Source organism: Euryhalocaulis caribicus, from assembly GCF_000412185.1.
Lineage (GTDB): Bacteria > Pseudomonadota > Alphaproteobacteria > Caulobacterales > Maricaulaceae > Euryhalocaulis > Euryhalocaulis caribicus.
In genome coordinates, this window is sequence record NZ_ASJA01000007.1 from 57,672 (window position 1) to 115,342 (window position 57,671).

At 62.6% G+C, this 57,671-nt stretch carries 54 protein-coding genes, 1 tRNA gene and 1 pseudogene (2 of these 56 cut by a window edge); 48 read left to right on the top strand and 8 right to left on the bottom strand.

Translation table 11 applies throughout. The features are described 5' to 3' along the window. The 40 genes and pseudogenes from L338_RS07420 to lpxB all read left to right on the top strand — a co-directional run. On the top strand, positions 1–187 hold the end of the coding sequence (locus L338_RS07420) for a M28 family metallopeptidase (RefSeq protein ID WP_241762243.1). Its footprint begins 1,133 nt before the window's first position; the window shows 187 of its 1,320 coding nt (coding positions 1,134–1,320); its start codon lies beyond the left edge, outside the window; it ends in the stop codon at positions 185–187. 111 nt (positions 188–298) lie between these two features. Beyond that, a tRNA-Asp gene (locus tag L338_RS07425) sits at positions 299–375 on the top strand. Between the two features lie 270 nt (positions 376–645). Beyond that, on the top strand, positions 646–1,023 hold the full coding sequence (locus L338_RS07430) for an NADH-quinone oxidoreductase subunit A (RefSeq protein ID WP_022697738.1): 378 nt from the start codon (positions 646–648) through the stop codon (positions 1,021–1,023). Positions 1,024–1,027: 4 nt separating this feature from the next. After that, positions 1,028–1,591 carry a NuoB/complex I 20 kDa subunit family protein gene (locus tag L338_RS07435; protein WP_022697739.1) on the top strand — a complete coding sequence of 188 codons (564 nt, stop codon included), beginning with the start codon at positions 1,028–1,030 and terminating at the stop codon, positions 1,589–1,591. A gap of 10 nt (positions 1,592–1,601) precedes the next feature. Next, positions 1,602–2,225: an NADH-quinone oxidoreductase subunit C gene (locus L338_RS07440; protein WP_022697740.1), complete on the top strand. Its 624-nt coding sequence runs from the start codon at positions 1,602–1,604 to the stop codon at positions 2,223–2,225. Continuing rightward, positions 2,225–3,406: an NADH-quinone oxidoreductase subunit D gene (locus L338_RS07445; protein ID WP_022697741.1), complete on the top strand. Its 1,182-nt coding sequence runs from the start codon at positions 2,225–2,227 to the stop codon at positions 3,404–3,406. The genes L338_RS07440 and L338_RS07445 overlap by 1 nt, the downstream gene beginning before the upstream one ends. Next, positions 3,403–4,083 (top strand): annotated as a pseudogene (gene nuoE, locus L338_RS07450) (NADH-quinone oxidoreductase subunit NuoE); the annotation flags it as partial. The gene L338_RS07445 and the pseudogene nuoE, both read left to right, overlap by 4 nt. A 145-nt stretch (positions 4,084–4,228) precedes the next feature. Beyond that, a complete protein-coding gene (gene nuoF / locus L338_RS07455; protein ID WP_022697743.1) occupies positions 4,229–5,536 on the top strand; it encodes an NADH-quinone oxidoreductase subunit NuoF in 1,308 nt (435 codons plus the stop codon). A gap of 8 nt (positions 5,537–5,544) precedes the next feature. Next, positions 5,545–7,656, top strand: coding sequence for an NADH-quinone oxidoreductase subunit NuoG (nuoG, locus tag L338_RS07460; RefSeq protein WP_022697744.1), 2,112 nt, complete (start codon positions 5,545–5,547; stop codon positions 7,654–7,656). Continuing rightward, entirely contained in the window at positions 7,656–8,717 is a 1,062-nt protein-coding gene (nuoH, locus tag L338_RS07465) for an NADH-quinone oxidoreductase subunit NuoH (protein ID WP_022697745.1), read from the top strand. Before nuoG ends, nuoH begins: the two co-directional genes overlap by 1 nt. A 30-nt stretch (positions 8,718–8,747) precedes the next feature. Then, positions 8,748–9,236, top strand: coding sequence for an NADH-quinone oxidoreductase subunit NuoI (nuoI, locus tag L338_RS07470; protein ID WP_022697746.1), 489 nt, complete (start codon positions 8,748–8,750; stop codon positions 9,234–9,236). A gap of 66 nt (positions 9,237–9,302) precedes the next feature. Further along, a complete protein-coding gene (locus L338_RS07475; protein WP_022697747.1) occupies positions 9,303–9,914 on the top strand; it encodes an NADH-quinone oxidoreductase subunit J in 612 nt (203 codons plus the stop codon). Continuing rightward, complete coding sequence (gene nuoK / locus L338_RS07480) at positions 9,915–10,220, top strand: NADH-quinone oxidoreductase subunit NuoK (RefSeq protein WP_022697748.1); 306 nt, start codon at positions 9,915–9,917, stop codon at positions 10,218–10,220. A gap of 7 nt (positions 10,221–10,227) precedes the next feature. Next, the gene (gene nuoL, locus L338_RS07485; RefSeq protein ID WP_022697749.1) at positions 10,228–12,369 is read left to right on the top strand and encodes an NADH-quinone oxidoreductase subunit L; all 2,142 of its coding nucleotides are present in this window, start codon (positions 10,228–10,230) and stop codon (positions 12,367–12,369) included. 10 nt (positions 12,370–12,379) lie between these two features. Further along, positions 12,380–13,912, top strand: a complete 1,533-nt coding sequence (locus tag L338_RS07490) for an NADH-quinone oxidoreductase subunit M (protein ID WP_022697750.1) — start codon at positions 12,380–12,382, stop codon at positions 13,910–13,912. Beyond that, on the top strand, positions 13,909–15,354 hold the full coding sequence (nuoN, locus tag L338_RS07495) for an NADH-quinone oxidoreductase subunit NuoN (protein WP_022697751.1): 1,446 nt from the start codon (positions 13,909–13,911) through the stop codon (positions 15,352–15,354). The genes L338_RS07490 and nuoN overlap by 4 nt, the downstream gene beginning before the upstream one ends. Further along, positions 15,351–16,100 carry a biotin--[acetyl-CoA-carboxylase] ligase gene (locus tag L338_RS07500; protein ID WP_022697752.1) on the top strand — a complete coding sequence of 250 codons (750 nt, stop codon included), beginning with the start codon at positions 15,351–15,353 and terminating at the stop codon, positions 16,098–16,100. The genes nuoN and L338_RS07500 overlap by 4 nt, the downstream gene beginning before the upstream one ends. 11 nt (positions 16,101–16,111) lie before the next feature. Beyond that, on the top strand, positions 16,112–16,888 hold the full coding sequence (locus L338_RS07505; RefSeq protein WP_022697753.1) for a type III pantothenate kinase: 777 nt from the start codon (positions 16,112–16,114) through the stop codon (positions 16,886–16,888). Beyond that, complete coding sequence (locus L338_RS07510) at positions 16,888–18,561, top strand: ribonuclease J (RefSeq protein WP_022697754.1); 1,674 nt, start codon at positions 16,888–16,890, stop codon at positions 18,559–18,561. Before L338_RS07505 ends, L338_RS07510 begins: the two co-directional genes overlap by 1 nt. An 18-nt stretch (positions 18,562–18,579) precedes the next feature. Continuing rightward, complete coding sequence (gene mce / locus L338_RS07515; protein ID WP_022697755.1) at positions 18,580–18,999, top strand: methylmalonyl-CoA epimerase; 420 nt, start codon at positions 18,580–18,582, stop codon at positions 18,997–18,999. Further along, positions 18,999–19,271 carry a DUF1467 family protein gene (locus L338_RS07520; protein WP_022697756.1) on the top strand — a complete coding sequence of 91 codons (273 nt, stop codon included), beginning with the start codon at positions 18,999–19,001 and terminating at the stop codon, positions 19,269–19,271. The genes mce and L338_RS07520 overlap by 1 nt, the downstream gene beginning before the upstream one ends. Before the next feature lie 82 nt (positions 19,272–19,353). Continuing rightward, positions 19,354–20,685 (top strand): proline--tRNA ligase, encoded by a 1,332-nt coding sequence (proS, locus tag L338_RS07525; protein ID WP_022697757.1) that lies wholly within the window; start codon positions 19,354–19,356, stop codon positions 20,683–20,685. After that, positions 20,682–21,974: a lipoprotein-releasing ABC transporter permease subunit gene (locus L338_RS07530; protein WP_022697758.1), complete on the top strand. Its 1,293-nt coding sequence runs from the start codon at positions 20,682–20,684 to the stop codon at positions 21,972–21,974. The genes proS and L338_RS07530 overlap by 4 nt, the downstream gene beginning before the upstream one ends. Continuing rightward, on the top strand, positions 21,967–22,656 hold the full coding sequence (locus tag L338_RS07535; protein ID WP_022697759.1) for an ABC transporter ATP-binding protein: 690 nt from the start codon (positions 21,967–21,969) through the stop codon (positions 22,654–22,656). Before L338_RS07530 ends, L338_RS07535 begins: the two co-directional genes overlap by 8 nt. A 208-nt stretch (positions 22,657–22,864) precedes the next feature. Then, complete coding sequence (gene dnaE, locus L338_RS07540; protein WP_022697761.1) at positions 22,865–26,302, top strand: DNA polymerase III subunit alpha; 3,438 nt, start codon at positions 22,865–22,867, stop codon at positions 26,300–26,302. 177 nt (positions 26,303–26,479) lie between these two features. Next, a complete protein-coding gene (gene rpsB / locus L338_RS07545) occupies positions 26,480–27,388 on the top strand; it encodes a 30S ribosomal protein S2 (protein ID WP_022697762.1) in 909 nt (302 codons plus the stop codon). 43 nt (positions 27,389–27,431) lie between these two features. After that, a complete protein-coding gene (gene tsf / locus L338_RS07550; RefSeq protein ID WP_022697763.1) occupies positions 27,432–28,367 on the top strand; it encodes a translation elongation factor Ts in 936 nt (311 codons plus the stop codon). A gap of 45 nt (positions 28,368–28,412) precedes the next feature. Beyond that, entirely contained in the window at positions 28,413–29,204 is a 792-nt protein-coding gene (pyrH, locus tag L338_RS07555; protein WP_022697764.1) for a UMP kinase, read from the top strand. Continuing rightward, on the top strand, positions 29,201–29,761 hold the full coding sequence (frr, locus tag L338_RS07560) for a ribosome recycling factor (RefSeq protein ID WP_022697765.1): 561 nt from the start codon (positions 29,201–29,203) through the stop codon (positions 29,759–29,761). Before pyrH ends, frr begins: the two co-directional genes overlap by 4 nt. 24 nt (positions 29,762–29,785) lie before the next feature. Then, a complete protein-coding gene (locus L338_RS07565; RefSeq protein ID WP_022697766.1) occupies positions 29,786–30,523 on the top strand; it encodes an isoprenyl transferase in 738 nt (245 codons plus the stop codon). 37 nt (positions 30,524–30,560) lie between these two features. After that, positions 30,561–31,364 carry a phosphatidate cytidylyltransferase gene (locus tag L338_RS07570; RefSeq protein WP_051122728.1) on the top strand — a complete coding sequence of 268 codons (804 nt, stop codon included), beginning with the start codon at positions 30,561–30,563 and terminating at the stop codon, positions 31,362–31,364. Next, positions 31,361–32,530 carry a 1-deoxy-D-xylulose-5-phosphate reductoisomerase gene (locus tag L338_RS07575; RefSeq protein WP_022697768.1) on the top strand — a complete coding sequence of 390 codons (1,170 nt, stop codon included), beginning with the start codon at positions 31,361–31,363 and terminating at the stop codon, positions 32,528–32,530. Before L338_RS07570 ends, L338_RS07575 begins: the two co-directional genes overlap by 4 nt. Before the next feature lie 15 nt (positions 32,531–32,545). Then, the gene (locus tag L338_RS07580) at positions 32,546–33,736 is read left to right on the top strand and encodes a M50 family metallopeptidase (RefSeq protein WP_022697769.1); all 1,191 of its coding nucleotides are present in this window, start codon (positions 32,546–32,548) and stop codon (positions 33,734–33,736) included. Between the two features lie 53 nt (positions 33,737–33,789). Then, positions 33,790–36,195, top strand: coding sequence for an outer membrane protein assembly factor BamA (gene bamA / locus L338_RS07585; protein WP_022697770.1), 2,406 nt, complete (start codon positions 33,790–33,792; stop codon positions 36,193–36,195). 12 nt (positions 36,196–36,207) lie between these two features. Next, positions 36,208–36,792: an OmpH/Skp family outer membrane protein gene (locus L338_RS07590; RefSeq protein ID WP_022697771.1), complete on the top strand. Its 585-nt coding sequence runs from the start codon at positions 36,208–36,210 to the stop codon at positions 36,790–36,792. A 24-nt stretch (positions 36,793–36,816) separates the two neighbouring features. Further along, a complete protein-coding gene (gene lpxD, locus L338_RS07595) occupies positions 36,817–37,845 on the top strand; it encodes a UDP-3-O-(3-hydroxymyristoyl)glucosamine N-acyltransferase (RefSeq protein WP_022697772.1) in 1,029 nt (342 codons plus the stop codon). A 23-nt stretch (positions 37,846–37,868) separates the two neighbouring features. Further along, positions 37,869–38,288 (top strand): 3-hydroxyacyl-ACP dehydratase FabZ, encoded by a 420-nt coding sequence (gene fabZ, locus L338_RS07600; protein ID WP_051122736.1) that lies wholly within the window; start codon positions 37,869–37,871, stop codon positions 38,286–38,288. After that, positions 38,285–39,082 carry an acyl-ACP--UDP-N-acetylglucosamine O-acyltransferase gene (gene lpxA / locus L338_RS07605; protein ID WP_022697774.1) on the top strand — a complete coding sequence of 266 codons (798 nt, stop codon included), beginning with the start codon at positions 38,285–38,287 and terminating at the stop codon, positions 39,080–39,082. Before fabZ ends, lpxA begins: the two co-directional genes overlap by 4 nt. Before the next feature lie 4 nt (positions 39,083–39,086). After that, entirely contained in the window at positions 39,087–39,914 is an 828-nt protein-coding gene (locus L338_RS07610) for an LpxI family protein (RefSeq protein ID WP_022697775.1), read from the top strand. After that, entirely contained in the window at positions 39,904–41,064 is a 1,161-nt protein-coding gene (gene lpxB, locus L338_RS07615) for a lipid-A-disaccharide synthase (RefSeq protein WP_022697776.1), read from the top strand. The genes L338_RS07610 and lpxB overlap by 11 nt, the downstream gene beginning before the upstream one ends. Here lpxB and gltA read toward each other — a convergent pair. Together gltA and gltX are read right to left on the bottom strand one after the other, a co-directional pair. Beyond that, a complete protein-coding gene (gene gltA, locus L338_RS07620) occupies positions 41,061–42,365 on the bottom strand; it encodes a citrate synthase (protein WP_022697777.1) in 1,305 nt (434 codons plus the stop codon). The two genes, lpxB and gltA, sit on opposite strands and share 4 nt — an antisense overlap. Positions 42,366–42,415: 50 nt before the next feature. Further along, complete coding sequence (gltX, locus tag L338_RS07625; RefSeq protein WP_022697778.1) at positions 42,416–43,807, bottom strand: glutamate--tRNA ligase; 1,392 nt, start codon at positions 43,805–43,807, stop codon at positions 42,416–42,418. Positions 43,808–44,012: 205 nt separating this feature from the next. On the opposite strand from gltX, the gene L338_RS07630 reads away from it, so the two are divergent. After that, on the top strand, positions 44,013–45,944 hold the full coding sequence (locus tag L338_RS07630) for a ComEC/Rec2 family competence protein (RefSeq protein WP_277813417.1): 1,932 nt from the start codon (positions 44,013–44,015) through the stop codon (positions 45,942–45,944). On the opposite strand, the gene lexA is transcribed toward L338_RS07630, so the two are convergent. The 6 genes from lexA to L338_RS07660 all read right to left on the bottom strand — a co-directional run bounded on the left by lexA (position 45,941) and on the right by L338_RS07660 (position 52,450). Continuing rightward, positions 45,941–46,627 (bottom strand): transcriptional repressor LexA, encoded by a 687-nt coding sequence (lexA, locus tag L338_RS07635; RefSeq protein WP_022697780.1) that lies wholly within the window; start codon positions 46,625–46,627, stop codon positions 45,941–45,943. The genes L338_RS07630 and lexA overlap by 4 nt on opposite strands. A 77-nt stretch (positions 46,628–46,704) precedes the next feature. Next, on the bottom strand, positions 46,705–47,490 hold the full coding sequence (trpC, locus tag L338_RS07640) for an indole-3-glycerol phosphate synthase TrpC (RefSeq protein WP_022697781.1): 786 nt from the start codon (positions 47,488–47,490) through the stop codon (positions 46,705–46,707). Next, positions 47,487–48,500 (bottom strand): anthranilate phosphoribosyltransferase, encoded by a 1,014-nt coding sequence (gene trpD, locus L338_RS07645; RefSeq protein WP_022697782.1) that lies wholly within the window; start codon positions 48,498–48,500, stop codon positions 47,487–47,489. The genes trpC and trpD overlap by 4 nt, the downstream gene beginning before the upstream one ends. After that, on the bottom strand, positions 48,497–49,081 hold the full coding sequence (locus L338_RS07650) for an anthranilate synthase component II (RefSeq protein WP_022697783.1): 585 nt from the start codon (positions 49,079–49,081) through the stop codon (positions 48,497–48,499). The genes trpD and L338_RS07650 overlap by 4 nt, the downstream gene beginning before the upstream one ends. Before the next feature lie 4 nt (positions 49,082–49,085). Beyond that, a complete protein-coding gene (gene trpE / locus L338_RS07655; RefSeq protein WP_022697784.1) occupies positions 49,086–50,573 on the bottom strand; it encodes an anthranilate synthase component I in 1,488 nt (495 codons plus the stop codon). Beyond that, a complete protein-coding gene (locus tag L338_RS07660) occupies positions 50,570–52,450 on the bottom strand; it encodes a peptidylprolyl isomerase (protein WP_022697785.1) in 1,881 nt (626 codons plus the stop codon). The genes trpE and L338_RS07660 overlap by 4 nt, the downstream gene beginning before the upstream one ends. Positions 52,451–52,577: 127 nt before the next feature. Here L338_RS07660 and tpiA point away from each other — a divergent pair, with 127 nt between their 5' ends. The 7 genes from tpiA to eno all read left to right on the top strand — a co-directional run. Beyond that, positions 52,578–53,330, top strand: a complete 753-nt coding sequence (gene tpiA, locus L338_RS07665; RefSeq protein ID WP_022697786.1) for a triose-phosphate isomerase — start codon at positions 52,578–52,580, stop codon at positions 53,328–53,330. Positions 53,331–53,394: 64 nt separating this feature from the next. Then, positions 53,395–54,345 carry a response regulator gene (locus L338_RS07670; RefSeq protein ID WP_022697787.1) on the top strand — a complete coding sequence of 317 codons (951 nt, stop codon included), beginning with the start codon at positions 53,395–53,397 and terminating at the stop codon, positions 54,343–54,345. A 37-nt stretch (positions 54,346–54,382) separates the two neighbouring features. Next, the gene (gene secG / locus L338_RS07675) at positions 54,383–54,736 is read left to right on the top strand and encodes a preprotein translocase subunit SecG (protein ID WP_022697788.1); all 354 of its coding nucleotides are present in this window, start codon (positions 54,383–54,385) and stop codon (positions 54,734–54,736) included. Between the two features lie 66 nt (positions 54,737–54,802). Beyond that, entirely contained in the window at positions 54,803–56,434 is a 1,632-nt protein-coding gene (locus tag L338_RS07680) for a CTP synthase (protein ID WP_022697789.1), read from the top strand. Positions 56,435–56,531: 97 nt separating this feature from the next. After that, the gene (locus tag L338_RS07685) at positions 56,532–57,170 is read left to right on the top strand and encodes a head GIN domain-containing protein (protein ID WP_161624610.1); all 639 of its coding nucleotides are present in this window, start codon (positions 56,532–56,534) and stop codon (positions 57,168–57,170) included. A gap of 166 nt (positions 57,171–57,336) precedes the next feature. Continuing rightward, a complete protein-coding gene (gene rpmF / locus L338_RS07690; RefSeq protein WP_027068375.1) occupies positions 57,337–57,516 on the top strand; it encodes a 50S ribosomal protein L32 in 180 nt (59 codons plus the stop codon). 19 nt (positions 57,517–57,535) lie between these two features. Next, on the top strand, positions 57,536–57,671 hold the start of the coding sequence (gene eno, locus L338_RS07695; protein WP_022697792.1) for a phosphopyruvate hydratase. 1,139 nt of this gene lie beyond the right edge of the window; the window shows 136 of its 1,275 coding nt (coding positions 1–136); its start codon is at positions 57,536–57,538; its stop codon lies off the right edge, out of view.

Consider the following 57,671-nt stretch of genomic DNA (forward strand, 5'->3'; position numbering starts at 1 on the left):
CAAGGTGCACTGGCGGCTGACCGCGGAGCCGCAATGGCAATGGTCGCGCTATGTCGGCGATGTCGATTCCTTCACTCTGGAAAACGTGGTGATCGACAATTATTTCTTCGGCGTTTCCGCTGTGTCGGAAGACGGATATGAAACGCCAGTGGTGTTTCCCGGCGCGGCCGGCAGCTTCGGAGAGTAGGAGATCCGGCGCTTCTCATTCCGGCGCTGCGAAAGACCGCTTTGAACGCTTGACGCTTCGCGGCCCGGGTCTTACACAGCGCCACTCTCGCCCTTGCGGCGGGGCCCATACGCGGGTGTAGCTCAGTTGGTTAGAGTGCCGGCCTGTCACGCCGGAGGTCGCGGGTTCGAGTCCCGTCACTCGCGCCATTTTCCTTCTTCAACGGAAAATGGCTCACGCGTAAAACTCTCAAAATTGCATATGGCTTTGCCCGGCGGATATCCGCCCGATCGCGCATGTTTTCCTCGCGCGGCGCGCCGGCGCCTTCGATCCGTGATTCAATTTCTTGAGAATGGTTCTCAACTCATTGGAAATAACCGTGATTTCGGCGCCCGTCGCATTGAATTTATTTTCGCAGGCTTCTAGCTTCCGCCCCGCATGGCGAGGCGCCGTGCGCCGCCACTGGGCTGGGACCGCCAATGACTGAATTCCTTCTCGAATATCTGCCCATCCTGATCTTCTTCGGGATCGCGAGCGCAATGGGAATCGCTTTTCTGGTTCTGCCCGCTCTGATCGCCCCGTCCGACCCGGACCCCGACAAGACGGCCGCCTATGAGTGCGGCTTCAATGCGTTCGAGGATGCGCGCATCAAGTTCGATGTCCGATTCTATCTGGTGGCGATTCTCTTCATCATTTTCGACCTTGAGGTCGCCTTCCTGTTTCCCTGGGCCGCGACCCTGATCGAGATGCCCGACGCAACGCGCGCCTTTGCCTTTTTCTCCATGCTGGTTTTCCTCGGCATCCTGACTGTCGGTTTCATATACGAGTGGCGCAAAGGCGCGCTGGAGTGGGAGTAGAGCGATGAGCGACACGATTGTTCCGGCCCGGTCCGCGGCCCGCGCCCAGACCCCGCAATACGATCCGAAGAAACATGACCCGTTTTTCGACGGCGTCTCCGACCAGCTGGCCGACAAGGGCTATATCGTGGCCCGCGCCGACGACCTGATCACCTGGGCGCGCACCGGCTCGCTGATGTGGATGACGTTCGGACTGGCGTGCTGTGCGGTCGAGATGATGCAGGCCTCCATGCCGCGCTATGACGTGGAGCGTTTCGGCTTCGCGCCGCGCGCTTCCCCGCGTCAGTCGGACGTGATGATCGTCGCCGGCACATTGACCAACAAGATGGCCCCGGCGCTGCGCCGCGTTTACGACCAGATGCCGGAGCCGCGCTATGTCATTTCCATGGGCTCCTGCGCCAATGGCGGCGGCTACTATCATTACTCCTATGCGGTGACGCGCGGCTGCGACCGGATCGTTCCGGTGGACATTTATGTTCCGGGCTGCCCGCCGACCGCCGAAGCGCTGGTCTATGGCATCATGCAGCTTCAGAAGAAGATCCGCCGCGAAGGCAATATCGAGCGTTAGGGCGCTTTTTATGAGCGAAGCGTTGAAAGAACTGGGCGCGCACATCCGTGAGGCGCTCGACGACAAGGTGCTGGACGCCGCTGTCCGGTATGGCGAGCTGACTCTGCGCGTGGAGCGGCACGCCATCATCGAGGTGCTCAGCTATCTGCGCGATGACGCCGAGTGCCGGTTCGACCTGATGATCGATCTGTGCGCGGCTGATTATCCCGAGCGCGGCGAGCGGTTCGAGATCGTTTATCACTTCCTTTCGATGCACAATAATCACCGCATTCGCGTGAAACTGAGCACCGATGAGGAGACATTCGTCCCCTCCATCACCGGAATCTTCCCGGTGGCCGACTGGTACGAGCGCGAAGCCTTCGACATGTACGGCGTGGTCTTCGAGGGTCACCCGGACATGCGCCGCATCCTCACCGATTACGGCTTCAACGGGTATCCGCTCCGCAAGGACTTCCCGCTGACCGGCTATGTCGAAGTGCGCTACGACGAAGAGCAAAAGCGCGTCGTTTACGAGCCGGTGCAGCTGAAGCAGGAATATCGCGACTTTGACTTTGAATCCCCGTGGGAGGGCATGCGCGCCCTGCTGCCGGGCGATGAGAAGGCCAAGCCCGCCGACGAGCCGGAGCAAGCCTGATGGCCGCCGAAACCAAGATCCAGAATTATAATCTGAACTTCGGTCCGCAGCATCCGGCCGCGCACGGCGTGCTGCGCCTGGTGCTGGAGCTGGACGGCGAGGTCGTCGAGCGCGTCGATCCGCATATCGGCCTGCTGCACCGCGGCACCGAAAAGCTGCTGGAGCACAAGACCTATCTCCAGGGGCTCGGCTATTTCGACCGCCTGGACTATGTCGCGCCGATGAATCAGGAGCACGCCTTCTGTCTGACCATTGAAAAGCTGGCCGGCGTCGAGGTGCCCCCGCGCGCGCTCTATATCCGCGCGCTCTATGACGAAATCGGGCGTCAGCTTTCACATCTTCTGAACGTCACCACGCAGGCCATGGACGTTGGCGCGCTCACCCCGCCGCTGTGGGGCTTTGAAGAGCGCGAGAAGCTGATGGTGTTCTATGAGCGCGCGTCCGGCTCCCGCATGCACGCCCATTATTACCGTCCGGGCGGCGTGCATCAGGATCTGACGCAATCGCTGCTGGATGACATCTATGCGTGGTGCGAGCAGTTCCCGAAGGTTCTCGACGAGATCGAGACGCTTCTGACTGAAAACCGCATTTTCAAGCAGCGCAACGTCGATATCGGCGTCGTGACGCAGGAAGAGGCGATCAAGTGGGGCTTTTCCGGCGTCATGGTGCGGGGCTCCGGCCTGCGCTGGGATCTGCGCCGTTCGCAGCCTTACGGCGTCTATAACGATTTCGATTTCAAGATTCCCATCGGGAAGAACGGCGATTGCTACGACCGCTATCTCTGCCGCATGGAAGAGATGCGCGAATCCGTGAAGATCATGAAACAGGCCATCGAGAAGATGCCTGACGGACCGGTTCTGGAAACATCGGGCAAGGTGTCGCCGCCGCGCCGGGGTGAAATGAAGGCTTCGATGGAAGCCCTGATCCATCACTTCAAGCTTTACACCGAAGGCTTCCACGTGCCGGAAGGCGAGGCCTATTGCGCCGTCGAAGCGCCCAAGGGCGAGTTTGGCGTCTATCTGGTCGCGGACGGCGATAACAAGCCGCACCGCGTGAAGATCCGCGCGCCCGGCTTTCCGCACCTGCAGGCCATGGACTGGATGAACCGCGGACACATGCTGGCTGACGTCTCGGCCATCCTGGGTTCGCTGGATATCGTGTTCGGAGAGATTGACCGATGAGCACTCGCCGCCTTGCTCAAGAACAGCCGGAAAGCTTTGTTTTTTCTGATACTTCGACGAAGGATGTCGAGTTCTGGCTGAACAAGTTTCCGGAGGCGCGGAAGCAATCCGCCGTCATTCCGCTGCTTTGGCTGGCCCAGGAGCAGGAGGGCTGGGTGACGCTGGCCGCGATGGAGTCCATCGCCGAGCGTCTGGACATGCCGAAAATCCGGGTGATGGAGGTCGCGACCTTCTACACGATGTTCAACCTGGCCCCGGTTGGCGAGCATCATATCCAGATTTGCGGCACCACGCCCTGCATGCTGCGCGGCGCGAATGACCTGAAAGCAGTTTGCGAGTCACGGATCGGCAAGAAGGGCGCGACCTCGGAAGACGGCCGGTTTACCTGGTCGGAAGTCGAGTGCCTCGGCGCGTGTTGCAACGCCCCGATGGCGCAGATTTCCAACAAGGACGGGCATCATTATTTCGAGGACCTGACGGCGGAGACGCTGGAAGCCCTTCTGGACAAGCTTGGCGCGGGCGGGGCTGTAAAGGCCGGGCCGCAAAACGGTCGCCAGACCAGCGCGCCGGAAGGCGGGCCGGAAACGCTGAAAGATGAGTCCCTGTTCGACGGATCGCGCGGCAAGAAGCTGAAATCCATTCCAAACGCCCCGCAATCATCGCCGGAGCCTTCGCCCGAAAAGAAAGGGCATCCGAAGGAGACGACGCGCGATTCCCAGGAAAAGGCGCGCACGGACAGCCAGCAGACGCCTGATCCCGAGACCAAGGAAGACAAGAAAGCCGTGAAAGCGAAAGACGCCGACGGCAAGAAGGGAGGCGGCGATGCTTGAAGACAAGGATCGCATCTTCACCAATCTATACGGCATTCACGATCCGGGGCTTGAGGCCGCGAAGAAGCGGGGCGCGTGGAATTCCACGGCCGACCTGCTGAGCTTCGGTCAGGACTGGATCATCGACCAGATGAAGGCGTCGGGCCTGCGCGGCCGTGGCGGCGCCGGTTTCCCGACCGGCCTGAAATGGTCCTTCATGCCCAAGGAAGTCGGCGAACGGCCTCACTATCTGATCGTCAACGCTGACGAATCCGAGCCGGGCACGTGCAAGGACCGGGAAATCATGCGCCACGATCCGCACCTGCTGATCGAGGGCTGCCTGATCGCCTCCTACGCGATGCGCGCGCACGCCTGCTACATCTATATCCGCGGCGAATATGTCGATGAGCGGATCGCGCTCGAAAAGGCGATCCGCGAGGCTTATGACGCGGGGCTGGTCGGCAAGGACGCCGCCGGGTCCGGATGGGATTTCGACATCTATGTCAGCCATGGCGCAGGCGCGTATATCTGTGGCGAGGAAACCGCGCTGCTGGAAAGCCTGGAAGGCAAGAAGGGGCAACCGCGCCTGAAGCCGCCTTTCCCGGCCAATGCCGGCCTCTATGGCTGCCCCAGCACCGTGAACAATGTCGAATCCATTGCGGTTGCGCCGGACATTCTGCGCCGCGGCGCGGAATGGTTCGCCGGCATCGGGCGCGAAGGGAATACCGGGACCAAGCTGTTCTGCGTCTCCGGCCATGTGAACAAGCCGTGCAATGTCGAAGAGGCGATGTCGATCCCGCTGAAAGAGCTGATCGAGACCCATTGTGGCGGCGTGCGCGGCGGCTGGGACAATCTGAAAGCGGTCATCCCGGGCGGATCATCTGTCCCGCTGATCCCGAAGGATATCTGTGACGATGTCCTGATGGATTTCGACGCGCTGAAGGAAGTGAAGTCGGGCCTGGGCACCGCCGCGGTGATCGTGATGGACCAGTCCACCGATATCGTGAAGGCGATCGCCCGCATCGCGTATTTCTACAAGCATGAGAGCTGTGGCCAGTGCACGCCGTGCCGCGAGGGCACGGGCTGGATGTGGCGCGTGCTGGAGCGCATGGCGCGCGGCGAGGCGGAGCATTCGGAAATCGAGACGCTGCTGGACGTCACCTATCAGGTGGAAGGCCACACGATCTGCGCGCTGGGCGATGCCGCGGCATGGCCGATCCAGGGCCTGATCCGGCATTTCCGGGGCGAAATCGAAGAGAGAATCAACCAGTACCGCAGCGCCAAGCCGCACGTTCAGGGCGCGGCCGTGGCGGCGGAGTAGGGCGAGTCATGAGCGAAGACCTGCGAAAACTTGTCGTCGATGGCGAGGAAGTCGAGGTTCCGGCGGACCTTACGCTGCTTCAGGCGTGCGAGACGGCGGGCCGCGAGATTCCGCGTTTCTGCTATCACGAGCGGCTGTCCATCGCGGGCAATTGCCGGATGTGCCTGGTCGAGGTGGTCGGCGCGCCCAAGCCGGTGGCGTCCTGCGCCCAGCAGGTGCGCGACCTGCGTCCCGGCCCCAATGGCGAGCCGCCGAAGGTGAACACCGCCACGCCGCTGGTCGACAAGGCCCGTGAAGGCGTGATGGAGTTCCTGCTGATCAACCATCCGCTGGACTGCCCGATCTGCGACCAGGGCGGCGAATGCGATCTTCAGGACCAGGCGCTGGCCTATGGCCGCTCCTTCACGCGCTATGAGGAAAACAAGCGCGCGGTCGAAGAGAAATATATGGGTCCGTTGATCAAGACGATCATGACCCGGTGCATCCAGTGCACGCGCTGCGTCCGCTTTGCGGCGGAAGTCGCCGGCGTTGAAGAGTTCGGCATGCTGAACCGCGGCGAAGACGCGGAAATCACGACCTATCTGGAAAAGGCGGCGACGTCGGAGCTGTCCGGCAATGTGATCGACCTTTGCCCGGTCGGCGCGCTGACCTCCAAGCCTTACGCTTTCGAGGCGCGCCCGTGGGAGCTGCGCAAGACGGAATCGGTCGACGTGATGGACGCCATGGGGTGCGCCATCCGCGTGGACGCCCGCGGCACGGAAGTCATGCGGATCCTTCCCCGTATTTACGAGGAAGTGAACGAGGAATGGATCTCCGACAAGACGCGCTTTGTCTGGGACGGCCTGCGCCGCCAGCGTCTGGACAAGCCTTATGTCCGCAAGGATGGCCGTCTGACCCCTGTCGACTGGACAGAGGCGCTGGACGTCGCCGCGCAGAAGCTGGCGGGCAACCCGGAAGGCATTGGCGCGATCGTCGGCGATCTGGCCGACGCCGAGGGCATGAAGGCGCTGAAGGACCTGATGGACGGCCTTGGCGTGAAGAGCATCGATTGCCGTCAGGACGGCATGATCCTGGGCGAAGGGCCGCGTCAGTCCTGGCTGTTCAATTCCACCTTCATGGGCGTTGAAGACGCCGATCACCTGCTGCTGATCGGCGCCAATCCGCGCTATGAGGCGTCGGTTCTGAACGCGCGTATCCGCAAGGCCTGGCTGCACAACGACCTGAAGGTTTCGGTGATCGGCGAGCCCGTCGACCTGACCTATGACTACGATCATCTGGGCGAAACCGCCGCCGACCTCGACAAGGCGCTGTCCGGCGACCTCGCCAAAGCCTTCAAGGAAGGCGGGCGCGGTATGATCGTGCTGGGCGCCGGCGCGCTGAACCGTCCGGACTCTGCGGCAATCCTCAATCGCGTGGCGCAGTTCGCCAAGGACGCGGGACTCAACCAGTCCGGCGACGACGCCTGGAACGGCTTCAACGTGCTTCACACCGCCGCCTCGCGCGTGGGCGGTCTCGACCTTGGCCTGGTGCCGGGCGAGGGCGGACGCAATGTTGCCGGTATGCTGGAAGCGGCGCGGGCCGGAGAGATTGAAACGGTGCTGCTGCACGGCGCCGACGAGCTTCGCGACAATGATTTCGGCGATGCGTTCGTGATTTATGTCGGCAGCCACGGCGATGAGGGCGCGCACAAGGCGGATGTAATCCTGCCGTCCGCCGCCTATACCGAAAAGTCCGGCACTTGGGTCAATGCGGAAGGCCGCGTCCAGACCGGCGCGCGCGCCGTCTATCCGAAGGGCGATGCGAAGGAAGACTGGGCAATCTATCGCGCGCTCTCCGACCGCCTGTCGCGAACGCTGCCCTACGACACGCTGGGCCAGCTCCGCGCCAAGCTGATTGAGGACCATCCGAGCTTTGGCGGCATCGACTATGCCCCGGGCGCGGCTGACCTCGACAAGCTGGACTTCGATGCGCTGGGCGAGAAGGGCGACCTGTCTGCCGAGCCGTTCCGCAGCGCTGTGACCGATTTCTACATGACCAATCCGATCGCGCGCGCCAGCCGGGTCATGGCGGAGTGCTCCGCCGTGAAAGATGAAGCGCCGCGCATGGAGGCCGCCGAGTAATGTACGGTTTCTTCGAAAACATGATGGGGCCGCACTGGGGCCACTTCACAGCCTCCGTGCTGCACGTGCTGATCATCATGATCGCGTTGCTGCTGAGCCTGGCCTACCTGCTTCTGGCTGACCGGAAGATCTGGGCTGCGGTGCAGATGCGCAAAGGCCCGAACGTGGTGGGGCCGTTCGGCCTGCTTCAGTCCTTCGCGGACTTCTTCAAGTTCGTTTTCAAGGAAATCGTCATTCCTGCCGGCGCCGACCGTCCGCTCTTCATCCTGGCGCCGTTCCTGACCTTCGTTCTGGCGTTCATTTCCTGGGCCGTCATTCCGGCCGGGCCGGGTCTGGCGGTGTCGGACATCAATGTCGGCATCCTCTACCTGTTCGCGATTTCGTCGCTGGGCGTTTACGGCATCATCATCGGCGGCTGGGCGTCGAACTCGAAATACCCGTTTCTGGGCGCGTTGCGCTCGGCAGCACAGATGGTCTCTTACGAGGTCTCCATCGGCTTCATCATCATCACGGTCCTGCTGCTGGTCGGTTCGCTGAATCTCAGCGATATCGTTGAGGCGCAGGCGGGCGGCATCTGGCACTGGCACGCCTTCATGCTGACCTGGCCGAACATCGTGCTTCTGCCGGTGCTTTTCCCCATGCTGGTGATCTTCTTCGTGTCGGCGCTGGCCGAGACGAACCGTCCGCCCTTCGACCTGCCCGAGGCCGAGTCGGAACTGGTGGCGGGTTACCAGGTCGAATATTCGTCCACGCCGTACCTGCTGTTCATGATCGGCGAGTACCTGAACATCGTGCTGATGAGCGCGATGACGGTGATCCTGTTCCTTGGCGGCTGGCATTCGCCCTTGCCGTTCCCGCCGTTCGAATGGATCCCGCCGGTGTTCTGGTTCGCGCTGAAGATTGTCCTCGTCTTCTTCATGTTCGCCATGGTGAAGGCGATGGTCCCGCGTTACCGCTACGATCAGCTGATGCGGCTGGGCTGGAAAGTCTTCCTCCCCACCTCGCTGGTTGCGGTTGTGCTCGTCGGCGGATACGTCGCGCTCACCGGCGGCCCGGCCTAAAGCGCAAAACGAAGAGAAACGAACGAAACAATGGCTCGTATTACACAAGCTCTCCGCGGCGCGCTCCTGCTGGACTTTGTCGGCGCCTTCATCCTGGCCATGAAGTATTTCTTCCGGCCCAAGGCCACGCTGGCCTATCCGTTCGAGAAGGGCCCGCTGAGCCCGCGCTTCCGCGGCGAACACGCGCTGCGCCGTTACCCGAATGGCGAAGAGCGCTGTATCGCCTGCAAGCTGTGCGAGGCGATCTGCCCGGCGCAGGCCATCACGATCGAGGCCGAGCCGCGCGCGGACGGTTCGCGCCGCACGACGCGCTACGACATCGACATGGTGAAATGCATCTATTGCGGTTACTGCCAGGAGGCATGCCCGGTGGATGCGATTGTCGAGGGACCGAACTTCGAATTCGCGACCGAGACGCGCGAAGAGCTTTATTATGACAAGGACCGGCTGCTGGCGAACGGTGATCGCTGGGAGCGGGAAATCGCACGCAATCTGGAACTGGACGCGCCTTACCGCTAGGGCGGGCGCTTCGCGCCGGGCGGTTCCGCCGTGGCGTGATTTTATCGGGAAGAGACGGGGCAGGGCATGATCTTACAGGCGATCGCCTTCTGGATACTGGCCGGGGTCGCGGTTTCCGCGGCCTTCATGGTCGTGGCCGCGCGCAATCCCGTGCGCTCGGTCATGTGGCTGATCCTCACCTTTTTCACCACGGCGGGCCTGTTCGTGCTGATTGGCGCGGAATTCCTGGCGATGCTGCTGGTCGTTGTCTATGTGGGGGCGGTCGCCGTGCTGTTCCTGTTCGTCGTGATGATGCTGGACGTCGATTTCGTCGAGCTGAAACAGGGCTTTCTGCAATATATGCCGGTGGGCGCGCTGATCGCGCTGATCATGCTGGCCGAGATGGCGTTCGTCGGCGCCAGCTGGGCCGCTTCGCGCGGCGAGGCCGCCGCGCAGCCGCCCGCCATTCCGGTTTCGGCGTCGAATATCGAGGCGATCGGGGCGGTGCTCTACACCGAATATGTCTATTTCTTCCAGGCCGCCGGCATGGTTTTGCTGGTCGCCATGATCGGCGCCATCGTGCTGACGCTGCGTCATCGCGAAGGGGTCAAGCGTCAGGACATCGGCAAACAGGTCGGCCGCAAACGCGACGAAGCGGTGGAGCTGGTCGATATCGAACAGGGCGAGGGGATTGGTTAGATGATCGGGCTGGCTCACTACCTCACGCTCGCCGCCATTCTGTTCACGATTGGCGTGTTCGGCATTTTCACCAACCGCAAGAACGTCATCATCATCCTGATGTCGATCGAGCTTCTGCTGCTAGCGGTGAACATCAATCTGGTCGCCTTCTCGGTCTATCTGGGCGAAATCGCGGGGCAGATTTTCGCGATGTTCGTTCTGACGGTCGCGGCGGCTGAAGCGGCCGTCGGGCTGGCCGTTCTGGTGGTTTATTTCCGCAACCGCGGCGACATCGCGGTTGAAGACATCAATCTGATGAAGGGTTAGGCGGGGGATGTACGCGATAATCGTATTCGGCCCGCTGCTGGGCGCGGCCATCGCGGGGCTTTTGCAACGCTATATCGGCGACCGGGCGGCCATGTGGATCACCACGTTGCTGGTCTGCCTGTCGGCGGGGCTGTCGCTCTACGCTTTCTATGACGTGGCGTTCGTCGGCAATGAGCTGACCATAGAAATCGCGCGCTGGTTCGATATCGGCGCGTTCCAGACCTCCTGGTCCATGCGGATCGACACGCTGTCGGCGGTGATGCTGGTCGTGGTCACGTTCGTGTCCTCGCTCGTCCACATCTATTCGTTCGGCTATATGAGCCACGATCCGCACCGGGCGCGGTTCTTCTCCTATCTCTCGCTGTTCACCTTCGCGATGCTGATGCTGGTGACGGCGAACGACTTCATGCAGCTCTTCTTCGGCTGGGAAGGCGTGGGGCTGGCCTCCTATCTGCTGATCGGATTCTGGTACAAGAAGCCGACCGCGAATTCGGCGGCCATCAAGGCGTTTGTCACCAACCGCGTGGGCGATTTCGGCTTTGCGCTCGGCATCATGGCCATCTTCCTGATCTTCGGGACGATCCAGTTCGACGGGGTGTTCGCGCAGGTTGCGGCCATGCAGGGGCAGGCGACCGAGTTCCTCGGCATGCGCTTCTATGCGCTGGAAATCATCGCCTTCCTCCTGTTCATCGGCGCGATGGGCAAGTCCGCCCAGTTTTTCCTCCACGTCTGGCTGCCGGACGCCATGGAGGGCCCGACGCCGGTCTCCGCGCTGATCCACGCCGCCACCATGGTGACGGCGGGCGTGTTCCTTGTTGTGCGTTGTTCGCCGATTTTCGAGGCGGCGCCGGTCGCCTCCGCCATCGTGGCGGTCATCGGCGCGATCACCGCCTTCTTTGCCGCGACCATCGGTATGGCGCAGAACGACATCAAGCGCGTGGTGGCTTACTCCACCTGCTCGCAGCTGGGTTACATGTTCTTCGCCGCCGGGCTTGGCCTTTATGGCGCGGCGATGTTCCACCTGTTCACGCACGCCTTCTTCAAGGCGCTGCTGTTCCTGGGCTCCGGCTCGGTCATCCACGCCCTGCATGACGAGCAGGACATGCGGAAGATGGGCGGCATGTGGAAGGTCATTCCTTGGACTTACGCCGTCATGCTGATCGGCACGCTGGCCCTGACTGGCGTCGGCATCCCGGGCACGAAGCTGGGCTTTGCCGGTTTCTTCTCCAAGGACGCCATTATCGAGGGCGCTTTCGCGGTCGCCGCCGACACGGGATCGCAGGTTGCGACTCTGGCCTTCTGGGCGGGCGTGGTCGCCGCTTTGCTGACCTCATTCTATTCCTGGCGCCTGATCTTCATGACGTTCCACGGCAAGCATCGCGGGCCGCAGGAGCATTTCGAGAAGGCGCACGAGTCGCCGCCGGTCATGATGGGGCCGCTGTTGATCCTGGCGGTTGGCGCCGTGTTCGCCGGCGCATTGTTCTACTCGCCGTTCGTGGGCGATGCGAAAGACGGGTTCTGGCGTGAGAGCGTAACCTTTGCTTCCGCTGCGACACATGGCGAGGAAGCGGAGCACGGCGAAGAGCTTCACGCTGAAGCCGGCCACTCGGACGAAGCCTCTGAAACCGCGGAGAACGTCACGGGGCAACTGACAGGCGACGAGGCCGACACCGAAGCCGCCGAGGCGCATGCCGAGGGAGGCGAGGGCGCCGCCCACGCCGCTTCAGAGGAGCACGGAGAAGAACATGGTGGGCATCACGTGCCGACCTGGGTTCTCTGGACGCCGTTTGTCGTGACGTTGCTGGGCTTCCTGGGCGCGGTGTTCTTCTATCTGATGCGTCCGGGCATCCCGCGGCGCATCGGGGAGAGCGGCGGGCCGCTGCACAGCTTCCTCTATAACAAGTGGTTCTTCGACGAACTCTATAACGCGACCTTCGTGCGCGGCGCGCGCGGACTGGGCGACCTGTTCTGGAAAGTTGGCGATGTGCGCATCGTTGACGGGCTGGGACCCAACGGGGTGGCCCGTGCGGTCCGCTCCGGCGCGTCACGGCTGTCGCGGCTGCAAACCGGATATTTGTATCATTATGCGCTTGTCATGCTGATCGCTGTCGTGGCGATTGCCGGCGCCCTGATCGTGCTGAAGGGGTAGGGCGAAGGCGATGTCTGATTTTCCGATTCTTTCCCTGACGACCTTCCTGCCGACGATTGGCGCGCTGCTGATCCTCGTGCTGAAGGCGATGGCCCGTCCGGAAGACGGCGAGGTGGTCGATCGCAACAGCCGCTGGGTCGCCCTGTGGTTCACGCTGGGCGCGCTGGCCTCATCGCTGGTGGTGCTGTCCTGGTTCGATCCCAGCCTGGCCGGTTTCCAATTGACCGAAGAGGCCAACTGGCTGGGTCTGGATATTTCCTACCGCATGGGCGTGGACGGCATTTCCGTCCTGTTCGTGCTGCTGACCACGTTCCTGATGCCGATCTGCATCATCGCAGGCTGGCGGTCGATCAATACGCGCATCACGGAATACCTGGCCTCGTTCCTGGTGCTCGAGACGATGATGATCGGCGTGTTCACCGCCAAGGATCTCATCCTCTTCTACTTCTTCTTCGAGGCCGGCCTGATCCCGATGTTCCTGCTGATCGGCATCTGGGGCGGCGCGAACCGTGTCTATGCGTCGTACAAATTCTTCCTGTACACGCTGCTCGGCTCGCTGCTGATGCTGGTCGCGATCATCTATATGTATCTGCAGGCCGGAACCACGGACATCGCGATCCTGATGGATTACCGATTCGATCCGGGCGTGCAGAAATGGCTCTGGCTGGCCTTCTTCGCCTCATTCGCGGTGAAGATGCCGATGTGGCCGGTGCATACTTGGCTGCCGGACGCGCACGTCCAGGCCCCCACGGCCGGGTCGGTCATCCTGGCCGGCGTGCTGCTGAAGATGGGCGGCTATGGCTTCCTGCGCTTCTCGCTGCCGATGTTCCCGTTCGGGTCGGAATATTTCGCGCCGCTGGTTTTCGCGCTGTCGGTCATTGCCATCATCTACACCTCGCTGGTGGCGTTCCGGCAGACCGACATCAAGAAGCTGGTGGCCTATTCCTCTGTGGCCCACATGGGCTTTGTGACGCTCGGCATTTTTGCCGCCAACGCGCAGGGCCTGCAGGGCGCGATTTTCCAGATGATCAGCCATGGCGTCATTTCCGGCGCGCTCTTCCTGGCGGTGGGCGTGATCTATGACCGGATGCACACGCGGGAAATCGCTTTCTATGGCGGGCTGGTGCACCGCATGCCGGTCTATGCCGCGATCTTCCTGCTGTTCGCCTTGGGTAATGTGGGGCTTCCCGGGACCAGCGGGTTCGTGGGCGAGATCCTGACCATGGTGGGCGGCTATCTGGTCAATCCGTGGATCGCGTTCGGCGCGGCCTTCGGCGTGATCCTTTCGGCGGTCTACATGCTGAACGTGTACCGCAACGTCGTGTTTGGCGAGATCGTGAACTCGAAGCTCGAGAACATTACCGACGTGAACCGCCGGGAGCTGATCACCTTCATTCCGCTGATCATCGCCACGCTGGCGCTGGGCGTTTTCCCGTCGCTGGTTACCGACATCACCGAGACCTCGGTCATGGACCTGGTCGCACATTATGAAGAAGCGCTCGCGCCTGCGCCCGAGACTTTGGAGATCCCGCTGGAGCCATGACTGAATCCTTCGCTGTAAACTTCGCGATCGCGGCGCCGGAAGTCTTCCTGGCTGTCGCTACGATGGGCCTGCTGGTCGCCGGCGTGATCATGGGCGACAAGTCCGCGCGCCTGATCACATGGCTCGCCTTGGCGACGCTGGCCGGGTACGCGGCGCTGGCGCTGGCCGGGCTTGCCAATGGCGCCGGCGCGGCCTTTTCCGGCGCGCTGGTGGCGGACCGTTTTGCGGTCTTTGCCAAGGTTGTCATCGCGATCGGCGCGGGCCTGACCCTGCTGCTGTCCGACAGCTTCATGCAGAAAGAGAAACTGTCCCGGTTCGAATTCCCGGTTCTGGGCCTTCTGGCCGTTCTGGGCATGGGCATGATGGTGTCGGCGGGCGACATCATCGCCGTCTATATGGGGATCGAGCTGCAATCGCTGGCTCTTTATGTGATGGCGGCCTTCAACCGCGACTCCTTGCGGTCTTCGGAAGCGGGTCTGAAATATTTTGTCCTCGGGGCGCTCTCCTCGGGTCTCTTGCTATATGGCCTTTCGCTGATTTTCGGCGCCACCGGCGCGACCGATTTCGACAGCATCGCCGCCGCGCTGGCGCAGGAAGAGTCCCTGATGTTCACCATCGGGCTGGTCTTCGCGATTTCCGGCCTTGCTTTCAAAGTCAGCGCCGCGCCGTTCCACATGTGGACGCCAGACGTTTATGAAGGCGCGCCGACCCCGGTCACGGCTTTTCTGGCCGCCGCGCCGAAATTCGCCGCCATGGCGCTGTTCGCGCGCGTTCTGGTCGGCCCGTTCGGTGAGTTTATTGGCGATTGGCAGCAAGTGATTGTGGCGCTGGCCGGCATTTCCATCGGCGTTGGCGTGTTTGGCGCGCTGGCGCAATCGAACATCAAGCGCCTGATGGCCTATAGCTCCATCGCCAATATGGGGTATGCGCTGATGGGGCTGGCTGCGGGCACCCAGAACGGCGTCAACGGCCTGCTGATCTATATGACGATCTATCTGCTGTCGGTAATCGGCGTATTTGCCTGCATTCTGGCCATGCGCCGCAAGGATGGCATGGTTGAGCAGATCGACGATCTGGCGGGGCTTTCCCAAACCAATCCCGGCATCGCCGTGGCGCTGTCCATGTTGATGCTGTCCGTGGCCGGTCTGCCACCCTTCGCAGGCTTTATTGCCAAGCTCTATGTCTTCATGGCGGCGCTGGACGCCGGATTGGTCCTGCTGGCGGTCTTTGCCGCGCTCGGCACGGTCGTCGGCGCGTTCTACTATCTGCGCATCGTCAAGCTGATCTGGTTCGATGAACCCGCTCAGGGCTTTGTCCGCCCGGGCCGGACTGTCGCCTATACCGCGTTCGGGTCGGCGGCTCTTGCCTTCCCGATCCTGGTGGTCTTCATCTTTCCGCTGATCTCTCAGGCGGGCGCAGCGGCGAGCGCGCTGTTTTCGTGACGCAGTCTGCGCCGCGCATTGAGCGGCTGGCCGAGATCGACTCGACCAATGAGGAAGCCAAGCGCCGTCTTGGCGCAGGCGCGGAGACGCCCTTCTGGATTTCGGCGGCGGCCCAGACGGCGGGCCGGGGGCGCAGAGGGCGGCCATGGCAGAGCAGAGGCGGCAATCTCTTTCTCAGCGGCGCCTACCGCTTTTCCAGCGACCCGGGCGAGTTGGCGCAGCTTTCCTTTGTCACCGCCCTTGCGGCGTATGACGCTTTTGCGGCGCATGTGCTGCCGGGGGCGGTCTCTCTCAAATGGCCCAATGACCTACTTCTGGATGGCGCGAAGGCCGGCGGGATTTTGCTGGAGTCAGGCATGGACTCCGTGGGCCGCTGGCTGGTTGTGGGGATTGGCCTGAATATCGCCGACGCCCCGGACAACACGCCTTACCCGGCGCTGGCGCTGGCGGACCGCCTTGCGCCAGGCCTGAACCGGCCACACCCCGATGACGTCGCGCGCGATCTGGCGGCGGCGTTCGAGTCCTGGCTTGGCGTCTGGCGGCGCGAAGGTTTTACCGCCATCCGCAAGGCGTGGCTGTCCCGCGCCAGCGGGCTGGGAGAACCGATCGTGGTGAAGGGCGGCGCCGAAGACCTCTATGGGGTTTTCGAGGATCTGGACGCTGGCGGCGCGCTTTGCCTTCGCCAGCCTGATGGCGCATTGATGCGCGTCGCGGCCGGCGATGTCTTCTTTCCCGGCAGGAAATAGGGGCGGCAGCCATGCTTCTGGCGATCGATAGCGGCAATACGAATACGCTTTTCGCGGTCCATGACGGCGAGAACTGGCGGGCGCAGTGGCGCTCCGCCACGCATCAGTCCCGCACCGCGGACGAGCATGCTGTCTGGCTGGACCAGCTGATGAAGATGGAGGGGCTCAGTTTCGATGACCTGGATGGCTGCATCGTCAGCTCCGTCGTGCCGCAATCCATCTTCCACTTGCGCAACCTGGCCCGCCGCTATCTGGGCGTTGAGCCGATAATCATCGGCGAATCCGATATCGATCTGGGGGTTGGAGTCAGTATCTCGCGGCCCGAGGACGTGGGGGCGGACCGGCTGGTCAATGCGCTGGGCTGCCGGATTGTCTATGAGGGCGCCTTGCTGATCGTCGACTCCGGCACCGCCACGACGTTCGACGTGATTTCGGCGGACGGCAATTTCGAGGGCGGGGTGATCGCGCCAGGGATCAATCTCTCCCTGACCGCGTTGCATGAGGCCGCGGCGAAACTGCCCCGCATCGCAATACAGAAGCCGCCCAGAACGATCGGAAAAGATACCGTTGGCGCAATGCAATCGGGCATTTTCTGGGGCTATATCGAGTTGATTGACGGCCTGATTGAGCGCGTGAAGGCCGAATATGACCAGCCTATGACCGTGATCGGCACGGGCGGCGTCGCGTCCCTGTTCGAGGGCGCGGCGGAACAAATCGATCATTACGACCCGGACGTGACCATCCGCGGGCTTCTGGACATCTGGCAACGCAACAAGAGCAAGATTTAATGGCCGACACCGCCGTCCAACCTTTCGTGTTCCTGCCGCTTGGCGGCTGCGGCGAGATCGGGATGAACCTCAATCTCTACGGCTACGGGCCGGAAGAGAACCGCAAATGGGTCATTGTCGATCTGGGCGTGACCTTTGGCGACGCCTCGACGCCCGGCATCGACATCATCATGCCCGACGCCGGCTTCATTGAAGAGCGCGCCGACGATCTGCTGGGCATTGTCCTGACCCATGCGCACGAGGACCACATGGGCGCGGTGGCCCGCCTCTGGCCGCGCTTGCGCTGTCCGATCTACGCCACGCCTTTCACGGCCTGGCTGGTCCGGGACCGCCTGCAGGAATTCGGCCTGCTTAACGAGGTCCAAGTCATCGAGATCGGGCTGGATCACCGTTTCGAGCTTGGTCCCTTCGACCTGCAGTTGATCACGCTGACCCACTCGATCCCGGAGCCGAACGGTCTGGCGATCCGAACCCCGGCCGGCATGGTTCTGCATACCGGCGACTGGAAGATCGATCCCGATCCCCTGATTGGCGAGTCCACCGATGTAGAGGCGCTGAACGCGCTGGGGGAAGAGGGCGTGCTGGCGCTGGTCTGTGACTCCACGAACGTCTTTGTCGAGGGGCACACGGGCTCCGAGGGCGAGGTGCGGGAAGAATTGATCCGCGTGGTCGGCGAACAGAAAGGCAAGGTCGCCATCGCTTCTTTCGCGTCAAACGTGGCGCGCATGGAAACCGCCATGGTGGCGGCAGAGGAAAATGGCCGCCGCGTCTGCCTTGTCGGCCGGTCGATGCACCGTATGTCGGCGGCGGCGAAATCGGTCGGTCTGCTTAACCAGTTCAAGCCGTTCGTTGACGAGAACGAGGCCGGCTTCTTCCCGAACGACAAGATTCTGTTCCTGTGCACGGGCAGCCAGGGCGAGCGCCGCGCGGCGCTTTCGCGCATCGCTTCGGGCGATCACCGCAATGTCAGTCTGGGGGAGGGCGATACGGTCATCTTCTCTTCCCGCGTCATCCCCGGGAACGAGAAGGATATAATCGAACTGAAGAACAAATTCGTCGAACGCGGGGTCGAACTGATCACCGACCGTGACGGCGAAATCCATGTGTCCGGCCATCCGGCGCGCGATGAACTTCGGCAGATGTATCAGTGGGCGCGTCCCAAGCTGGCCATCCCGGTGCATGGCGAGCGCCGCCATCTGGTGGAGCACGCCAAGCTCGCCCGCGACGTGCAGGTGGGGCAGGCCATCGCGCCGCATAATGGCGATCTGATCCTGCTTGGCCCCGGCAAGCCGGGCGTGATCGACGAGGTTCCGGCCGGGCGGCTCTATGTCGACGGCGACGTGATCGTGGATGCGGAAGCGCCGTCGCTAAAGGATCGTCGGAAAATGTCCTTTGTCGGCCACGTCACGGTCGCCGTTTCCATCGATGCCCGCGGGCGTATTCTTGAAGGCCCGGCTTGCCTGACGCGCGGCATTCCCGATGCGCCGGACTTCAGTCTGGACGCATTCGAGGAAGAAATGGAAGACGTCGCGCATGAGACGCTGTCCCGCGCCAAACGCGTGGACGCGGAGACGGCGGAGACTCTTGTGATGCGCGCGGTTCGCCGCAGGGCGCAGGACATCTGGGGCAAGCGGCCGCTGGTTGATGTTATTGTTCTGGACGAAAACGCCTGAAGGCTGAGGAGGTCGAACGTGAAAATTGGCCGGCTGAACCATATCGGCATCGCCGTTCCGTCTATCGACGAGGCGGCGAAGACCTATCGCGACATGCTGGGCGCCAGCGAAGCCACGGACAAGATCGAACTGCCGGAGCAGGGGGTCTGCGCCGCCTTCATCAGGCTGGATAATAGCGAGATCGAACTGATCGAGCCTCTGGGCGATAATTCCCCGATCACGAAATTTCTCGAAAAGAACCCCAAAGGCGGCCAGCATCATGTCTGTTTCGAGGTGCCCGACATCGTGAAGGCGCGCGACGACATGGTGGAAAAAGGCGCGCAGGTGCTGGGCACGGGCGAACCGCGTATCGGCGCCCACGGCGTTCCGGTGATCTTCGTGCATCCACGTGATTTCAACGGCGTTCTGATTGAACTGATGGCGGAGCCCGGTCACTGATGGGCATTGTCACGGGCATCGTCACTTTCGTCATTATCTGGTGGGTCGTGATCTTCGCCGTCCTGCCGTTCGGCGTGAAAGGCCAGTGGGAAGGCGATGGCGGCCCTGAAGGCACGGAGCCGGGCGCACCTCAAAACCCGCAACTGGGCAAGAAGGCCCTGATCACCACGGGGATTGCCGCGGCTATCTGGGTTGTTGTCGCCCTGGTCATCACCTCTGGCGCGGTTACGCTGGAAAGCCTTCCGGCTCCGTTCGACATCCCGGAAGTCTGATCGGCGTTCGCGCGTTGCGCCGCCCAACCGGGCGGTCTATCAACGCGAACCGTTCATTTCCGGCCTCCGCGATTCAAAAAACATGCGTCTTTCCCGTTATTTTCTGCCTGTTCTGAAGGAAACCCCGGCCGAGGCGGAGATCGCCTCGCACCGGCTGATGCTGCGCGCGGGCATGATCCGCCAGTCGGCGTCCGGCATCTATTCCTGGCTTCCGCTGGGCCTTGCCGTTCTGAAAAATATCGAGCGGATCGTGCGCGAGGAGCAGCATCGCGCCGGGGCGGTGGAGCTGTTGATGCCGACCATCCAGTCGGCCGATCTGTGGCGCGAAAGCGGTCGGTATGACGACTATGGCGCGGAAATGCTGCGCATTCAGGACCGCAAGGAGCGGGACCTGCTCTACGGTCCTACCAACGAGGAAATGATCACCGAGATCGCCCGGGCCTGCCTGCGGTCCTACAAGGATCTCCCGAAGCTGCTCTACCACATCCAGTGGAAGTTCCGGGACGAGGTCCGCCCGCGCTTTGGCGTGATGCGCGGCCGCGAGTTCCTGATGAAGGACACCTATTCCTTCGATATCGACGAGGCCGGGGCGCGCCATTCCTATAACCGCATGTTCGCGGCCTATCTCAACACGTTCGAGCGCATGGGGCTGAAAGCAATCCCGATGCGCGCCGATACGGGGCCGATCGGCGGCGACCTCAGCCATGAATTTATTATCCTGGCCGATACGGGCGAGTCGCAGGTTTATTGCGATGCCGGAATTCTGGACATGAACGCGCCCGGAGCTGACATCGATTTCGACGATGTCGCAGGATTGCAGGCGATGGTGGACGAGCGCACGGCGCTCTACGCCGCGACGGACGAAATGCACAACGCCAATGCTTTCGCGGCCCTGCCGCAGGATCGCCAGCGCGAGGCGCGCGGGATCGAAGTTGGCCACATCTTCTATTTCGGGACGAAATATTCCGAACCCATGCGCGCCAAGGTGTCCGGCCCGGATGGCCAGGACCGCCTGTTGCACATGGGCTCCTACGGGGTTGGCGTTTCGCGTCTGGTCGGGGCGATCATCGAAGCGAGCCATGACGAAGCCGGGATTATCTGGCCGGAAAGCGTCGCGCCGTTTCAGGCCGGCATTATCAATCTCAAGCCCGGCGATCCGGACGCCGACCGCGTGACGGCTCAGTTTGAAGAGGCCATGACACTGGCCGGACGTGAGCCGCTGGTCGACGATTCCGAAGAGCGGCCGGGCGCGAAGTTCGCGCGCATGGATCTGATCGGCCTGCCCTGGCAGGTCGTGATCGGGCCGCGCGGCCTTCAGAACGGCGTGGTGGAGCTGAAGCGCCGCGCCACCGGGGAGCGTGAAGAGCTGGCGCCCGAAGCGGCCATATCCCGGCTTCTGGAGGGCGCGGTTTGAGCCGCAACGGCAAGACCTCGCGCGGCGCGGCGCCTTTTTCGCTCTATGAGCGACTGATTGCCGGACGCCTGTTGTTTGCTACGCGCAAGGATGGCGGCGTGGCCCTGATGTCGATCATCGCCTTTGTCGGGGTGGCGCTGGCCGTGGCGGCGCTGATCGCTGTCATGTCGATCATGAACGGCTTTCGCTACGAACTGGTCAGCCGCCTGCTGGGCGTTGACGGGCATGTCTATGTACAGGCCCCGAACATGAGTCTGGAGGAGGCGGCGAAGCTGCAAGGCCGCCTGACAGAGCTTGGCCCGGTCGAAACGGTCTATCCCATGGTCGCCGGACAGGCGCTGGCCTCCACTCAGGGCGCCGTTGCGCCGGTGGTGATCCGGGGTGTAACGCCGCAGGATATGGCGGAAACCCCGTTCCTGGTCGAGAAGTTGAATAATGGCGGTAGCCCCGAATTCGGCGAGGGCCGGAACGGCGGGGAGGTGGTCTATACGGGCAAGCGTCTGGCCGAACAGCTTGGCCTTTCAATAGGCGACGCCATCACCATAATTTCCCCGCAGGGCGCGCAAACGCCATTCGGGACCTCCGTGCGGCGTAAATCCTATCTGATTGGCGATTACATAGAGATCGGCCTGACAGAGCTGGATGGCGTGCTCGTCTATATGCCGCTGGACCAGGCGCAGCTTTTCCTCGGCAAGGGGGGTCAGGTTGATCAGGTCGAGGTGCGGCTCAATAACCCCGATGAAATTGACGCGGGCGTTCAGGCGGTGCGCGCGGCGCTGTCGCCGGGATATTTCGTTTTCGACTGGCGGGACCGGAACAGAAGCCTGTTCAACGCCCTCCAGGTGGAACGCATGGCCATGCGGTTGATCCTGATGCTGGTCGTGCTGATCGCCGCGCTGAACATCATATCCGGCTTCACCATGATGGTCCGGAACAAGGCGGGAGATATCGCTATCCTTCGCACTGTGGGCGCGCCGCGGGCCGCGATCATGCGGGTTTTCCTGATGTCCGGCGCATCCCTTGGCGCGCTGGGCACGCTGACCGGTCTGATTCTTGGCGTCCTGTTCTGCGAATTCATAGGCCCGATTCAGGGCTTCCTTGAATTTGTCTTTCAAACCAATCTCTTTGACGCTGAAGTTTATGGCCTGGATCACCTTCCGGCGCGGATTGATTATGCCGAGGTCGGCTTTGTCGCCTTCTGGGGTTTCCTGGTTTCCGTGGTCGTGACCCTGATCCCGGCCTGGTTCGCCGCCCGCGTCGATCCGGTGGAGGCGCTGCGCTATGAGTGACCGGTCTTCCACGCTTTCGGTGCGCGGGATAGAGCGCAATTATCAGACGGGCGATCAGGTTCTGCATGTCCTGAAGGGCGCGGATATCGACATCGCGGCCGGGGAAATTGTCGGGCTGGTCGGTCCGTCAGGCTGCGGCAAGTCATCCCTGCTGCACGCCATAGGTCTTCTCGAGCGTCCCAATGCGGGCAGCGTCTGGATCAAGGGCGAAGACGCCCTGGCGCTTTCCGACCGGCAGCGCACGCGCCTTCGCCGGGATTCCGTGGGCTTCGTTTATCAGTTCCATCACCTGCTGCCGGAATTCTCGGCGCTGGATAATGTCGCCATACCCCAGATGATCACGGGGAAGGGGCGCCGCGCAGCGCGGGAAGAGGCGGAGGCCCTGCTGGTCGAGCTTGGGCTTGGCGAGCGCCTCACTCACCAGCCGGCGCAGCTTTCCGGAGGTGAGCGCCAGCGCGTGGCCATAGCCCGGGCGCTGGTGAATGATCCCGATATCCTTCTGGCGGATGAGCCAACCGGCAATCTGGACCCTGAAACCTCCGACGGCGTGTTCACGGCGCTGACGCGGCTGGCGCGTGAGCGAAATCTCGCGGCCCTGATCGCCACGCACAATCATGACCTGGCCGCCGCGACGGACCGCGTTTTGACGCTGGAACACGGCCTGATCGAACCCTCCCGATAAAAAGTTCTTGAAATGTTCTCATTCTCGGAATAAGAACAAAACACGAACTCAATTGGAGGATGACATGCACAAGAATCTTCTCAAAGACGCCGCCGCCCTTTCCGTCACCGCCGGTCTGCTGTGGATGGTTACAGCCTGGAGTCTGGTTCTGGGCGGCTAGCCGGGGCTAGGCTGATCCATAGCCCTTCCGCGAGTCGCGTGGCGATCCATGTCTTCAACTCCGCCCTTCATTCATCTGCGCGTCCGGTCCGCCTATTCCCTGCTTGAGGGCGCGATCCGGATAGACCAGCTGGCCGAGCTGTGCCGGGAACGGCAGATGCCGGCCGTGGCGCTGACCGACACGAACAATCTGTTCGGCGCGCTGGAGTTTTCGGAGAAGCTGTCGAAGGCCGGGGTTCAGCCCATTGTCGGCTGTTCGCTCGCGGTGGCCCATGATGAGCGCCCGCTGGGCGAGACGCGGCGCGAACCGGTCGGGACAATTGCGCTGCTTGCGCAGGACGATGCGGGCTACAAAAACCTGTTGAAGCTCTCGAGCAAGGCGTTTCTTGAGGTGCAGAGCGATGAACAGGCTCATGTCGCCTTTTCCGATCTGGAGGCGCATTCAGAGGGACTGATCGCGCTCAGCGGCGGCCCGGACGGCCCGGTCAACCGGCTTTATTGCGGCGGCGCGCAGGATGAAGCGGTCAAGCTGATCAACCGCCTGTCCGCCGCATTCCCGGACCGTTTCTATATCGAGTTGCAGCGACACGACGTTGATCGTGAAAAACAGGCCGAGGTGTTCCTTCTGAACGAGGCCTACGCCCACAAGCTGCCTGTTGTCGCCACCAATGAAGCCTATTTCCCCGACCCGGCCATGCATGAAGCGCATGACGCGCTGCTCTGCATCGCGGACGGCGCCTATCTGGATTCACGCGATCGCCGGAAGGTGACGCGTGATCATGATTTCAAGACCAGTCAGGAAATGCGGGAGCGTTTCGCCGATCTTCCCGAGGCGCTGGACAGCACGATCGAGATCGCGCGCCGCTGCGCTTTCCGTCCGCGCACCAGCGCGCCCATCCTTCCAAGTTTCAATACCGGCGAAGGCCGCACGGAGAGCGAAGAGCTCGCCGTTCAGGCGCGCGACGGCCTGAAGGCGCGGCTGGCGAAGCTGGAGGCCGCGGCGCCGGTCGAGGATTACGAAAAGCGGCTGGAATACGAACTCGGCGTGATCGAGGGGATGGGCTTTCCCGGCTATTTCCTGATCGTTTCGGATTTCATCAAATGGGCCAAGGCGCATGACGTGCCGGTCGGGCCGGGCCGGGGCTCGGGGGCCGGGTCTCTTGTCGCCTGGTCATTGACGATTACCGACCTTGACCCAATTCGTTATGGGCTGATCTTCGAGCGATTTCTGAACCCGGAACGCGTCTCGATGCCAGACTTTGACATCGACTTCTGTCAGGAGCGGCGGGGTCACGTCATTGATTATGTCCAGAAGAAATATGGCGATGACCGCGTCGCCCAGATCATCACGTTCGGCACGCTTCAGGCCCGGGCCGTTCTGCGCGATGTCGGCCGGGTGATGCAGCTGCCCTATGGGCAGGTCGACCGCCTCGCCAAGCTGGTGCCCAGCAATCCCGCCAACCCGGTGACGCTGGCTGAAGCGGTCCAGACCGAGGACCGTATTCAGGCCTGGCGGAAAGAGGAGTCGGACGTCGACACCCTCATCAGCATGGCCCTGAAACTTGAGGGCCTGTTCCGGAACGCCTCGACCCATGCCGCCGGCGTCGTGATCGGCGACCGGCCGTTGACCGAGATGGTGCCGCTTTACCGCGACCCGCGCTCCGATATTCCCGCAACCCAGTTCAACATGAAATGGGTCGAGCCGGCGGGGCTCGTCAAATTCGACTTCCTGGGTCTGAAAACCCTGACCGTCATTGCCCGCGCGCTCAACTATCTGGAAGAGCAGGACATCGCGGTCGATCTGGAGAAGGCCCCGGACGACGACCCGGCGACGTTCGAGCTTTTGAGCGCGGGCAATTCCATCGGCGTGTTCCAGATGGAATCGACCGGCATGCGCGACACGCTGCGCAAGGTGAAACCCGATACGATCGAAGACATCATCGCGCTTATTTCGCTTTATCGTCCGGGTCCGATGAAAAACATCGATTCCTATGTCGCCCGGAAATACGGCGATGAGGAGATTGATTATCTCCACCCGGATCTGGAGCCGGTGCTGAAAGAGACTTACGGCATCATCATCTACCAGGAACAGGTGATGCAGATTGCCCAGATCCTCTCCGGCTACTCGCTGGGCGAGGCCGATCTTCTCCGGCGCGCCATGGGCAAGAAGATCAAGGAGGAGATGGACAAGCAGAAGGCGCGTTTCCTCGAGGGAACGGCCACGCATGGTCTGACGGACGCCAAGGCCAGCCACATCTTTGATCTGGTGGCCGAATTTGCCGGGTACGGCTTCAACAAGAGTCACGCCGCCGCCTACGCCGTCATCGCCTATCGCACCGCTTATCTGAAAGCCAATTACCCGGTCGAGTTCCTCGCCGCCCTGATGAGTCTGGATATCGCCAATACAGACAAGCTGGCGATGATGTTCCAGGAGGCGCGGCGGATCGATGTCCAGATTTTGCCGCCGGACATTAATCGCTCCGAAGCCGATTTCGCCGTCGAGGACGGCGCGATCCATTATGCGCTCGGCGCGATCCGCAATGTCGGGCGGGCTGCGATGGAGCATGTTGTCGCCGCGCGCAAGGCGGATGGCCCCTTCAAGGACCTCTACGACTTTGCAGAGCGGGTCGACCCCAAGCTGGTGAACAAGCGCGCCTTTGAAAACCTGGCGCGGTCCGGCGCATTCGATTCTCTCGAGCCTGATCGCTCGAAGGCCTATCACGCGGCGGAAACCCTGCTGGCGCTGGCCGCATCCAGCGAACAGGACCGGGCCAGTTCCCAATCCAACCTGTTCGGCGGCGAAATGCAGGATTCCGTGCGCCCGCCCTTGCCCGCCGGCGCGTCCTGGACCGCGGTTGAACGCCTTGATGAGGAGCTGTCAGCGATCGGTTTCTACCTGTCCGGCCATCCGCTGGACGATATGGTGGACTCCCTGCGGTCCCGCGCCGTGACGCTTTTCGCCGAGGCCCCCGAGCGGGCGCGCGAGGGCGCGTCCGCGCTACGCCTGGCCGGCATGGTCCGGGCGCGGCAGGAGCGGGTTTCCAGCAAATCCGGCGAGCGGTTCGCCTTTCTGGCCCTGTCGGACCCCACCGGAGAATTTGAAGTTCTGGTTCCTCCGGAAACCCTGCGCCGGTCCCGCGACGACATGGAGACAGGCGCGGCGGTCAGCGTCCGGGTGCGCGTGGACTCACGCGACGGCGATATCAGGTTTTTCGCGGATTCCGTCGAACCGCTTGACCGGCAGATGTCGCAAGGCGTGGAAGGATTCCGGGTCTTTCTGTCCGATCCCAAGGCTTCTACGGCGATCAGCGAGAGCATTCGTCAGCTGCAGCGTGTAAAGGAAGGCGAGGGCGTCATACGCATCGTCATGCCCTTGCCGGAAGGGCAGGAGGGCGAGTTCGAACTGTCCGAACGGATCCTTCCTGATCCCGGCGCGCGGCGCGCCCTAGCGGCGGCGGCTGGCGTGGATCGTGTTGAAGAGCTGTAATCAACGGTCCGGCGCGCTTGCGCCTTGAACGCGGCGCGCTTATAGACCGCCTCGCAAAACCGCACGCGGGTTCGGCCTGACGAACGGAGACATCGTTCGCTGGCCCTTTCCGGTGCCGTCCTCGTATTGAGGCGGTGCAGCCCGCGGAGGCCTAACCGGAGAAAAGGAAGAACGATTATGGCTCTGCCGGAATTTTCCATGCGCCAGCTGCTTGAGGCCGGCGCGCATTTTGGTCACCAGACGCATCGCTGGAACCCGAAAATGGATCGCTACATCTTTGGCGATCGCTCGAATATCCACATCATTGACCTGTCCCAGACTGTCCCGCTGCTGCATCAGGCGCTGGTGACTGCGCGTGACGTCGCCGCCAAGGGCGGCCGGGTCCTGTTTGTGGGCACCAAGCGCCAGGCGTCCGAACCGGTCGCCAGAGCCGCGGCCCGCTGCGCGCAGTATTTCGTCAATCATCGCTGGCTTGGCGGCACGATGACGAACTGGGCGACCATTTCTCACTCCATCGCCCGTCTGCGCGAACTGGAAGACATTCTTTCCAACGACGACCAGAGCGGCCTGACCAAGAAAGAGCTTCTGGTCCTGAACCGTGAGCGCGACAAGCTGGAGCGTTCGCTGGGCGGCATCAAGGAAATGGGCGGCATTCCCGATCTCATGTTCGTGATCGACACGAACAAGGAGCAGATCGCGATCAACGAAGCGAAAAAACTGGGCATTCCGGTGATCGCCATCGTCGACACCAATTGCGACCCGGACCGCGTTGATTTCCCGATCCCGGGCAATGATGACGCCGCGCGCGCCATTACGCTGTATTGCGACCTGATGTCCGACGCCATTCTGGACGGCATGGCTGAAGGCCAGGAAGCCTCCGGCGTGGATCTGGGCGAGGCGGAAGCGCCGGTTGAGCGCGCCCTGCAGAACGCCGGCGACGAAATGGCGACGGAAGAAGCCAAGCCGGAAGAACAGGAAGCCGCCGCCGAAGCTCCGGCAGAAGCAGCTGAGCCTGCGGCTGAAGAGTCCGGCGACGATGCAAAGACCGACGCCGCCGGCGACGGCAAGGAAACCGAGAAGGCCTGATCTCAGGCCTTTTGACGACAAAATCCATACGGAGCTTCTAGTGATGGCGAATATTACCGCGAGCCAGGTCAAGGAACTGCGCGAATCCACCGGCGCGGGCATGATGGACTGCAAGACTGCGCTGAACGAAACCGGCGGCGATATGGAAGCCGCGGTCGACTGGCTGCGCAAGAAAGGCCTGTCCAAGGCGGCCAAGAAGGCGGACCGCGCCGCGACGGACGGTCTCATCGGCCTGGCGTTCGACGCCAAGGATGGCGGCATGACCGGCGCCATGGTCGAGGTAAACTCCGAGACCGATTTCGTGGCCCGGAACGAAGAGTTCCAGGCCGGCGTGCGCGCGATCGCGGCGGCCGCGACGGACGCCAGTGACGTCGATGCCCTCAAGGGCGCGACGCTGGACTCCGGCGAGGACGTTGAAACCCGCCTGACCAACATGATCGCGAAGATCGGTGAGAACATGACCCTGCGCCGCATGGCGCGGATCGATGTCGCTCCGGGCGTTGTCACCGGTTACGTGCACAATGCGGCCGCAGAAAATCTCGGCAAGATTGGCGTTCTGGTCGGCCTGAAATCCGAAGGCGACACCGACAAGCTGAACGAGCTTGGCCGCAAGATCGCCATGCACGTGGCGGCTGCGGCTCCGCTGGCCAAGGATGTCGACTCGCTGGATCCGGAAGTGATCGAGCGCGAACGCACCCTGCTGGCCGATCAGGCCCGTGACTCCGGAAAGCCGGAAAGCATCATCGACAAGATGGTCGAGGGCCGCATGCGGAAATTCTACGAAGAGTCGGTTCTGCTGAACCAGCCTTTCGTGATGGATCCGGACGTTACGGTCAGCCAGCTGGTCGAAAACACCGGCAAGGAGCTTGGCGCGTCTATCGAGCTTGTCGACTTCATTCGCCTTGGTCTTGGCGAAGGCGTCGAGAAAAACGAAGACGATTTCGCGAGCGAAGTGGCCGCGATGGCGGGCAAGGGCTGATTTCCGGTTTCGGCGGGCGGGCTGGCTCGTCTAGTATCGCGCGCTGTGACTGACTCGTCTGACCATACCGATATTCCCCGCGAGGCCGACGCGCCTCGCGGGGAACCGCGTTTCAAACGCGTTCTCCTGAAAATTTCCGGCGAAGCCCTGATGGGCGACAAGGCCTACGGCATCGACCTGGAAACGGCCGATCGCATTGCGCTTGAAGTGGCGGATGCGGTCAATCGCGGCGTGGAAATGTGCCTGGTGATCGGCGGCGGGAATATTTTCCGCGGTCTGTCCGCCGCCGCCAAGGGGATGGAGCGCGCCTCCGCCGATTATATGGGCATGCTGGCGACGGTCATGAACGCGCTGGGCATGCAGAATGCGCTGGAAAACCGCGATCTGGAAACCCGCGTTCTGTCGGCGATCCCGATGGACACCATTGCCGAGCCCTATATTCGCCGCCGCGCCATGCGCCATATGGAAAAGGGCCGCGTGGTGATCTTTGCGGGCGGCACCGGCAACCCGTTCTTCACCACCGATACCGCCGCGGCCTTGCGCGCGGCGGAAATGGGATGCGACGCCTTGCTGAAGGGCACGCAGGTCGACGGGGTTTATGATGCGGACCCGAAAACCAGTCCGGATGCTGTAAGGTTTGACGAACTGGATTATCTTGAGGTTCTGTCGCGCGACCTTCGCGTCATGGATGCTTCCGCCGTCAGCCTGATGCGCGAAAACGACATTCCAATCGTGGTGTTTTCGATCCGGGACCGCGGTTGCCTGTCACGCGTCCTGAGCGGGCAGGGCGCCTGTACAATTATCAAGAACATGCCTGGGGAGGGCGGCTCGAAATGAGCGGTGAATTCGACGTAAATGACATTAATCGCCGTATGGAAGGCGCGCTTGGCGCGCTGAAACATGAATTCGGCGGGCTGCGCACGGGCCGTGCTTCGGCCAGCCTGCTCGACAATGTCACGGTCGAGGCCTACGGCGCGCAGACGCCCCTCAGCCAGATCGGCAGCGTGAACGTGCCCGAGCCGCGCATGCTTTCGATCAATGTCTGGGACAAGAGCATGGTCGGCGCGGTGGAAAAGGCGATCCGCAACTCCAATCTGGGCGTGAACCCGGTCGTGGACGGCCAGAATGTGCGCATTCCGATTCCGCCGCTGAACGAGGAACGCCGTCAGGAGCTGTCCAAGGTCGCCGGCGGCTATGCCGAACAGGCCCGGGTCGCGGTTCGCAATGTCCGCCGCGATGGGATGGATTCGCTGAAACGCCTCGAAAAGGACGGAATGATCAGCGAGGATGAACACAAGGCCTATGCTGACGATGTTCAGAAAGCGACCGACGCCTACATCAAGAAAGTCGACGAGGCGCTGAAGGCCAAGCAGGACGAAATCATGCAGGTCTGAACAGGACCGCATGGGGGAGGGACCTTGAGTCAGAGCGAAGCAACGAAACGGCCGGCGCCGAACCACATCGCCATCATCATGGATGGCAATGGGCGGTGGGCGCAGAGCCGCGGCTTGCCTCGTTCAGCGGGTCACAAGGCGGGCGTGGAGGCTGTACGCCGCGCCGTTAAAGCCGCCGAAAAACTTGACCTCAAATATCTGACTCTGTTCGGCTTTTCGACCGAAAACTGGAACCGTCCGCGCGCGGAGGTCGACGCCCTGTTCGACCTGTTGCGCCGCTTTGTGAACAGTGATCTGGAATCGCTGAAAGCGCGCAATGTGCGGATTCGAATTCTCGGCGCCCGGGAAAATCTCTCCGCCGACCTGAAAGAGATTGTCGAGCGGGCGGAAAACGAAACCCGGGACAATACGGGACCGGTGCTGTCTATCGCATTCAATTATGGCGGACGCGATGAAATTGTTCGCGCCGCGCGGCGCATGGCTGACGCCGCCGCCCGCGGCGAGCTGAATGTCGAGACCATGGACGAGAGTGGTTTTGCGCGTTTTCTCGATAGCGCGGACCTGCCTGATCCGGATCTTGTCATCCGCACCAGCGGCGAGCAGCGGCTGAGCAATTTCCTCGTCTGGCAGGCGGCCTACGCCGAATTCTGCTTCGCGGACGTGCTGTGGCCGGATTTTGCAGAAGAGCATCTGCGCGCCGCGATGGAAGACTATTGCAACAGGGAGCGTCGCTTCGGCGGCCTTTCACACGCTGCGGCTTGAGAGTCCCCTTCCGCCCAGACGCGGGAGGGATCCGGCGTTGCCGTTGCGGATTGCCTCCGCAGTGGTGCTGGCCCCGGTCGCGCTGCTGATCGCGTGGCAGGGCGGATGGGCGCTGGCCGGTTTCGTGACATTTTTCGCCGTGGCGATGAGCTATGAGTGGGTCAAGATGTCTGACCCCGGCGCGCCGCCGCGCGCCTATTCCATGTTTGCCGCCATCGTCAGCGGCGCTTCCGCCCTGGCTGGCGCCGACGCATGGCGCTGGGTGTTCGGGGTGATCCTGGTCGGCGCGTTTCTAATGGCGTTCGAGCGGGTCCTGCGGGGCGGCATATGGCGCGCCGCGGTCGGGGTGCCGTATGTCGGACTGCCCTGTGTCGCGATTATCTGGCTGGGCAACAGCGCTGCAGGCGGATTCTATGTCCTCCTCTATCTGTTCGTGGTCGTGTGGTCGGCCGACACCTGCGCCTATCTGACCGGAACATGGATCGGCGGGCCGAAGCTCTGGCCGCGCGCGAGCCCGAACAAGACATGGAGCGGCCTGATCGGGGGGCTGGCCGCAGGCGCGGCTGCAGGGGCGCTGGGGGCGTCCATAATGGGCGTGCGGGAAGATGCGTGGATCTTCGCGCTGGTCGCCATCCCGATGGCGCTGGCGGCCGTGGGGGGAGACCTGCTGGAATCCGTGCTCAAGCGGCGCTTTGGCGTGAAAGACACTGGCACGCTGATTCCCGGTCATGGCGGCGTGTTGGACAGGGTGGACGCGCTGATTGCCGCCGTGCTGGTTTTCGCCAGCGTTTTGCTGATCCGTCCGGATCTTTTCCAACCGTTCCAGCAGGGTCTGCCATGACCAGCGTTTCCATTCTCGGCTCCACAGGCTCGGTCGGCGTCAGCACGCTGGACGTGATCAGGGCCGCCGGCGGCGATTATTCCGTCGCCGCTCTGGCGGCTGGCTGCAATGTGGAGCGTCTGGCGGCCCAGGCGAAAGCGTTCCGCCCGGATTTCGTCGCGATCGCTGATGAAAGCCTTCTAACGCCACTTCGCGAGGCTCTGTCCGGTCTCCCGATTGAAACCGGGGCCGGGGAGGCTGCGCTTATCGAGGCGGCGGGCCGGGGCGACGCGGTTGTCGCCGCGATTGTTGGCGCCGCCGGCCTGAAGCCCTCGCTTGCGGCCGCCCGGCGCGGCGCGCGTCTGGCCATCGCCAACAAGGAGTGCCTGGTGTCGGCTGGCGCGCTGTTCACGGGGGCCGTGAAACAGTCTGGGGGTGTAATGCTCCCGGTCGATTCAGAACACAGCGCCGTATTTCAACTTCTGGAGGGACGAAAGCCCGATACGGTCCGCAAGGTGACGCTGACGGCTTCGGGCGGTCCGTTCCGCACATGGTCCAGAGAGAAAATCCTCGCCGCCGCTCCGGAAGACGCCTTGCGCCATCCCACCTGGGAGATGGGCGCGAAAATCACCATCGATTCCGCGACCCTGATGAACAAGGGGCTGGAACTGATTGAAGCCAGTGTCCTTTTCGGCATCGGCGATGACCAGCTGGACGTTCTGGTCCATCCGCAATCCATCGTCCATGCGCTGGTGGAGTTCACCGACGGCGCCGTTTTGAGCCATATGGGCGCGCCCGACATGAAGGGGCCAATCGCCTATGCGCTGAGCTGGCCGGCGCGAATAGCGGACGTAACGCCGCCGCTGGATCTCGCGGAAATCGGATCGCTGACATTCGAGTCTCCGGATCCGTCGCGTTTCCCGGCGCTGGAACTTGCGCGGGCGGCGCTGCGGCAGGGCGGGCATGCGCCCGCGGCGCTCAATGCGGCGAACGAGGTGGCGGTCGCCAGCTTCCTTGACCGGCGCATAGGCTTCCCGGATATTTCATCTGTCGTTCAGCGAGTTCTGGATAATCTGTCAGCGGGGCAGGATTTGAACGCCAGCGGCATGACGCTTGAATCCGTGTTGGAAATTGACGCGCGCGCCCGTAGCGCCGCCTCAGGCATCATCGCCGCCCGCGCGGCCTGACCAGTTCGAGGACACATGATCGATTTCATTCTCTCCGCGCCGATCTTCCTGCTGGCCTTTGTGCTGGTCATTTCCATCGTCGTGGTCATCCATGAGCTTGGACACTACTGGGTGGGCCGTTGGTGCGGGGTGACCATCGAATCCTTCTCCATCGGCTTCGGGCCTACACTTTTAGCCTGGACGGATAAGCACGATACGGTCTGGCGGGTCGCGGCGCTGCCGCTGGGCGGTTACGTGAAGTTTCTGGGCGATGCGGACGCGGCCAGCGCGCCGGATGCCGAAGCGCTTGCAACGCTGAAAGCCAAGGTCTCGCGGGAGCGCGGGCCTGACGCTGTGAAAGGCGTGTTCCATTTCCTGCCATTATGGCGCCGCGCGGCGATCGTGGCGGCCGGGCCGGTGGCCAATTTCCTGCTCGCAATCGCGATATTCGCCGGAATTATCATGACCGCCGGCGTCGCCACGACGCCAGCCATTGTCGGGACCGTCCTGGAAGATTCCGCCGCGGAGGAAGCCGGCTTCCTGCCGAATGACGAAATTCTCGCAATCGATGGACGCACGGTAGAATCGTTCACCGATGTCGCGCAGGTCGTCGCCCTGCGTGCGGGCGATCCGCTTCGTTTCGATGTGTTGCGGGATGGCGAAACGATTACGCTGAACGCGACCCCGCGCCGGACCCAGCGTGAGGACCCGATCGGCGGGAAAATGTCGACCGGCGTTCTGGGCATTGGTCAGAACATGGAATTGAATCGCGAGCGCCATGGCCCCGTGACCGCAATCGCCATGGGGGCGGGGCAAACCTGGACTGTTGTGGCCACGACCGGCGATTATCTGGGACGCATCATCAGGGGCAAGGAGCCGGCGGACATGCTGGGCGGTCCCATCAGGATCGCGACCTATTCCGGGAAAACGGCGGTGGACACGCTGGCGATAGAGGCGGATCCGCTTCAGAAGCTTCAAATACTGGTTCTGCGGCTCATCAGCCTGGCCGGCGTTGTCTCGGTTGGACTGGGATTGATTAATCTTGTGCCCATCCCGGTTCTCGACGGCGGGCATCTACTGTACTACGCCTACGAAGCCGTGGCGGGCAGACCATTGAGCGAGAGGGCGCAGGCTTTCGGATTCAAGGTCGGCTTGCTGCTCGTGGCGAGTTTGATGTTGTTTGCCACGTGGAATGATTTGATCTATCTGCGCGGCTTCTTCTCTTGATAGCCGTCAAACTGTGGGGAGCGCCCATCCTGATGCTTTCTCGTGCGACACGCATGATTTCCCTGGCTTTCGCGCTTTGCCTGATGGCTGGCGCCGCCGGGGCGCAAGAACCCGCAGCGGAAGCTGACCAGGGCGGCCAGACCGGCGCCGTGATGGAGGTGGATCCGGACACGGAGGCGCTGGTTGACCAGTCCGCGCCCGTGCAACAGCGGATCAACGGAATCGTCGTACGCGGCAATCAACGGGTCGAACCCAATACCGTTATCTCTTATCTCGCCCTTCAGCCGGGCGATTATTACGATCCGGCGCGCGTTGACCTGTCGCTGAAAACGCTGTTCGCGACCGGCCTTTTCGCCGATGTCAGCATGACGTTCGAAGGCGGCAACCTGATCGTCGAGGTGGTGGAAAACCCGATCATCAACCGCGTGATTTTTGAGGGCAATAACGCGCTCGACACCGAAAAGCTGACTGACGAGGTCGAGGTTGAGCCGCGGGCCGTCTTTACGCGCGCCCGTGTTCAGGCTGACGTGCAGCGGATTATCGAGCTTTACCGCCGCTCCGGCCGGTTCGCCGCCACGGTCACGCCGAAGATCGTCCAGCAGCCGCAGAACCGTGTGGACCTGATTTTCGAGGTCTCGGAAGGTCCTGTGACGCATGTGCGCCGCATCAACTTCATCGGCAACGAAGAATTCTCTGACCGGCGCCTCCGCCGGGTTCTGGTGACCGAAGAATCGCGTTTCTGGCGCTTCTTCTCGTCCAACGACAATTACGATCCCGACCGTCTGGAATATGATCGCGAACTCCTCCGCCAGTATTATGCGGACCGAGGCTATGCGGATTTCCGAGTCGTGTCGGCGCTGGCCGAGCTGACGCCCGACCAGAAGGGTTTCTACATCACCTTCACGGTGGAAGAGGGCGTTCGCTACGATTTCGGCGAGATCACCGTTGAGACCGAACTGGACCAGCTGTCCGCCGAAGGTCTGCGCGCCTTTGTCGGGATTGATAGCGGCGACCAGTTTGACGGCAGCGCAATCGAATCCGCGGTGGACTCCCTGACCTTCGCCGCCGGCACCTCGGGGTATGCTTTTGTCGATATTCGTCCGACGCTGAACCGGAACACCGAGGAACAGACTGTCGATGTCACGTTCGAGGTCTCCGAAGGCCCGCGCGTTTACATCGAACGCATCGAGATCGTCGGCAATGAGCGTACGCTCGACCGCGTGATCCGGCGTGAAATGCAGCTTGTGGAAGGCGACGCCTTCAACCGCATCCTTCTGGACCGTTCCCGCAACCGGATTCGCGCGCTCGGCTTCTTTGAAGAAGTCGAGATCGAGGAAACCGCCGGAACAATGGATGACCGGACAATCGTTCAGGTCGGCGTGACAGAACAGCCGACGGGCGAATTGTCCTTCGGCGCCGGCTTCTCTTCTGTCGACGCGTTCCTGTTCGACCTGCAGGTCAGCGAACGTAATCTGCGCGGCCGGGGACAATTCCTGCGCTTCCGTATCTCGGCCAGTTCGCGGCGTCAGACCATCGATATCCGGTTTACAGAGCCGCGCTTCCTGGGCCGGAACTTGGCGGCGGGCTTTGACCTGTTCTCGATCCGGACGGACTTCTCGGACGAAGCGAACTTTGAAAGCCAGTCCACGGGCGCCGCGCTTCGCGTCGGGTTCCCGGTGTCGCGCGACGCTTCGCTGGGCCTGCGCTACATTATCCGTCAGGACGATGTGGACGCCTTCTTCGGCGCGACAAGCTCGGTTCTGACCTCGCAAGGCGAAAGCCTCACCTCCCTGTTCGGTTACACGCTGCGCTGGGACAAGCGGAACGATCCCATTCGCCCGACGCGCGGGTTTGATGTGTCCCTCAGTCAAGATTTCGCCGGAATTGGCGGCGATGTTCAGTATCTGAGAACCGAGATGCAGGGCACGGTTTATCGCGGCATCTGGCGGCAGGTCGTTGCCAGCCTTAGCGGCGAAGCCGGCTACATCACGGGATGGGGCGGAGATACCGTTCGGATTAATGACCGTTTCTTCAAAGGCGGGAACAGTTTCCGCGGCTTCAAGGTGGCGGGCATCGGTCCGCGCGTTGTTCAGGAAGTCATGAACGAGGATGGCACGACCGAGTTGCGCTCGGGACAGGCGCTCGGCGGCAAGGCATACGCTATCGGCTCCGCGGAGTTGCGGTTCCCGCTGGGCCTGCCGGAGCAGTACGGCGTTGAAGGCGGATTGTTCTCCGAATTCGGCGTGCTGGGCGTTCTCGATGAAGCCGACAAGAATTTGACCGGACTTGGCGAAGACACGTTCATTGAAGACGAGCTGGGCTTCAGGGCCTCCGTCGGCGTCAGCGTATTCTGGCGCTCGCCCTTCGGCCCGGTCCGCTTCGATTTCTCAGAGGTTCTCGCCCAGGAAGAGTATGACCGGACTGAAAGCTTCCGGTTCAGCACAAGTACCCAATTCTAGGAAGGAACAGACATGTTCGTCAGAATCGCCGCGCTTACCGCGGCCATCTTCATCACGTTCGTCAGCGTGGCTTCCGCGCAGCAAGTGCTCACGCTCAACCGTGAACGCGTGCTGACGGAATCCGCCGTTGGCAAACATATCGCCACGCGCATCGAGGCGATTGGCGCGCAGATCGATCAGGAACTGGCCGCGCAGCGCGCCCCGATCGAGCAGGAAGGCCAGCGCCTCAATGCGGAAACCCAGGCCCTGACATCTGAGTCCCTGCAGCAGCGCCCGGACCTCATGCAGCGTATTCAGGACCTGCAGACGCAAGGTCAGGAATTCCAGCGTGCGCAACAGAAGGCGATCCGCGAGCTTCAGGCCACCGAAGCGCAGGCTCTGCGCCCGGTCGGCGAAGCGCTTCAGCCGATCATCTCCAGCGTTGCGGAAGAACGCGGCGCTCTGGTTGTTCTGAATCAGGGCAATGTCGTCTATTCCGCGAACAGCACGGATGTGACCGCTGATGTCATCAGTCGTCTCGACGCGCAGCTGACGACGGTGGACGTCACGCGCGTGCGCCTGCCGGAACAGCAGGCCGCGCAAGCGCAGCAGCAGTAACAAAAACATTTCGCGGGTGAGCCGGTGCCGGTCGACGATCGCTTTTATGAACGCCTCGAACCGTTATCGATTGAGACACTCGCGGATTTGACGCAGTCCCGGCTGGAGCGTGGATCCCGCGCTCCAGCCGTTTTGTCTGACGCGGACTCTCTTGAGCGCGCCGGCGAACAAACCATCGCCTTTTGCTATGGCGCGGAACCGGCGCGTACATTGCCTGAAACCGGCGCGGGCGCAGTTTTCATTCAGGAAGACCTGCTGGACGCTTGCCTGAAATCCGGCGCCAGCGCCCTGATTGTTACCCATCCTGAAGCGGCCTTTTCCAAGGCGCTGGGCGCGCTTTTCCGGCCGCGCGATATCTTCTTTTCCGATTCGCCCGTGTCCGCCGGCGCGGATATCCATGAGACCGCAAAACTGGCTCATGGCGTAGTGGTCGGGCCGGGCGCGTCCATCAGACCGAATGTCGAAATCGGGCCCTATGCCGTCATCGGGCCGGGCGTGGAGATTGGCGAGGGGACTCAAATCGGCGGCGGCTCCCAGCTCAGCTTTTCGATTGTCGGCGCGAATGTGAGCATCGGCGCGAATGCGGTGATCGGCGGCACGGGTTTTGGCATTGTGGAAAGCGCCGAAGGGCTGGTGGAGGCTCCGCATATCGGCCGCGTCATCATCGGCGAAGATGTGCGCGTTGGATCGGTGTGCACGATAGATCGCGGGCGCCTGGACGACACCGTCATAGGCCGCGCCACCAAAATCGATAATCACTGCCATATCGCGCATAATGTCCGGATCGGCGAGCGCTGCCTGATGGCGGCTTTTGCCGGCGTTTCCGGCAGCTGCGTCATCGGTGACGGGGTGATGTTTGGCGGCCGGGTCGGTGTCGGCGACCATATTTCGGTGGGCGACAATGCCCGCCTTGGCGCAGACGCCGCGCTGATGCGCGATGTTCCGGCGGGCGAGACCTGGCTTGGGTCGCCCGCCAAGCCCGCGCGCAGTTTTTTCCGCGAGGTGGCGACGCTGGAGCGCCTGTCCGGCAATCGAAAGAAGGGCAATAAGTGACCGATCTCGATCGTAATGAACTGATGAAGTGGATACCCCATCGCGATCCATTTCTCCTGATCGATCACGCCGAAGATTTTCAGGCGGGCGAAAGCCTGACCGGGGTCAAGAATGTCACGCCTGACGAGCCTTATTTTCCAGGCCATTTTCCCGGCAAACCCGTCATGCCCGGCGTTCTGATCCTTGAAGCCATGGCGCAGACTGGCGCGGCGCTGGCTGCAAAGTCTCTGGATGTAGACCCGGCCTCCGGCGTCATATTGTTCGCCACTGTGGAGCGCGCGCGGTTCCGCCGTCCGGTCGCGCCGGGCGACACGCTGAAGCTGCCGGTCAAATTGCTGAACACGCGGCATGGCCTCTACAAATTCCAGGGCGAAGCCTGGGTCGGAGAAAACAAGGCGGCGGAAGCCAGTTTCGCCGCAAAGTTCGTGGAGGGCGCGCGATGAACGCTCCCCGTATTGATCCCACAGCTATCGTGGACCCTGCGGCCGAGCTGCATGACGGCGTTGTTATCGGGCCCTACTGCACGGTTGGCCCGCGGGTCACGCTCAAGCCGCGCGTCCAGCTTATCTCTCATGTCACCGTGTCCGGCCGCACGACAATCGGGGAAGACACGGTCGTTCATCCGTTCAGCGCGCTGGGGTTTCCGCCGCAGGATTTCAAATACAAGGGCGAAGACACGCGCCTTATCATCGGCCAGCGCAACATCATCCGGGAGCATGTCACGATGCATCCCGGCACCGGCGTCGGGCGCGGGGAAACGCGCGTCGGCGATGACGGTTACTACATGATCGGTTCGCACATCGCCCATGACTGCATCATCGGCGACCGTGTCACCTTCGCCAATAACGGCACATTGGGCGGTTATGTGCAGATCGGCGATTATGTGATGCTGGGCGGGCTGGCCGCCGTGCATCAGCATTGCCGTATCGGCCGGCACTCTTTCGTCGCGGGCGGCGCCATCCTGACCAATGACGTCATTCCGTTCGGCATGGTCCAGGGCAATACGGCGCGTCTGGCGGGCCTCAACCTTGTCGGCCTGAAGCGCCGCGGATTTTCGCGCCAGACCATTCACGACCTGCGCGCGGCCTACCGCCTGCTGTTTGCGCGGGAGGGCACATTCAAGGAGCGCATCGCGGACGCCAAATCGCTGTTTGCCGACAGGCCGGAAGTCATGGAAATCGTCGATTTCATCAGCGGCGAGGCGGAACGCCCGCTCTGCCTGCCCGACCGGGACTAGCGCCATGCTCGGCCTGATCGCCGGCGCGGGAGAGTTGCCCGTCGCGATAGCTGACGGGACGGATGAGGAAATTTACGTTGTCCGTTTGAAGGGCCTCGCCGATCCGGCGCTGGAGGGCCGTCCGGGCGGGGAATTCTCGCTGGGTCAGTTGGGCGGCGTGATTGAGGCCCTGAAATCAGCCGGCGTCGCGCGGGTCATGTTTGCCGGCTATGTCGACCGGCCTGATTTTTCCACGCTCAAACCGGACTGGCGCGGCGCCCGTGCCTTGCCGCGCATCATTGCCGCTGCCACGCGCGGCGATGATGCGCTGTTACGCGCCGTCCTCGCTGAATTCGAGCGTGAAGGGTTCGAGATCGTCCCGGTCGAGTCCGCTCTGGAAACTCTGTTGGCGGAGCCTGTCCTGCTGACAGGAACAGAGCCTCGCGAGACGGATAAAATCGACATTGAGACAGCGATTGCCGCCGCCCGCGCCATTGGCGCGCTTGATATCGGTCAGGCGGCTGTAGCTTGCGCTGGTCTCGTTCTGGCGGTTGAAGCGCAGGAAGGCACGGACGCCATGCTGCGCCGGGTTGCCGGTCTGCCTTTACGCCTGCGCGGATCCGCGGACCAGCCGCGCGGCGTGCTCGCCAAGGCTCCCAAGCCGGTTCAGGATCGCCGGGTGGATCTCCCGGCGATCGGCGTCCAGACCGTTCAGGGCGCGGCGGCGGCCGGACTGGCCGGCATCGCGGTGGAAGCGGGCGGCGCGTTGATCATCAACAAGGCCGCCGTTGCCGCCGCCGCGGACGCCGCAGGCATATTCGTCATGGGCGTTGCCCCGGACCATGCGCGCTAGAAGCCCGCATATCTATCTGGTCGCCGCAGAGGCGTCCGGGGACGCGCTGGGCGCGGAACTAGCCGCGGCTCTGCAGGCGCAAGCCGCTGACATTGCGTTGAGCGGGGTGGGTGGCACGCGCATGGCGAGACAGGGCGTGGAGTCGCTGTTCGATATTTCTGATCTGTCTGTCCTGGGCTTTATCGAAGGCATAAAAGCCTATCCGCGCGTTGTCCGGCGGGCGGATGAGACAGCGGAAGATATCGTTCGCGCCGCGCCTGACGCGGTCGTGCTTATCGATTCCTGGGGGTTTACGTTGCGTGTGGCGCAGCGCGTCCGGAAACGCGCCCCGCACATAAAGCTCGTGAAATATGTCGGGCCACAGGTCTGGGCGACGCGTCCCGGCCGCGCGCGCACGCTGGCGCATGCGGTCGACCATCTTCTAACCATTCATCCATTCGACGCGCCCTTGTTTGAAGAGGAGGGGCTGAAGACCAGCTTCGTCGGCAACCCGGCGCTGTGGCGGGGTTCAGACTCCGGCGATGGAACATTGTTCCGCGTGACGCATGGCCTTGCGCCCGATGACCCCGTTCTGATGATCCTGTTCGGGTCCCGGAGCGCGGAGATCGAACGTCTTTTTGAACCCTTCGAAGCCGCCGCAGCCAGCCTTGTCGCGCAACAGCCGGGCTTGCGTCTGATCGTCCCGGTCGCTGACTCAATCAGACCGCTCCTCGAGCCCAGGCTTGCCGAAAGCCACGCTTTGAGCGGGGCCATAGTGGTGGGCGAAAATGATCGCTATGACGCGTTCGCCGCCGCGGACGCGGCCATTGCCTGTTCCGGCACGGTGACTTCAGAGCTGGCGCTGGCGGGCGTGCCCGCTGTGGTTGGCTATCGCCTCTCGCCAGTGACCCATTTCATCGCAAAACGTCTGATGCGGGCGCCCTATATTTCACTGGTGAATATCGCGGCGAACGAAAAATTGATGCCTGAGTTCGTTCAGGATGAATGCACGGGCGAGGCGCTGTGCGCTGCGGCCCGGGAGCTTCTGGGCAATGATGCGTTGCGCAATGAAAAGCGCCGCCTGCTGCGGCAGACGGCGCTTGAAATGAAAGGCGATGGCGCGCCGCCGTCAGAGACCGCGGCTCGCATCATTCTGGAACTGATCGCCTAGCGGCTGGAGAGCGCCGTGTAGTCGCGCTCCGTAGCGCCGGTATACAGCTGGCGCGGGCGGCCGATGCGCTGGTTCGGATCTTCCAGCATCTCCTGCCACTGCGCGATCCAGCCGACCGTGCGGGCCAGCGCGAACAGCACCGTGAACATGGAAGTCGGGAAGCCCATCGCTTTCAGCGTGATGCCCGAATAGAAGTCGATGTTCGGGTAGAGCTTCTTCTCGACGAAATACTCGTCTTCCAGAGCGATCTTCTCCAGCTCCATGGCGATATCGAGAAGCGGATCGTCCTTAATGCCCAGCTCGCCCAGAACTTCGTGCGCGGTTTTCTGCATCACCTTGGCGCGCGGATCGTAGTTCTTGTAGACGCGGTGACCAAAGCCCATCAGACGGAACGGATCGTTCTTGTCCTTGGCCTTGTCGATATATTCCGGAATCCGGTCGACGCTGCCGATTTCCGCCAGCATTTTCAGCGCCGCTTCGTTGGCGCCGCCATGCGCGGGCCCCCACAGGCACGCCACGCCCGCCGCGATACAGGCGAACGGATTGGCGCCGGAGGAACCGGCCAGACGCACCGTGGAAGTGGAGGCGTTCTGCTCGTGATCGGCGTGCAGCGTGAAAATCCGGTCCATGGCGCGGACAAGAGTCGGGCTTACTTCGTAATCTTCCGCCGGCACGGCAAAGCACATGCGCAGGAAATTTTCGGCATAGCTGAGATCGTTGCTGGGCGTGATGAAGGGCTGGCCGATGTGGTACTTATAGGCGCGCGCCGCGATGGTCGGCATTTTCGCGATCATGCGGTGGCTCGCCACCATGCGCTGATGCGGGTCCGTGATATCCGTGGAGTCGTGATAGAAAGCGGACAGCGCGCCGACAGCACCGACCATGATCGCCATGGGGTGCGCGTCGCGGCGGAAACCATTGAAGAACTGGTCGAACTGGGTGTGCAGCATCGTGTGGTGCGTGATGCTGTCTGTGAACGTGTCCAGCTCGTCGCCCTTGGGCAGCTCGCCATTCAGCAGCAGGTAGCAGACTTCCAGGAAGTTGGACTGTTCGGCCAGCTGATCGATCGGATAACCGCGATAGAGCAGGGTGCCTTCATCGCCATCGATGAAGGTGATCTTGGATTCACAGCTGGCGGTTGAGGCGAATCCGGGATCGAACGTGAACGCGCCGGAATTCTTGTACAGGCCGCGCACATCGACGACGTCCGGACCCAGCGTGCCTTTATAGACGGGCAGGGTGACGTTTTCGCCCTTCAGGCCGATCTTCGCTTCGCCGCCTTCTTTGATATTGCTTTCCATTATTCGTCCTCGTTCTGATGTCTGCGGCCCGAAGCGAGCCTCTCAAATTCTTATATCTGGTCCGAAATCCGGCCCAGGGATTCATCGCGGCCAAGCGCGGCCAGCGTATCTGACAGGTCCGGCGCGGGCGCGCCTGCGGTCAGTACCGCCCGGAGCGGCGCTCCAACCTTGCCGAAACCAACGCCTTCTTCTTCTGCGAATGCTTTCAACGCGTCGCCGAGCGCCGGCGCCGACCAGTCATCCAGCGCGCCCAGCGCGTCTTTTAGACGGTTCAGCCGTTCTGTTGCATCGTCATTCAGAGATTTGGCGATCTTTCCCGTGATCTCAAGCGGACGCGATGCAAACAGAAAGGCGGTCTGGTCCGCCAGTTCATTGATGGTTTTGGCGCGCGGCTTCAATGCGGGCATGGCGGCGATCAGCTGATCGCGTTTCTGCGCGGGTTTTTTAGCGGCGCCTTCGCTTTCAAGGCGCGCAATAACCAGATCGGCAAGACGGGCATCGTCGGCGTCGCGCAAATGATGCGCGTTGACGCTCGCCATTTTCTCCAGGTCCAGACGCGGCGCGGCCTTGTTGATCGCATCCAGCGCGAAGACCTTGATCACCTCGTCATCGGTGAAAATCTCCTGATCGCCGTGCGACCATCCAAGACGCAGCAGATAATTGCGCAGACCTTCCGGCAACATGCCCATATCGCGATACGCTTCAACGCCCAGCGCGCCGTGGCGCTTGGACAGTTTGGCGCCGTCATCGCCGTGAATCAGCGGCACATGGGCAAAAACCGGCTTGCCCCAGCCCAGCGCATCATAGATTTGCGATTGCCTTGCCGCGTTCACCAGATGATCATCGCCACGGATGACATGTGTGATGCCCATATCATGATCGTCGACGACGACGGCCAGCATATAGGTGGGCGTGCCATCGGCGCGCAGCAGCACCAGATCGTCGAACGTCTTGTTCGCGAACCGGACCTCGCCCTGCACTTCGTCATGAATGACCGTTTCGCCGTCATCAGGGGCGCGGAACCGGACGACGAAGCTCCCTTCGCCAGTGTCTTTGCGGTCGCGCCATGGAGAACGGAACGCATGGCCGGCTTCGTGCGCTCTGGCGCGTTCGGCGTCGGCTTCCTCGGGCGTCAGATAGCAGCGATAGGCGCCGCCGCGCTCCAGCAATTCATAGGCGGCTTCCGTATGACGATCCTGCTGTTTCGACTGATAGACGGGGTCCTCGTCCGGGGACAGGCCCAGCCAGTCGAGGCCTTCGTGAATCGCATCCACCGCCGCCTGGGTGGAGCGCGCCCGGTCGGTGTCCTCGATACGGATCAGGAATTTTCCGTTGTTCGCACGCGCGAACAACCAGTTGAAAAGCGCGGTGCGCGCGCCCCCGATATGGAGGAATCCGGTGGGCGAGGGCGCGAACCGGGTAACGACGGTTTCAGACGGCATAATCTCTTTGAGCTGTTGATGCCTGAGCGGCTTTGGCGCGGTTGATACCATGCTGTCGGAGGGATGGATAGGCCGCGGACGAAGCTTTGCCGCAGTGCAGCGTGACCGCCTCGGGCCGCTTCGTGATCGCTTTGCCAGCGCCGGTTTCGGCGTCGATCCCTGTATTGGTCCACCGGTCTTTATGGGGCTTGGCGTTATCATTTTTATGACGCGCCCCGCGGCCCTGCCTGTGGCGATTATCATGCTTCTTATAGCTGGCGCGCTCGGCCTTCGTCTGGCGGCGCGGCGGCGGGTTGAACACCTGGTCGCCAGCTGGGCGTTGGCGCTCCTTGCATGGGGTTTGCTGGGCTGGGGCGCCGCAGCGTGGCGGGTGGATCGCGCGGCGGCTCCGGTTCTGCCGGAATATGAACGGGGCTATGACGTGGCCGGCTGGGTCAGCCGCGTCGATCCCGGCCGGCGGCCGGGCGTGGTGATCGAAGTGGCGGCGATAAGCGGCGTGGACGCCCCGCCGGAGCGCATCCGGGTGCGTACGCCGCGTCCCGCGCCGTCCCTCGGCGCCGGCGTTTCCGGGCGCATGTCACTGACCGCGCCGCCGGGGCCGGCGACGCCGGGCGGCTATGATTTCTCGCGGCGGGCCTGGTTCGATGGCATTGGCGGGACAGGCTTCACCTATGGCCGTATGGACGCCGCCGATGTGGAAACCCGGGGCTGGCAATCCGTCAAACGCCGCGTTTCGCGAATTCGGGGGCGTCTGGCCGACCGCATTCGCGACGCCGCCCCGAGCGGGTCCGGCGCCATAATCGCCGCGCTTCTGACGGGGGAGCGCAGCGGGATCGACAATCAGGACGCCGAGGCGCTTCGCGCATCGGGGCTGGGACACTTGTTGGCGATTTCCGGCCTTCACATGGCGCTGGTGGGCGGGGGCGTCTTCTTCGTGATCAGCCTGTCGCTTGCGCTTATCCAGCCGCTGGCGCGGCGCTACGATATCCGGAAACCGGCCGCCATGGCCGCCATTGTGGCCTCGGCTGTCTATCTGGTTATTTCCGGCGCGCCCGTTTCCGCCCAGCGCGCCTTCATCATGTTGCTGGTGGCCTTTCTTGCGCTCATTTTTGACCGCCGGGCCCTGACATTGCGCAATGTCGCGGTCGCCGCCGTGATCGTCCTGTTCTTCACGCCGGAAGCCCTGCTTGAGGCTGGCTTCCAGATGTCATTTTCGGCCGCCGCGGCGCTGGTCGCGGCGTTCGATTTTGCTCGGGAGCGCGGCTCCAGCCGCAGGCTTCCCGCGCCCATCCAGTTTTTCTCGTCACTGTCGGCGACCAGCCTAGTTGCGGGCGCGGCGACCGCCGCATTCGCGGCCTTCCATTTCAATCGCTGGGCGGCCTACGGGCTGTTCGCCAATCTCGCCGCCATGCCGTTCTTCACGCTCTGGGTTATGCCCGCGGCCGTCATCGGCTTGGCCTTGACGCCGATCGGGCTGGATGGCGTGTTCTACCGGCTGGCCGCTTCGGGAATGGATGTGGTCCTGGCCGTGGGCGGGAAAGCGGCGGAAGCGCCGCACGCGCTGGCCTTTACAGCGGCGGGGCCGGGTTGGGCGTTGGGCGTGTACTCCGCGGGTTTCATTCTGCTTGTGGGCGGACGCCGACTGGCGCGCGTCCTTGGCCTGTTGGTCATGGCCGCCGCGGGTCTGGCGTGGAGCACCGCGCCCAAACCTTTTCTCTGGATTTCAGATCAGGGCGTTGTCGCCGTGCGGGAAGGGGATGAACTCTATGCCTCAAGCCTGCGCAGATCCCGCTATGGCGTGGACCAGTTTTCGCGACGCCTGGGACAGGATCCGGAAAAACCGGTTCACGACCTCAAAACCCGCATGAATTGCGACGCGGACGCCTGTGTCGGGCAAATCTCCGGTATGAAAATCAGCCTCATCGAGCGCAGACGATCGCTGAAAGAGGAATGCCGGCAAGCCGATCTGGTGATTTTTGAAGAGCCCGCCGCCGCGCGCAGTGCATGGCTATGCCGGGGCGAACTCTACGACGCGGTCCGACTGAACCGCGCCGGCGGCGTTGCATATTACCGCAAGGGTGGCGGTTATCAGATCAAAACAGCGCGGGAATCACGCTGGAAGCCGCCGAAACCCTAGTTGTAGCGGCGCAAAAGACTGACAAGCCGCCCCTGAACCCGCACCCGGTCAGGTCCGAAAATCCGCGTTTCATAGGCGGGGTTGGCCGCCTCCAGAGCGATGGAGTCGCCCTTTTTCCGCAGACGCTTGAGCGTGGCTTCCTGATCGTCGACCAGCGCAACCACGATTTCGCCCGTCTGGGCGGTGTCACAGCGCCGGATGACGGCAAAATCGCCGTTCAGAATTCCAGCCTCGACCATGGAATCGCCCTCGATTTCCAGCACGTAATGCTCGCCATCGCCCATCATGTCCGGGGAAACGGCGATACGGTCCGTCTCGTGCTGGATCGCCTCAATCGGCGTGCCGGCGGCGATCTTGCCGAGAATCGGCACGTCAATTGATGAGGCCCCGCGGTCAATATAGGCGCCGCCGCCTTCAATCACGTTGGGTTTGAAGCCTTTTTCGCGCGCCGCCCCGGCCTCCACCGATCCGTCCGGCATGCGCAGGATTTCCAGCGCGCGGGCCCGGTGCGGCAGACGGCGGATGAATCCGCGCTCCTCCAGGGCCGTGATCAGCCGGTGAATGCCCGATTTGGAAGCGAGATCCAGCGCCTCCCGCATCTCGTCATAAGAGGGCGGCACGCCATCCCGATCGAGGCGCTCTTTGATGAAGAGCAGCAGCTCTTTCTGTTTTTTGGTCAGCATGCGAACCCCAAGAACAAATCAGAAACGTCGACTATGTTCTACTTGTGTTCTTTTTGGGGGTCAAGTGCTTGAACCGACTAGGCGAGGAGGGCGCATGTCGCGCTTTCCACATTCTCTTGCCGCATCAGGTGTTCCCCGATCAGGAACCCGCGCGCGCCGGCGGTCCAGAGACGCTGTATATCACCGCGGTCTCGAATGCCGCTTTCGCCCACGAGGAAGGAATCGGGGGGCGCTTGCGAGGCCAGTGATTCGGTCGTTGCCAGATCGGTCGTGAAGGTTTTCAGGTCGCGATTATTGATGCCGAGCAGGGGGCTGGAAAGCGTCAGGGCGCGGTCAAATTCGGCCTGATCATGAATCTCGACCAGCGCGTCCATTTTCCATCGCCTGGCTTCGGCGATGAGGTCGGCGGCGAGGGCATCATCCACCGCGGCGAGAATGACCAGGATGCAATCAGCCCCCAGCGCGCGGGATTCCGCGACCTGCCACGGATCAAACAGGAAGTCCTTGCGTAACGCAGGAAGCGGCGATTCCGCTCTGACGGCCATAAGATAGGAGTCATCGCCCTGAAAGCTCGGCCCGTCGGTCAGAACGGAAAGGCAGGCCGCGCCGCCTGATTCATAGGCGCGCGCCAGTGCAGGCGGGTCGAAATCGGCGCGAATCAACCCTGCGGACGGGCTGGCTTTCTTGATTTCACAGATCAGGGCGGGCGTTCCGCTTTGTGCTTTCTCGCGCAGCGCGCTTTCAAAGCCCCGCGGCTGAGAGGCGGTTTTGGCGCGCGATTCGAGTTCGCTTGCCGAAATCGCCGCTTTGCGCGCCGCGATTTCTTCCAGCTTATAGGCCTTGATCCGCTCCAGCGCGTTCATGAGTTGGATATCGCAATCAGGGAATCCAGAGCGCCGCGCGCCTTGCCCTCGTCAATGGAGGCGAACGCCATCTCCACGCCGTCGGTCAGATTGTCCGCGATTTCCGCGATAACCAGCGCCGCGCCCGCATTCAGCGCCGCAATATCGCGATAGGCGGAGCGTTCCCCGGCCAGCAGCGATTCAATCGCCCGCGCATTGTGCACCGGGTCGCCGCCCTGCAGGGCGTCAGGCAGGGAGCGCTTCAGTCCGGCGGCTTCCGGGGTCACTTCGAAATGCCGGATCTGGCCGTCTTTCAGCTCCGCCACGCGCGTTGTGGAGGTCGTGGTCAGCTCATCCATTCCGTCCGCGCCATGCACCACCCAGACGCGGGTGGAGCCGGTGCGGCGAAGCGCATCGGCAATCGGCTCCAGCCATTTGGCGTCATAAACGCCCAGAAGCTGCCGCTTCGCGCCCGCGGGATTGCTCAGCGGGCCCAGCAGGTTGAAAAGCGTGCGCAGGCTCAGCGAACGGCGTACCGGAGCGGCGTGTTTCAGCGCGGAATGATGGGTCGGCGCATAGAGAAACCCGACATTCGCCTCGTCTATACAGCGGCCGACGACGGCGTGATCGGTCTCTATATTGACGCCCAGCTCAGCCAGAACCTGTGAGGAACCGCTTTTGGAGGACACCGCGCGGTTGCCATGCTTGGCCACCCGCGCCCCGGCGCCGGCGGCAATCAGCGCCGCCGCGGTCGAGATATTGAAGCTGCCCGCCGCATCGCCGCCCGTTCCGCAGGTATCGATGATGTCGTGCGGAGTCTCGATGCGCGTTGCGCGGGACCGCAACACACGCACCCCGGCCTCGATCTCGTCGACAGTCGCATCCAGAATTCGCAACCCCATGAGGAAAGCGGCGATCTGGGCGTGGTCAGCCGCGCCATCCATGATTTCGCCCAGCGCGGCCTCGACATCCTCCGCGGGCGCGCGCCGCCGGTCGGCATAGAGGCCAATGCATCTTTGAACCGCGCTCATGCCGCCGCCTTTGCCTGGCTGAGGTTCAGGAAATTCCGTAACAGGTCATGCCCGTGCTGCGTGGCGATGGATTCCGGATGGAATTGCACGCCATGGACGGGGCGGGTCGCGTGGCGAAACCCCATGATTTCCCCGTCTTCGGTATCGGCGTTGATAATCAGCGCTTCCGGAAGGCTGTCCCGCTCCACCGCCAGGCTGTGATAACGCGTGGCCGTGAAGGGGCGGGGCAGGCCGTCGAAAACGCCGGTGCCGTCATGCCGGATCGTGCTGGTCTTGCCATGCATGATGGTCTTGGCCTGCACCACCTTGCCGCCAAAGGCCTGCCCGATGGCCTGATGGCCCAGACAGACGCCCAGTATCGGCAGGGTTACCGGGGCGGAGCGGATCAGGTCCAGACAGATGCCGGCCTGGTCAGGACTGCATGGTCCCGGAGACAGAAGAATCGCCTGAGGCTTCATGGCCAGCGCTTCGGAGGCGGTCAGCGCGTCATTACGGCGGACCTCCACGTCCGCGCCCAGCTCCAGCGCATAATGGACGAGGTTGTAGGTGAAGCTGTCATAGTTATCGATCATCAGCAGCATGGCGTCACTCGTCCGAAAAGCGTTGCGCTTCCGCGGCGGCGCGGAACAGGGCGGCGGATTTATGCACGGTCTCCATGCGCTCTGTCTCCGGGTCGCTGTCGATCACCACGCCTCCGCCGGCGCGCACGTGCAGCTTGCCGTCTTTTACCACGCCCGTCCGCAGGGCGATGCAGGTATCCAGTCCGCCGTCAGCCGCAAAATACCCGACAGCGCCGGCATATACGCCGCGTTCTTCATCTTCCAGTTCATCAATGATTTCCATGGCGCGGATCTTTGGCGCCCCTGTCACCGTGCCAGCCGGAAAGCCTGAAAGCAGGGCGTCGATGGAATCCTTGCCCTTGGCCAGATCGCCCTGAACGGTCGAGACAATATGCATGACGTGGCTGTAGCGCTCGATCGCGAATTTCTCGATCACTTCCACTTCGCCGGCCTCCGAAACGCGTCCGACATCGTTGCGGCCGAGATCCAGCAGCATCAGATGCTCGGCGCGCTCCTTTTCATCGGCCAGCAATTCCTCTGCATGGCGCTGATCCTCCCCCGGCGTGGCGCCGCGCGGACGGGTTCCGGCGATGGGCCGGATCGTGACCTTGTCGTTGCGCACCCGGACAAGGATTTCCGGGCTGGAGCCGACCACCGAAAAATCGCCAAAGCGCAAATGAAAGAGGAACGGCGAGGGGTTGAGACGGCGTAGCGCCCGGTACAGGGCGAAGCTGTCATGCGGGAAGGGGGCCTCAAAACGCTGTGAAGGGACAATCTGGAACGCGTCCCCCGCCTTGATATAACGCTGGGCTTCGCCAACGATTTCACGATACCGCGCCTCAGAAGTGCTGCTTTCAGGCGTCACCTCGACCGGGGTGAAAGCCTGCTTCGCGCGGTCTGGCGGCGTGTTTTTCAAGGCTTCCGCCGCGTCTTCCAGACGCGCCCGGGCCTCATCCAGAGCCTTGTCGGACTTGCCCTCCGGCCCCGTCGTGGTGGCCAGGGTAATCTCATGCGCCACATTATCGAATATCGCCACAACCGATGGCCGGATCAGAATAGCGTCCGGCACATCTAGGGCGCGGTTATTTGTCCGGGGCAGGTTTTCCGCCTCGCGCGCCAGCGCATAACCCAGATACCCGAACAGCCCGGTCGCCATGGGCGGCATTCCCTCGGGCAACTCGACCCGGGTCTCCGCAACCAGACGCCGGAGCGAATCTAGCGGGCCATCCTCCTGACGCGCCTCCGGGCCGCCATTACGGCTGATGAAGGCTGTGCGGTCGCGGACCGTCCAGACAAGGTCCGGCGCAAATCCGATTGCGGAATAGCGTCCGCGCCAGTCGCCGCCTTCTACCGACTCCAGCAGAAAGGACATGCCCTCGCGCCCCGCCAGCTTCAGATAGGTGGAAACCGGCGTTTCCAGATCGTCGACAATATGGGCGTGGACAAGCTGCCGCTTTCCGGCGGCGTGGCGTTCGCGGAACGCCGCCGGATCAGTCGCCAGCCGGAGCGTCATTGCGGAACGTCGTCGCCAAGCGCGAAGGCGATCTGGTCCGGATAGGTTTTCACTTCATATTGCTGCTGCAGCGCCAGCTGGAATTGCGTCAGAAGGTCCTGCGCCACTTCATTGGCCATTTCTTCGCGCGACGGGCTTTCCGCGCCCGGATCCACACTGATCTCACGCAGCGCCGCAACGGCCTGACCGCCTTGTGCGGACGGGGCGGTAACCACTTCGCCGGGGGCTGCCTCAAACAGCGCGCCGACGAGCCGCGGGCCCGCCGCGCCGGCCGTCTGACCACGTGTGACCGTTACCGATTCCACGCTGGCGCCCGCGCCGATATCGGCGGCAATGTCGGAAAAAGCCTCGCCGTTTTCGGCTCTCTCAGCGGCTTCACTGGCCACGGCTTCCATATTTTCCTGCAGCTGTTGCGACCGCCAGACCTGCTCGGCGGCGGGGCGCGCCTCAGCCAGCGAGACAAGCTCCTCTGCATTGACCCGGTCCACCCGCACCACGGCAAACCCCTGATCGCCCAGGTCCTCCAGCGCGCTGGTTTCGCCCTCCTGCATCTGGAAAGCCAGTTCCAGCACTTGCGGGGCCGCCATGAGCTTGGCGAAGGTTTCGCCTTCCGCGCCCCGGCCTTGCCGTGTCACGGGGAGGTAGGACATGGCCACGATCTCCGCTTCCGTGGCGGCGTCCTCGATGGGAGCGCCGGCGCCGCGCGCATCCTCGAAGGCGCTGATTGCGTCATACATGTTTTCGATGGCCGTATCGGCGGCCAGTTCGCTCCGCAATTCGTCGCGAACGTCCTCTATGGCCGGGGTTTCGGCGTCCACGGCGGCGGTGACATCAACCACAGACCAGCCAAAACGCCCCTCCACTACGCGCGCAGGGTCTTCGGCGGACATGGCAAACAGGGCGTCCGCAATTTCGCTGTCGACAATATCGTCCGCGCTTGCCGCTTCGGCCTGAACCAGATCCGCCTCGACGGAATCCGCAACCGCCTCGGCGGTTTCTCCGTCATTGATGCGCGCAGCCACGGCGTTGGCCTCTTCCTCGCCCGGCAGCTGGATTTGGACATAGCTGCGGGTGGCGGCTTCGGCGAAGGAATCCTTTCGGAATTCGTAGAGTTCCTCGATCTGCTCCTCCGTCACGTCCACGGTCTGTTCAAAGTCGGACGGCGAAAGCCAGGCAACGGTCACCGCGCGGCGTTCCGGTTGCGTGAATGCAGATTGATTGGAGTCGATGATGTCCTGAAGCTGCGCATCCGTCGGATCACCGATTTCTTCCGCAAGGGAGGGTGCAAGGACCAGAACATCGGCGCGCCGGGATTCCCCGGCAAAGGCCTGACGCCGTTCCGCAAAGCTGGCCGGCGCGCTTTCCCCGGCGGTAACGGCGCGGATCAGCTGTTGGCGGATGATGTCGCCGCGCACCGCGTTCTCGAACTGGCGTTCGGACATTTGCAGTTGCGCCAGCTGGGAACGGTACTGGTCGCGATTGAATTCGTTCCGAACCGGATCCCGGAAGGCTTCGATGCTCTGTATTTCCTCATACAGCGCGCGATCGGACGCGCCGAGGCCGAAATTGCCCGCCTGGGCGTCCAGTGACGCCATTGTGATCATCTCGCTGAGAATCTGGCGATCCAGCCCCGCGTCGCGGGCGTCCTGCGCGGTGAAGCGACCTTCATTCTGGCGGGCGATGGTCTGGACTCGGCGATTGAACTCGTCAGAAAATTCCTGCGCCGTCACCTTTTCGGGGCCGACAACCGCGACAGCATCGCGGGGACCGCCGCGGAACATGTCATTAACGCCCCAGATGGCGAAGCTGAGGGCAAGAACGACAATAATGGGCGCGGCCCATTTCGATTTCGCGGCGTTGCGCAGACCAGCAAGCATCAATCATCCATTCGATTGCAGTTGAAGCGGCGAAATCTAGAGAGCGCGGCTCCACGGGGCAAGCCGCGCATATTGCCGGACGCATATGGCGCTGCTAGGCGTTCTCCGAAACAGACGAGGAACAACCATGACGCGAACGCCCCTGATCGCAGGGAACTGGAAAATGAATGGCCTTCAGCCTGCGCTGGAAGAGGCAAAAGCCATTGCGCAAGCCGCCGACAGCCAGGACGGGGCCGAAGTGCTGCTGTGTCCGCCTGCGACCCTGCTGACCGATCTGGCGCGCACCCTTTCGGGCAGCCGCGTGAAAACCGGCGGTCAGGATTGCCATGCCGAGGAATCCGGCGCCCATACAGGCGATGTCAGCGCGGAAATGCTGGCCGGGGCCGGGGCGGATTATGTCATCGTGGGCCATTCGGAACGCCGCGCAGATCATGGCGAGGACGACCTGACCGTGAAGGCGAAAGCCAAGGCTGCGCGCCGCGCGGGCCTCACGCCGATCATCTGCGTGGGGGAGAAGGAAGCCGAGCGCGCGAAGGGCGTGCATCTGGACGTTATCGAAATGCAGCTGGATGGCTCCACGCCCAAGAATCTGGCTGGCGACGAAGTGGTCATCGCCTATGAGCCTGTCTGGGCCATCGGCACGGGCCGCACCGCGGAGCCGCAAGACATCGCCGAGATGCACGAATTCATCCGCACCCGCCTGCGGCACATCATGGGCGAAGAGGCGGAGGGGGTGCGGATTCTCTATGGCGGCTCGGTGAAGCCCGGGAATGCGGCGGAGATTCTCGGCATCGACAATGTCGACGGCGCCCTTGTCGGCGGCGCGAGCCTGAAAGCAGCAGATTTCGGCCCGATCATCGCGAGTGCGCAATCGGAATAAGCGCCTGTAAAGACTTCTCGGTTTTAATCGGGCCAGAGACAGGAACCGGCCCGATTAGGATTGCATGGCTCAAGATCCCGAAAACCTCGCGCGCGTCGTACTTTTTGACCCGATCCGGCAGAATCTCCGGACGACGCGCTATGCGCTCTACGAACTCGGATTTCGTGAAATCGATACGTTTTCGGCGCTGGGAGAGGTGCGCGAACGCGTTGAGGCGGCCGATGTCGATCTTCTGGTCATGGAGCCGGAAGACGATCCGAAGGTTTTCAGCCTTGTTCGCGACATCCGCCACAGCCGTATCGGGCGCAATCCGTTTTCCGTCATTTTCCTGACCTGCTGGACGCGTGATCCGCAGAACATACGTCAGGCGCTGGAAAGCGGCGCCGACGACCTCATCGCGCGCCCCTTTTCGACCCGTTTTCTTGATGAGCGCGTCGCCGCCGCGATCGAACGGCGAAAGCGGTTCGTCGTGACCAGCGATTATATCGGACCGGACCGCCGCAGCGGCCCGCGCCCCGGCGCCGCCGATCCACGCTATCTGAACGCGCCCAATACGCTGAAGGCCGCCGCCAAGGGCGACTGGGAGGCGCTGGAGGCGACCTATCAGCATATCAAGACGGTACAGGAAGACGTGGCGAAAGAACGCGTGCAGCGCTTGTCCGTGCGCATTGCCGCGGATCTTGAAATTTCCAACCCTTCTTCGCCCTCCGCCGAAATCTCGGTGATTAAACAGGCCCGTGAGCTTGAGCGCCTGGCGGAGCGAGTCGGTCCGGAAACGGCAAGCATCGCCAAGGCCCTGACCAAATCCCTGACAGACGGGGAGGCGGGCGCACCCGGAAAGCGCTGGCGAGTCGCGCGTGAACTCGCGCACGGCGTTTGCGTATCCTCAGGCCATGGCGACTCTTCCGCGTCGGAGGAAATCGACCGACTTGTGGGCAAGCTGCGTGAGAAACAGGATTCTGTTGCGAAAGATGGTGGCCTTGAGAAGCAGAAAGGCCTACATAGCGCCGCTTGAACCCGTGTAGCGGCCCCTCAAGCGTCTCAAGGTTCCCATGCATACCCTTCTACTGTTGATACATTTCTTCCTGTCCGCAGGACTTATCGGTCTGATTCTGCTGCAGCGCTCCGAAGGCGGGGCGCTTGGCATGGGCGGTGGTCCGGGCGGCCTGATGAGTGGACGCGGCGCAGCCAGCCTGCTGACGCGAAGCACGTCGATTCTGGCGGCCGGCTTTTTCATCACCAGCATCCTGCTGACCGTTATCGGCAACCGTGGCGCGCCTTCCAGCGTGGTGGACCGGGTCAGCTCGCCGACAACGACTCAGGAAACGTCTCCCGCCGATTTTCTCTCCGAGGGAGAGGCGACGGAAAACGAGACGCCCGAGCCGGTGATTCCCGAACAAGAGTAGGCGAATTTCGCCATCCTGCGCGCCGCCGGTTCTAGCGGCGCCGAATCTCAGCTAAGTTGGCGTTCCATGGCGCGCTATATTTTTATTACGGGCGGCGTGGTTTCCTCGCTGGGCAAAGGTCTTGCTTCGGCGGCGCTGGGCGCGCTGCTGCAGGCGAGGGGCTATTCTGTCCGCCTCCGCAAGCTCGATCCCTATCTGAACGTCGATCCCGGCACGATGTCTCCGTATCAGCACGGAGAGGTCTTCGTGACCGATGACGGCGCTGAGACTGATCTGGATCTGGGCCATTATGAACGCTTCACTGGCGTATCGGCGGCGCAGTCTGACAACATCACCACGGGGCGGATCTATTCCAACATTCTGGAGAAGGAGCGCCGCGGCGATTATCTGGGCGCGACGGTCCAGGTCATTCCGCACGTCACCGACGAGATCAAGAATTTCGTCCTGAACGACGCCGGCGATGCGGATTTCGTGCTTTGCGAGATCGGCGGGACGGTTGGCGATATCGAAGGTCTGCCTTTCTTCGAGGCGATCCGTCAGCTGGGCCAGGAGCTGGGCCGCGACCGCGCCCTGTTCATGCATGTCACGCTGCTGCCCTTCATCAAGGTGGCCGGCGAGATGAAGACCAAGCCGACCCAGCATTCAGTGAAGGAGCTTCGCTCCATCGGCATCCAGCCGGACATCCTGCTGTGCCGTTGCGAAAGCCATATCCCGGCGGACGAAAAGCGGAAGATCGCGCTGTTCTGTAATGTGCGCGAAGGCAGCGTCATTCAGGCGCTGGATTCAGCGTCGATTTATGACGTGCCGCTGGATTATCACCGCGAACGGCTGGACAGCGAGGTGCTGGAGCATTTCCGCATTGATGACGCGCCCAAGCCGGACCTGACGCGCTGGCAGGACATCTCGGACCGCATCTCCAATCCGGACGGCGATGTCACCATCGGCGTGGTCGGCAAATATACCGAACTTCTGGACGCCTATAAGTCCCTGACCGAGGCGCTGGCCCATGGCGGCATCGCGAACAACGTAAAGGTCCGCATCAAGTGGATCGAAAGCCAGCAATTCGAGGACGAGGAAGAATCCGTTAACGCGCTGGAGGATGTTCACGCCATTCTGGTGCCCGGAGGCTTCGGGGAGCGGGGCGCGGAGGGCAAGATTCGCGCTGTGCAGTTTGCCCGCGAACGCAAGATTCCCTTCTTCGGCATCTGTTTCGGCATGCAGATGGCCGTGATCGAGGCGGCGCGGAACCTGGCCGGCATCAAGGACGCCGGATCGACGGAGTTTGGCGGACAGCCCGAACCGCTGGTCGGCCTGATGACCGAATGGATGCGCGGCAACCAACTTGAGAAACGCGCCCGCGACGGCGATCTTGGCGGAACCATGCGTCTTGGCGCATATCAGGCGGCCCTGAAGCCGGGCAGCCGCGTGCATGAAATCTACGGCTCGACCGAGATCAGCGAGCGCCACCGCCATCGCTATGAAGTGAACAATCACTATTGCGAGCAGCTGGAATCGCAGGGCCTGAAATTCTCCGGCATGTCCCCGGACGGCCTGCTGCCGGAGATCGTCGAATTCGAGGATCATCCCTGGTTTATCGGGGTCCAGTTCCACCCGGAACTGAAGTCCCGGCCGTTTGAACCGCATCCGCTGTTTTCCAGCTTTATCGGGGCTGCGGTCGAGCAAAGCCGGCTGGTCTGATCTTTTTCCTGTGACCGATGCATCCAATCGGTTCGTTCAATTCATCCCTATTTCCTGAAACGGGCGTATAATGCGCCCGAGGCTTCAAGGGATGGGCATGATGAAAACGAAATTGCTTCTGGCCGCGGCGGCCGGGCTCCTGCTTTCCGGAACGGCGAACGCACAGGACGGCGATTTACTGCCGCTGGGCTCATTCGATTCGCTGGATGTCGGCGGGCAATTTGAACTGGAAGTCACTGTGGGTCCGGAGGCGTCGGTCCGGATCGATGCATCGGACAAGGATGCCGATGAGCTGTCCATAGAGGTCAAGAATGGCGAGCTGGACATCGATCAGCGCGCCCGCTTCCTCGGCCGCACCCGCAGTCTGGACGCCCGCATCACAGTAACCATGCCTTCCCTGGATGAGGCTGAATTTTCCCGCGGGATCGACGCCACGGTCAGCGGAGATTTCACCGCGCCGCTGGAGATCGACGTGTCCACCGGGGCGCTGGTCAGCTTTCAGGGGACATGCGATTCACTGTCGCTGGACGTATCCACGGGCGGCGAGCTGGACGCGCGGGGACTGGAATGCCGCGAGGTGTCCGCTGACGCGTCAACCGGCGGCGTCGCCGAGCTTTATGCATCCGAACGGTTCTCCGGCGACGCCAGCATGGGCGGCGTTCTGGATGTCTATGGCGACCCCGCCAGCTTTGACGCGGAATCCAGCATGGGCGGCGACGTCACGCGCCACCGCTAGGGCGCGAGGTCGCGCGCTTTAGAAGCATTGCAGAGGCTGGCTGCGAAATTCCGCGTCACAGCCTTGAGAAAAAGCGCGAATGAAGCTATTTGCGCGGGTCACTGAACACGGCGCGTTCAAAAGCGCGCCGTTTTTGTTTCGCGAACAATTATACGGAGACGGGCCGATGGCCGTTCCTAAGAGAAAAGTCACCAAGTCCAAGCGCGGCATGCGCCGTAGCCACGACCAGCTGTCCAGCCCGGCTTATGTCGAGGATCAGGACACGGGCGAACTGAAGCGCCCGCACCATATCGATCTCAAAACCGGCATCTATCGCGGCCGGCAAGTGACCGAACCCAAAGAATAGCATCAAAGGCGGTTCGCCGATGACGGCCATTGTCGACATCATCGGTCGCGAGATCCTCGATAGCCGGGGATTTCCGACCGTTGAGTGTGAAGTTGTGCTCGAAGATGGCGCGGTTGGCCGCGCCGCCGTGCCCTCCGGCGCCTCCACGGGCGCGC

Coding starts and splice junctions, on each gene's coding strand:
- nuoK (WP_022697748.1), top strand. CDS start 9,915: ATGATCGGGCTGGCTCACTACCTCACGCTCGCCGCCATTCTGTTCACG.
- nuoI (WP_022697746.1), top strand. CDS start 8,748: ATGGCTCGTATTACACAAGCTCTCCGCGGCGCGCTCCTGCTGGACTTT.
- frr (WP_022697765.1), top strand. CDS start 29,201: ATGAGCGGTGAATTCGACGTAAATGACATTAATCGCCGTATGGAAGGC.
- nuoF (WP_022697743.1), top strand. CDS start 4,229: ATGCTTGAAGACAAGGATCGCATCTTCACCAATCTATACGGCATTCAC.
- L338_RS07685 (WP_161624610.1), top strand. CDS start 56,532: ATGATGAAAACGAAATTGCTTCTGGCCGCGGCGGCCGGGCTCCTGCTT.
- bamA (WP_022697770.1), top strand. CDS start 33,790: ATGATTTCCCTGGCTTTCGCGCTTTGCCTGATGGCTGGCGCCGCCGGG.
- tpiA (WP_022697786.1), top strand. CDS start 52,578: ATGACGCGAACGCCCCTGATCGCAGGGAACTGGAAAATGAATGGCCTT.
- L338_RS07430 (WP_022697738.1), top strand. CDS start 646: ATGACTGAATTCCTTCTCGAATATCTGCCCATCCTGATCTTCTTCGGG.
- secG (WP_022697788.1), top strand. CDS start 54,383: ATGCATACCCTTCTACTGTTGATACATTTCTTCCTGTCCGCAGGACTT.
- L338_RS07610 (WP_022697775.1), top strand. CDS start 39,087: ATGCTCGGCCTGATCGCCGGCGCGGGAGAGTTGCCCGTCGCGATAGCT.
- L338_RS07680 (WP_022697789.1), top strand. CDS start 54,803: ATGGCGCGCTATATTTTTATTACGGGCGGCGTGGTTTCCTCGCTGGGC.
- nuoG (WP_022697744.1), top strand. CDS start 5,545: ATGAGCGAAGACCTGCGAAAACTTGTCGTCGATGGCGAGGAAGTCGAG.
- L338_RS07435 (WP_022697739.1), top strand. CDS start 1,028: ATGAGCGACACGATTGTTCCGGCCCGGTCCGCGGCCCGCGCCCAGACC.
- lpxA (WP_022697774.1), top strand. CDS start 38,285: ATGAACGCTCCCCGTATTGATCCCACAGCTATCGTGGACCCTGCGGCC.
- lexA (WP_022697780.1), bottom strand. CDS start 46,627: ATGCTGACCAAAAAACAGAAAGAGCTGCTGCTCTTCATCAAAGAGCGC.
- L338_RS07520 (WP_022697756.1), top strand. CDS start 18,999: ATGGGCATTGTCACGGGCATCGTCACTTTCGTCATTATCTGGTGGGTC.
- lpxB (WP_022697776.1), top strand. CDS start 39,904: ATGCGCGCTAGAAGCCCGCATATCTATCTGGTCGCCGCAGAGGCGTCC.
- tsf (WP_022697763.1), top strand. CDS start 27,432: ATGGCGAATATTACCGCGAGCCAGGTCAAGGAACTGCGCGAATCCACC.
- trpE (WP_022697784.1), bottom strand. CDS start 50,573: ATGACGCTCCGGCTGGCGACTGATCCGGCGGCGTTCCGCGAACGCCAC.
- L338_RS07670 (WP_022697787.1), top strand. CDS start 53,395: ATGGCTCAAGATCCCGAAAACCTCGCGCGCGTCGTACTTTTTGACCCG.
- L338_RS07505 (WP_022697753.1), top strand. CDS start 16,112: ATGCTTCTGGCGATCGATAGCGGCAATACGAATACGCTTTTCGCGGTC.
- L338_RS07490 (WP_022697750.1), top strand. CDS start 12,380: ATGTCTGATTTTCCGATTCTTTCCCTGACGACCTTCCTGCCGACGATT.
- trpD (WP_022697782.1), bottom strand. CDS start 48,500: ATGAGCGCGGTTCAAAGATGCATTGGCCTCTATGCCGACCGGCGGCGC.
- L338_RS07580 (WP_022697769.1), top strand. CDS start 32,546: ATGATCGATTTCATTCTCTCCGCGCCGATCTTCCTGCTGGCCTTTGTG.
- dnaE (WP_022697761.1), top strand. CDS start 22,865: ATGTCTTCAACTCCGCCCTTCATTCATCTGCGCGTCCGGTCCGCCTAT.
- nuoN (WP_022697751.1), top strand. CDS start 13,909: ATGACTGAATCCTTCGCTGTAAACTTCGCGATCGCGGCGCCGGAAGTC.
- L338_RS07535 (WP_022697759.1), top strand. CDS start 21,967: ATGAGTGACCGGTCTTCCACGCTTTCGGTGCGCGGGATAGAGCGCAAT.
- gltA (WP_022697777.1), bottom strand. CDS start 42,365: ATGGAAAGCAATATCAAAGAAGGCGGCGAAGCGAAGATCGGCCTGAAG.
- rpmF (WP_027068375.1), top strand. CDS start 57,337: ATGGCCGTTCCTAAGAGAAAAGTCACCAAGTCCAAGCGCGGCATGCGC.
- L338_RS07445 (WP_022697741.1), top strand. CDS start 2,225: ATGGCCGCCGAAACCAAGATCCAGAATTATAATCTGAACTTCGGTCCG.
- L338_RS07630 (WP_277813417.1), top strand. CDS start 44,013: ATGACGCGCCCCGCGGCCCTGCCTGTGGCGATTATCATGCTTCTTATA.
- L338_RS07590 (WP_022697771.1), top strand. CDS start 36,208: ATGTTCGTCAGAATCGCCGCGCTTACCGCGGCCATCTTCATCACGTTC.
- trpC (WP_022697781.1), bottom strand. CDS start 47,490: ATGAACGCGCTGGAGCGGATCAAGGCCTATAAGCTGGAAGAAATCGCG.
- nuoL (WP_022697749.1), top strand. CDS start 10,228: ATGTACGCGATAATCGTATTCGGCCCGCTGCTGGGCGCGGCCATCGCG.
- gltX (WP_022697778.1), bottom strand. CDS start 43,807: ATGCCGTCTGAAACCGTCGTTACCCGGTTCGCGCCCTCGCCCACCGGA.
- nuoH (WP_022697745.1), top strand. CDS start 7,656: ATGTACGGTTTCTTCGAAAACATGATGGGGCCGCACTGGGGCCACTTC.
- proS (WP_022697757.1), top strand. CDS start 19,354: ATGCGTCTTTCCCGTTATTTTCTGCCTGTTCTGAAGGAAACCCCGGCC.
- L338_RS07475 (WP_022697747.1), top strand. CDS start 9,303: ATGATCTTACAGGCGATCGCCTTCTGGATACTGGCCGGGGTCGCGGTT.
- L338_RS07440 (WP_022697740.1), top strand. CDS start 1,602: ATGAGCGAAGCGTTGAAAGAACTGGGCGCGCACATCCGTGAGGCGCTC.
- L338_RS07650 (WP_022697783.1), bottom strand. CDS start 49,081: ATGCTGCTGATGATCGATAACTATGACAGCTTCACCTACAACCTCGTC.
- fabZ (WP_051122736.1), top strand. CDS start 37,869: ATGAAGTGGATACCCCATCGCGATCCATTTCTCCTGATCGATCACGCC.
- rpsB (WP_022697762.1), top strand. CDS start 26,480: ATGGCTCTGCCGGAATTTTCCATGCGCCAGCTGCTTGAGGCCGGCGCG.
- L338_RS07510 (WP_022697754.1), top strand. CDS start 16,888: ATGGCCGACACCGCCGTCCAACCTTTCGTGTTCCTGCCGCTTGGCGGC.
- L338_RS07660 (WP_022697785.1), bottom strand. CDS start 52,450: ATGCTTGCTGGTCTGCGCAACGCCGCGAAATCGAAATGGGCCGCGCCC.
- L338_RS07575 (WP_022697768.1), top strand. CDS start 31,361: ATGACCAGCGTTTCCATTCTCGGCTCCACAGGCTCGGTCGGCGTCAGC.